At 50.5% G+C, this 57,055-nt stretch carries 59 protein-coding genes and 1 tRNA gene (2 of these 60 only partly in view); 36 read left to right on the forward strand and 24 right to left on the reverse strand.

Translation table 11 applies throughout. The features are described 5' to 3' along the window. A protein-coding gene (gene adhE, locus EVJ24_RS07120; protein ID WP_070327336.1) for a bifunctional acetaldehyde-CoA/alcohol dehydrogenase crosses the window boundary here: on the forward strand, window positions 1-1,289 show its final stretch. The gene continues 1,303 nt to the left of window position 1, outside the view; the window shows 1,289 of its 2,592 coding nt (coding positions 1,304-2,592); its start codon lies off the left edge, out of view; it ends in the stop codon at window positions 1,287-1,289. A gap of 40 nt (window positions 1,290-1,329) precedes the next feature. Here adhE and EVJ24_RS07125 read toward each other — a convergent pair whose 3' ends face one another. From EVJ24_RS07125 to nikA, 7 genes are all read right to left on the reverse strand, one after another. Further along, window positions 1,330-1,542, reverse strand: a complete 213-nt coding sequence (locus tag EVJ24_RS07125) for a hypothetical protein (RefSeq protein ID WP_131440556.1) — start codon at window positions 1,540-1,542, stop codon at window positions 1,330-1,332. A 146-nt stretch (window positions 1,543-1,688) separates the two neighbouring features. Then, a complete protein-coding gene (locus tag EVJ24_RS07130; protein WP_161568737.1) occupies window positions 1,689-2,999 on the reverse strand; it encodes an MATE family efflux transporter in 1,311 nt (436 codons plus the stop codon). Then, on the reverse strand, window positions 2,989-3,759 hold the full coding sequence (locus EVJ24_RS07135) for an ABC transporter ATP-binding protein (RefSeq protein ID WP_070327335.1): 771 nt from the start codon (window positions 3,757-3,759) through the stop codon (window positions 2,989-2,991). Before EVJ24_RS07135 ends, EVJ24_RS07130 begins: the two co-directional genes overlap by 11 nt. Continuing rightward, a complete protein-coding gene (locus EVJ24_RS07140; protein ID WP_131440560.1) occupies window positions 3,743-4,513 on the reverse strand; it encodes an ABC transporter ATP-binding protein in 771 nt (256 codons plus the stop codon). The genes EVJ24_RS07135 and EVJ24_RS07140 overlap by 17 nt, the downstream gene beginning before the upstream one ends. Window positions 4,514-4,531: 18 nt before the next feature. Then, window positions 4,532-5,311 (reverse strand): ABC transporter permease, encoded by a 780-nt coding sequence (locus EVJ24_RS07145; RefSeq protein ID WP_070327333.1) that lies wholly within the window; start codon window positions 5,309-5,311, stop codon window positions 4,532-4,534. Beyond that, a complete protein-coding gene (locus EVJ24_RS07150; RefSeq protein WP_071397424.1) occupies window positions 5,308-6,249 on the reverse strand; it encodes an ABC transporter permease in 942 nt (313 codons plus the stop codon). The genes EVJ24_RS07145 and EVJ24_RS07150 overlap by 4 nt, the downstream gene beginning before the upstream one ends. Before the next feature lies 1 nt (window position 6,250). Next, window positions 6,251-7,750: a nickel ABC transporter substrate-binding protein gene (gene nikA, locus EVJ24_RS07155; protein WP_131440562.1), complete on the reverse strand. Its 1,500-nt coding sequence runs from the start codon at window positions 7,748-7,750 to the stop codon at window positions 6,251-6,253. 264 nt (window positions 7,751-8,014) lie between these two features. On the opposite strand from nikA, the gene EVJ24_RS07160 reads away from it, so the two are divergent. From EVJ24_RS07160 to EVJ24_RS07215, 11 genes are all read left to right on the forward strand, one after another. Beyond that, the gene (locus tag EVJ24_RS07160) at window positions 8,015-9,205 is read left to right on the forward strand and encodes a hypothetical protein (RefSeq protein WP_131440564.1); all 1,191 of its coding nucleotides are present in this window, start codon (window positions 8,015-8,017) and stop codon (window positions 9,203-9,205) included. A gap of 203 nt (window positions 9,206-9,408) precedes the next feature. Beyond that, window positions 9,409-10,065 (forward strand): hypothetical protein, encoded by a 657-nt coding sequence (locus EVJ24_RS07165; protein WP_071397427.1) that lies wholly within the window; start codon window positions 9,409-9,411, stop codon window positions 10,063-10,065. A gap of 1,103 nt (window positions 10,066-11,168) precedes the next feature. Then, window positions 11,169-12,077 carry an alpha/beta hydrolase gene (locus EVJ24_RS07175; protein WP_131440568.1) on the forward strand — a complete coding sequence of 303 codons (909 nt, stop codon included), beginning with the start codon at window positions 11,169-11,171 and terminating at the stop codon, window positions 12,075-12,077. A gap of 142 nt (window positions 12,078-12,219) precedes the next feature. Next, window positions 12,220-12,966 carry a DeoR/GlpR family DNA-binding transcription regulator gene (locus EVJ24_RS07180; RefSeq protein WP_131440570.1) on the forward strand — a complete coding sequence of 249 codons (747 nt, stop codon included), beginning with the start codon at window positions 12,220-12,222 and terminating at the stop codon, window positions 12,964-12,966. Next, window positions 12,963-13,892: a 1-phosphofructokinase gene (pfkB, locus tag EVJ24_RS07185; protein WP_071397431.1), complete on the forward strand. Its 930-nt coding sequence runs from the start codon at window positions 12,963-12,965 to the stop codon at window positions 13,890-13,892. Before EVJ24_RS07180 ends, pfkB begins: the two co-directional genes overlap by 4 nt. Next, the gene (locus tag EVJ24_RS07190; RefSeq protein ID WP_131440572.1) at window positions 13,889-15,796 is read left to right on the forward strand and encodes a PTS fructose transporter subunit IIABC; all 1,908 of its coding nucleotides are present in this window, start codon (window positions 13,889-13,891) and stop codon (window positions 15,794-15,796) included. The genes pfkB and EVJ24_RS07190 overlap by 4 nt, the downstream gene beginning before the upstream one ends. A 132-nt stretch (window positions 15,797-15,928) precedes the next feature. Continuing rightward, complete coding sequence (locus EVJ24_RS07195; RefSeq protein ID WP_131440574.1) at window positions 15,929-16,450, forward strand: GNAT family N-acetyltransferase; 522 nt, start codon at window positions 15,929-15,931, stop codon at window positions 16,448-16,450. 78 nt (window positions 16,451-16,528) lie between these two features. Then, on the forward strand, window positions 16,529-17,041 hold the full coding sequence (locus tag EVJ24_RS07200) for a hypothetical protein (RefSeq protein ID WP_131440576.1): 513 nt from the start codon (window positions 16,529-16,531) through the stop codon (window positions 17,039-17,041). 165 nt (window positions 17,042-17,206) lie between these two features. Beyond that, window positions 17,207-18,067 carry an SDR family NAD(P)-dependent oxidoreductase gene (locus tag EVJ24_RS07205; protein WP_131440578.1) on the forward strand — a complete coding sequence of 287 codons (861 nt, stop codon included), beginning with the start codon at window positions 17,207-17,209 and terminating at the stop codon, window positions 18,065-18,067. Continuing rightward, window positions 18,048-19,607, forward strand: coding sequence for a class I adenylate-forming enzyme family protein (locus tag EVJ24_RS07210; protein WP_236637589.1), 1,560 nt, complete (start codon window positions 18,048-18,050; stop codon window positions 19,605-19,607). The genes EVJ24_RS07205 and EVJ24_RS07210 overlap by 20 nt, the downstream gene beginning before the upstream one ends. 254 nt (window positions 19,608-19,861) lie before the next feature. Beyond that, window positions 19,862-21,841: a methyl-accepting chemotaxis protein gene (locus tag EVJ24_RS07215; RefSeq protein ID WP_131440580.1), complete on the forward strand. Its 1,980-nt coding sequence runs from the start codon at window positions 19,862-19,864 to the stop codon at window positions 21,839-21,841. 63 nt (window positions 21,842-21,904) lie between these two features. Here EVJ24_RS07215 and EVJ24_RS07220 read toward each other — a convergent pair whose 3' ends face one another. Together EVJ24_RS07220 and cls are read right to left on the reverse strand one after the other, a co-directional pair. Then, window positions 21,905-22,747, reverse strand: coding sequence for a sensor domain-containing diguanylate cyclase (locus EVJ24_RS07220; RefSeq protein ID WP_161568738.1), 843 nt, complete (start codon window positions 22,745-22,747; stop codon window positions 21,905-21,907). A gap of 228 nt (window positions 22,748-22,975) precedes the next feature. Next, entirely contained in the window at window positions 22,976-24,433 is a 1,458-nt protein-coding gene (gene cls / locus EVJ24_RS07225; RefSeq protein ID WP_131440585.1) for a cardiolipin synthase, read from the reverse strand. A gap of 125 nt (window positions 24,434-24,558) precedes the next feature. Between cls and EVJ24_RS07230 the strand changes: the two genes are divergently transcribed. The 3 genes from EVJ24_RS07230 to EVJ24_RS07240 all read left to right on the forward strand — a co-directional run bounded on the left by EVJ24_RS07230 (window position 24,559) and on the right by EVJ24_RS07240 (window position 26,585). After that, window positions 24,559-24,954, forward strand: coding sequence for an OsmC family protein (locus EVJ24_RS07230; protein WP_442899259.1), 396 nt, complete (start codon window positions 24,559-24,561; stop codon window positions 24,952-24,954). A gap of 85 nt (window positions 24,955-25,039) precedes the next feature. Further along, window positions 25,040-25,528, forward strand: a complete 489-nt coding sequence (locus EVJ24_RS07235) for a GNAT family N-acetyltransferase (protein WP_071397441.1) — start codon at window positions 25,040-25,042, stop codon at window positions 25,526-25,528. A 61-nt stretch (window positions 25,529-25,589) separates the two neighbouring features. Continuing rightward, window positions 25,590-26,585 (forward strand): Gfo/Idh/MocA family oxidoreductase, encoded by a 996-nt coding sequence (locus tag EVJ24_RS07240; protein WP_131440587.1) that lies wholly within the window; start codon window positions 25,590-25,592, stop codon window positions 26,583-26,585. Between the two features lie 40 nt (window positions 26,586-26,625). On the opposite strand, the gene EVJ24_RS07245 is transcribed toward EVJ24_RS07240, so the two are convergent. Further along, window positions 26,626-27,660 carry a PTS sugar transporter subunit IIC gene (locus EVJ24_RS07245; protein ID WP_071397443.1) on the reverse strand — a complete coding sequence of 345 codons (1,035 nt, stop codon included), beginning with the start codon at window positions 27,658-27,660 and terminating at the stop codon, window positions 26,626-26,628. Between the two features lie 246 nt (window positions 27,661-27,906). Between EVJ24_RS07245 and EVJ24_RS07250 the strand changes: the two genes are divergently transcribed. Together EVJ24_RS07250 and EVJ24_RS15530 are read left to right on the forward strand one after the other, a co-directional pair. Then, on the forward strand, window positions 27,907-30,570 hold the full coding sequence (locus EVJ24_RS07250) for a cation-transporting P-type ATPase (protein WP_071397444.1): 2,664 nt from the start codon (window positions 27,907-27,909) through the stop codon (window positions 30,568-30,570). Window positions 30,571-30,627: 57 nt separating this feature from the next. Continuing rightward, window positions 30,628-30,759, forward strand: coding sequence for a hypothetical protein (locus EVJ24_RS15530; RefSeq protein WP_269089710.1), 132 nt, complete (start codon window positions 30,628-30,630; stop codon window positions 30,757-30,759). Between the two features lie 71 nt (window positions 30,760-30,830). Here the strand turns inward: EVJ24_RS15530 and EVJ24_RS07255 are convergent, their stop codons facing one another. The 3 genes from EVJ24_RS07255 to EVJ24_RS07265 all read right to left on the reverse strand — a co-directional run bounded on the left by EVJ24_RS07255 (window position 30,831) and on the right by EVJ24_RS07265 (window position 32,267). Beyond that, window positions 30,831-31,085 carry a hypothetical protein gene (locus tag EVJ24_RS07255; RefSeq protein ID WP_070327313.1) on the reverse strand — a complete coding sequence of 85 codons (255 nt, stop codon included), beginning with the start codon at window positions 31,083-31,085 and terminating at the stop codon, window positions 30,831-30,833. A gap of 106 nt (window positions 31,086-31,191) precedes the next feature. Beyond that, entirely contained in the window at window positions 31,192-31,824 is a 633-nt protein-coding gene (locus EVJ24_RS07260; RefSeq protein WP_016509573.1) for a hypothetical protein, read from the reverse strand. Window positions 31,825-31,910: 86 nt separating this feature from the next. Beyond that, a complete protein-coding gene (locus EVJ24_RS07265) occupies window positions 31,911-32,267 on the reverse strand; it encodes a PilZ domain-containing protein (protein ID WP_131440589.1) in 357 nt (118 codons plus the stop codon). Between the two features lie 147 nt (window positions 32,268-32,414). Between EVJ24_RS07265 and EVJ24_RS07270 the strand changes: the two genes are divergently transcribed. Next, window positions 32,415-32,675, forward strand: a complete 261-nt coding sequence (locus EVJ24_RS07270; protein WP_236637590.1) for a hypothetical protein — start codon at window positions 32,415-32,417, stop codon at window positions 32,673-32,675. 16 nt (window positions 32,676-32,691) lie between these two features. Here the strand turns inward: EVJ24_RS07270 and EVJ24_RS07275 are convergent, their stop codons facing one another. From EVJ24_RS07275 to EVJ24_RS07295, 5 genes are all read right to left on the reverse strand, one after another. After that, window positions 32,692-33,387: a queuosine precursor transporter gene (locus EVJ24_RS07275; protein WP_070327311.1), complete on the reverse strand. Its 696-nt coding sequence runs from the start codon at window positions 33,385-33,387 to the stop codon at window positions 32,692-32,694. Window positions 33,388-33,530: 143 nt separating this feature from the next. Next, window positions 33,531-33,601, reverse strand: a tRNA-Thr gene (locus EVJ24_RS07280). Window positions 33,602-33,710: 109 nt separating this feature from the next. Next, window positions 33,711-36,092 (reverse strand): immune inhibitor A domain-containing protein, encoded by a 2,382-nt coding sequence (locus EVJ24_RS07285; RefSeq protein ID WP_131440591.1) that lies wholly within the window; start codon window positions 36,090-36,092, stop codon window positions 33,711-33,713. Window positions 36,093-36,258: 166 nt separating this feature from the next. Beyond that, the gene (locus EVJ24_RS07290; protein ID WP_236637591.1) at window positions 36,259-37,032 is read right to left on the reverse strand and encodes a class I SAM-dependent methyltransferase; all 774 of its coding nucleotides are present in this window, start codon (window positions 37,030-37,032) and stop codon (window positions 36,259-36,261) included. Window positions 37,033-37,073: 41 nt separating this feature from the next. After that, complete coding sequence (locus EVJ24_RS07295) at window positions 37,074-37,385, reverse strand: hypothetical protein (protein ID WP_070327307.1); 312 nt, start codon at window positions 37,383-37,385, stop codon at window positions 37,074-37,076. Between the two features lie 181 nt (window positions 37,386-37,566). Here EVJ24_RS07295 and EVJ24_RS07300 point away from each other — a divergent pair, with 181 nt between their 5' ends. From EVJ24_RS07300 to EVJ24_RS07340, 9 genes are all read left to right on the forward strand, one after another. Continuing rightward, window positions 37,567-38,430 (forward strand): cation diffusion facilitator family transporter, encoded by an 864-nt coding sequence (locus EVJ24_RS07300; protein ID WP_131440595.1) that lies wholly within the window; start codon window positions 37,567-37,569, stop codon window positions 38,428-38,430. A gap of 86 nt (window positions 38,431-38,516) precedes the next feature. Further along, window positions 38,517-38,993 carry a GNAT family N-acetyltransferase gene (locus EVJ24_RS07305; RefSeq protein ID WP_071397451.1) on the forward strand — a complete coding sequence of 159 codons (477 nt, stop codon included), beginning with the start codon at window positions 38,517-38,519 and terminating at the stop codon, window positions 38,991-38,993. Between the two features lie 47 nt (window positions 38,994-39,040). After that, window positions 39,041-40,030 (forward strand): LacI family DNA-binding transcriptional regulator, encoded by a 990-nt coding sequence (locus tag EVJ24_RS07310; RefSeq protein WP_131440597.1) that lies wholly within the window; start codon window positions 39,041-39,043, stop codon window positions 40,028-40,030. 109 nt (window positions 40,031-40,139) lie between these two features. After that, complete coding sequence (locus tag EVJ24_RS07315; protein ID WP_131440599.1) at window positions 40,140-41,084, forward strand: carbohydrate kinase family protein; 945 nt, start codon at window positions 40,140-40,142, stop codon at window positions 41,082-41,084. Then, the gene (locus EVJ24_RS07320) at window positions 41,081-42,511 is read left to right on the forward strand and encodes a sucrose-specific PTS transporter subunit IIBC (RefSeq protein ID WP_131440601.1); all 1,431 of its coding nucleotides are present in this window, start codon (window positions 41,081-41,083) and stop codon (window positions 42,509-42,511) included. The genes EVJ24_RS07315 and EVJ24_RS07320 overlap by 4 nt, the downstream gene beginning before the upstream one ends. A 22-nt stretch (window positions 42,512-42,533) precedes the next feature. Continuing rightward, window positions 42,534-43,952 (forward strand): glycoside hydrolase family 32 protein, encoded by a 1,419-nt coding sequence (locus EVJ24_RS07325; protein ID WP_131440603.1) that lies wholly within the window; start codon window positions 42,534-42,536, stop codon window positions 43,950-43,952. Window positions 43,953-44,076: 124 nt separating this feature from the next. Further along, window positions 44,077-44,370: a hypothetical protein gene (locus EVJ24_RS07330; protein WP_131440605.1), complete on the forward strand. Its 294-nt coding sequence runs from the start codon at window positions 44,077-44,079 to the stop codon at window positions 44,368-44,370. Window positions 44,371-44,447: 77 nt separating this feature from the next. Further along, window positions 44,448-44,870 (forward strand): hypothetical protein, encoded by a 423-nt coding sequence (locus tag EVJ24_RS07335; RefSeq protein WP_131440607.1) that lies wholly within the window; start codon window positions 44,448-44,450, stop codon window positions 44,868-44,870. Window positions 44,871-44,952: 82 nt separating this feature from the next. Then, a complete protein-coding gene (locus tag EVJ24_RS07340; protein WP_236637592.1) occupies window positions 44,953-45,369 on the forward strand; it encodes a hypothetical protein in 417 nt (138 codons plus the stop codon). A gap of 25 nt (window positions 45,370-45,394) precedes the next feature. Here EVJ24_RS07340 and EVJ24_RS07345 read toward each other — a convergent pair whose 3' ends face one another. Further along, window positions 45,395-46,240, reverse strand: a complete 846-nt coding sequence (locus EVJ24_RS07345) for an alpha/beta fold hydrolase (protein WP_131440609.1) — start codon at window positions 46,238-46,240, stop codon at window positions 45,395-45,397. A gap of 116 nt (window positions 46,241-46,356) precedes the next feature. On the opposite strand from EVJ24_RS07345, the gene EVJ24_RS07350 reads away from it, so the two are divergent. The 3 genes from EVJ24_RS07350 (at window position 46,357) to EVJ24_RS07360 (ending at window position 49,201) form a co-directional block, all read left to right on the forward strand. Then, entirely contained in the window at window positions 46,357-47,352 is a 996-nt protein-coding gene (locus EVJ24_RS07350; RefSeq protein WP_016509555.1) for a helix-turn-helix transcriptional regulator, read from the forward strand. 221 nt (window positions 47,353-47,573) lie between these two features. Continuing rightward, the gene (locus EVJ24_RS07355; protein ID WP_131440611.1) at window positions 47,574-48,434 is read left to right on the forward strand and encodes a metal-dependent hydrolase; all 861 of its coding nucleotides are present in this window, start codon (window positions 47,574-47,576) and stop codon (window positions 48,432-48,434) included. A gap of 8 nt (window positions 48,435-48,442) precedes the next feature. Next, entirely contained in the window at window positions 48,443-49,201 is a 759-nt protein-coding gene (locus tag EVJ24_RS07360; protein WP_131440613.1) for a DUF817 domain-containing protein, read from the forward strand. A 37-nt stretch (window positions 49,202-49,238) separates the two neighbouring features. Here EVJ24_RS07360 and EVJ24_RS07365 read toward each other — a convergent pair whose 3' ends face one another. Then, a complete protein-coding gene (locus EVJ24_RS07365; protein WP_131443820.1) occupies window positions 49,239-49,646 on the reverse strand; it encodes a hypothetical protein in 408 nt (135 codons plus the stop codon). Between the two features lie 299 nt (window positions 49,647-49,945). On the opposite strand from EVJ24_RS07365, the gene EVJ24_RS07370 reads away from it, so the two are divergent. The 3 genes from EVJ24_RS07370 (at window position 49,946) to EVJ24_RS07380 (ending at window position 52,661) form a co-directional block, all read left to right on the forward strand. Next, window positions 49,946-50,359: a hypothetical protein gene (locus EVJ24_RS07370; RefSeq protein WP_131440617.1), complete on the forward strand. Its 414-nt coding sequence runs from the start codon at window positions 49,946-49,948 to the stop codon at window positions 50,357-50,359. 383 nt (window positions 50,360-50,742) lie between these two features. Continuing rightward, the gene (locus EVJ24_RS07375; RefSeq protein WP_199749329.1) at window positions 50,743-51,603 is read left to right on the forward strand and encodes an ABC transporter permease subunit; all 861 of its coding nucleotides are present in this window, start codon (window positions 50,743-50,745) and stop codon (window positions 51,601-51,603) included. Beyond that, window positions 51,603-52,661: an ABC transporter permease gene (locus tag EVJ24_RS07380; RefSeq protein WP_131440619.1), complete on the forward strand. Its 1,059-nt coding sequence runs from the start codon at window positions 51,603-51,605 to the stop codon at window positions 52,659-52,661. The genes EVJ24_RS07375 and EVJ24_RS07380 overlap by 1 nt, the downstream gene beginning before the upstream one ends. A 36-nt stretch (window positions 52,662-52,697) precedes the next feature. On the opposite strand, the gene EVJ24_RS07385 is transcribed toward EVJ24_RS07380, so the two are convergent. The 3 genes from EVJ24_RS07385 to EVJ24_RS07395 form a co-directional block, all read right to left on the reverse strand. Continuing rightward, on the reverse strand, window positions 52,698-53,141 hold the full coding sequence (locus EVJ24_RS07385; RefSeq protein WP_131440621.1) for a hypothetical protein: 444 nt from the start codon (window positions 53,139-53,141) through the stop codon (window positions 52,698-52,700). A gap of 2 nt (window positions 53,142-53,143) precedes the next feature. After that, window positions 53,144-53,560 carry an NAD(+)--rifampin ADP-ribosyltransferase gene (gene arr, locus EVJ24_RS07390; RefSeq protein ID WP_131440623.1) on the reverse strand — a complete coding sequence of 139 codons (417 nt, stop codon included), beginning with the start codon at window positions 53,558-53,560 and terminating at the stop codon, window positions 53,144-53,146. 130 nt (window positions 53,561-53,690) lie between these two features. Continuing rightward, on the reverse strand, window positions 53,691-54,059 hold the full coding sequence (locus tag EVJ24_RS07395) for a GNAT family N-acetyltransferase (protein ID WP_131440625.1): 369 nt from the start codon (window positions 54,057-54,059) through the stop codon (window positions 53,691-53,693). Window positions 54,060-54,239: 180 nt separating this feature from the next. Between EVJ24_RS07395 and EVJ24_RS07400 the strand changes: the two genes are divergently transcribed. Both EVJ24_RS07400 and EVJ24_RS07405 read left to right on the forward strand, forming a co-directional pair. Further along, complete coding sequence (locus EVJ24_RS07400; RefSeq protein WP_131440627.1) at window positions 54,240-54,767, forward strand: short-chain dehydrogenase; 528 nt, start codon at window positions 54,240-54,242, stop codon at window positions 54,765-54,767. A 60-nt stretch (window positions 54,768-54,827) separates the two neighbouring features. Then, window positions 54,828-55,490, forward strand: a complete 663-nt coding sequence (locus tag EVJ24_RS07405; protein ID WP_131440629.1) for a hypothetical protein — start codon at window positions 54,828-54,830, stop codon at window positions 55,488-55,490. 67 nt (window positions 55,491-55,557) lie between these two features. On the opposite strand, the gene EVJ24_RS07410 is transcribed toward EVJ24_RS07405, so the two are convergent. Continuing rightward, on the reverse strand, window positions 55,558-56,406 hold the full coding sequence (locus EVJ24_RS07410) for a GGDEF domain-containing protein (protein ID WP_158625522.1): 849 nt from the start codon (window positions 56,404-56,406) through the stop codon (window positions 55,558-55,560). Between the two features lie 151 nt (window positions 56,407-56,557). On the opposite strand from EVJ24_RS07410, the gene EVJ24_RS07415 reads away from it, so the two are divergent. After that, on the forward strand, window positions 56,558-57,055 hold the 5' portion of the coding sequence (locus tag EVJ24_RS07415) for an alpha/beta fold hydrolase (RefSeq protein ID WP_131440633.1). The gene runs 411 nt beyond the window's last position; only the first 498 of its 909 coding nucleotides appear in the window; its start codon is at window positions 56,558-56,560; its stop codon lies off the right edge, out of view.

The following is a 57,055-nucleotide window of genomic DNA, read 5'->3' on the forward strand; positions in this document are numbered from 1 at the left end:
TCTCTGAGAACGTGACGGCGAAACATCTACTCAACGTGAAAAAGGTGGCGAGACGTCGCGTGAATATGCAATGGTTTAAAGTCCCTGAAAAAATTTACTTCGAGAAAAACTCGGTTCAATACTTGCAGTCGCTCACGTCAAAAAAACGAGCAATGATCGTCACAGACGAAATGATGGTCAAACTCGGATTTGCTGACAAAGTCATCAAAAACTTACCGGCTGGTGTTGACTACCGCATCTTCGACCAAGTCGAACCAGATCCATCGGTCGAGACGGTCATGGCAGGTGCTGAAGCGATGCGCCAATTCCAACCGGATATGATCATCGCGCTCGGTGGTGGATCACCGATGGATGCTGCGAAAGGGATGTGGCTCTTCTACGAACGTCCAGAAGAGAAGTTCTCAAACCTTCGCCAGAAGTTCATGGATATTCGCAAACGGACGTACAAGTTCCCGACGCTCGGCAACAAGTCGATGTTCGTCGCGATCCCGACGACGTCAGGTACAGGTTCAGAAGTGACACCGTTCACGGTCATCACTGATAAAAAACGGAACGTCAAATACCCGATCGCCGACTACGCGATCACACCAGACGTCGCCATCATCGACCCTGAGTTCGTTATGACGGTACCGGCTTCAATCACGGCTGACACAGGAATGGACGTCTTGACACACGCGATCGAAGCGTACGTATCGGTCATGGCGAACGACTATACAGACGGACTGGCCCTCCGTTCGATGAAGATGATCTTCGACTACCTCCCGAAAGCTTACGAAAACGGAAGCGACGCTGAAGCTCGTCAAAAAGTGCACAACGCCTCAACAATGGCCGGTATGGCATTCGCGAACGCGTTCCTCGGGATCAACCACTCGATCGCGCACAAAATCGGTGGCGAGTTCCACGTGCCGCACGGTCGGACGAACGCGATCCTCATGCCGCACGTCATCCGCTACAACGCGACACGCCCATCGAAACTTGCGGCGTTCCCGAAATATGAGTCATTCATCGCTGACGAGCGCTACGCTGAAATCGCACGCTTCCTCGGACTCCCGGCGAAGACGACTGAAGAAGGCGTCGAGTCACTCGTCCAAGCGATCATCGAGCTCGGACAGCGCTTGAACATCAAACTCTCGTTCAAAGCACAAGGCATCAAGAAAGCGGACCTCGATGCGAAAATCGACAAAATGGCGGTCGACGCGTTCGAAGACCAATGTACGACGGCGAACCCGAAAATGCCGCTCGTCGAAGAATTGAAAGAAATCATGTACGCAGCGTACGAAGGCGTCTAATCAAAAAAAGGCGATCACTCCAACGAGTGGTCGCCTTTTGTCATGCAATTAAGGAAAGTCCCATGAACAGGAGGATGACGGATAAAGCGATGACGTTGAACCAGACGACAAACTTGATCGCGATCTCAGCCCACGCTTTATTTCTCAGCCCAAAATAAAGCAAGAATGCATAAAAAACTAGACCGCCGACGAGTCGGTACGGAGAGGATGCGTCAAAACCAATGTCGTATGCATGTTGTACTGTATTGAGCAAGGCGAGGAGGAGGAAAGCGCACAGGTAGCGCTTTTTCTTTATTTGTTGATTCGGATTGTAAACATTATTCATAGATTGCACCAACCGTCTTTAGGTTTTCGTATTTCTATCTTTCGACTTTGTAATATCTTTTCACTATACCATTTTTATGAAAGGTGAGATGGCGAAAACAGACAATTTCGTCTCCTGCGTTCATTCATCGCCAACGAGAGCGACCGTGTGAGACTGAAGCAAAGAAAAGCTAACCAAACCCCATGATTCCCGATGGAGGGGACGAGCAAGAAGGCCACAATCGTAAACACGATAAACGCATAGATGAGTGAGTTACGGACGGGCCGAGCGTCTCCGATGCCGGCAAAGACACCTTCATACAACATGGCCAAACCACCGATGAACGGATACAAAATAATCCACATATAATACGTCTCAATCGTCGAGCGGAGCGCTATATCTTCCGTGAAGAGGTGAATGATTCCATCCTGTGCCACTGACAGTAGTACGGTGATAATAACCGTTGACCACAAAATAAACCGAGAGCCGATCTGAACCGTGAGTCGATAGGTTTCATTCGATTTTTGCCCGATTGCGCGCCCAATCAATACGGTGGAAGCTTGACCGATGCCGCTGAACCAATAAGCGATCACATACTGCAATTGAAACAAGATGGCATTCGCACTCAATGCCTCGACGCCTTGTTTGGCTCCAAGTGCAGTGAACGAGCCCGTCATGAGAAGTAAGAAGACGGTACGGATGAACAAGTCACGGTTGACGGTCAAATAAGTAATATAAGCGCCCGTGTTCATCAAATCGCGGCTTATCTGTGCGGAAAACGTGATACGGCTTTGTACGAACAGCCAACCCAATCCAAACGTCATCACTTCTGACAAACTCGTCGCAAAAGCAATCCCGGCAACCGGATCGTAAAACACGTGGATAAACCAAACGTCTAAGATGATGTTCATCAGGTTGCCACCGACTTGGATGACTAAGGCGGTGCGCACGCTCCCATGCCCAATCAGCCAGCCGAGTAGGACGTACGTACCAAGCGCGAATGGAGCGGCGTAAAGTCGCGTCGTAATATAAGTCCGAACGGAGTCGGCCATGGATGCATCCGTTACAAGTAGATGAATGGCGGTTTCGCGAATCGGGATCAGGAACAAGAGAAAACTTGTTCCAACAACAAACGCGATGACGAGCGGCCGGAACAAACTCATTTGAACGCGTGTTGCATCTTGTTTCCCGAGTGCTTGCGCTGTGAATCCGCTCGTACTAATCTTTAGAAAGCCGAACAGCCAATAAAGGGTGTTAAAGACGACCGCACCGACGGCGACTGCACCAATCGCGGTCAATTCGTCCGTGTTCGCGATTACAATCGTATCGACGACACCAAGCAGCGGCGTTGAGAAACCGGCGAGCACGAGCGGGTAAGCGATGAGCCAAAATGATTTAGTCGACACCATGCAAGAACCGACCCTTCTCGACGAAGGCGTCGCGCAATGCAATCGTGTACGGATGGCGCGAGTCATCAAACAATTCATTGCCGTTGAAAGAGTCCACGATCGTCCCTTCGGACAAGACAAGGATACGGTCACACAGTTTCGATACGACCGATAAATCGTGGGAGATGATTAAAAATGCCATCGACTGGTCGCGATGATAGGACTTTAGCATGTCGACGATGTGATGTTGCGTGATGGTGTCCAGTGCTGTCGTTGCCTCATCGAGAAGAATGAGTTGAGGATTCAGGCTAAGAGACCTGGCGATGGCGGCACGTTGTTTTTGCCCTCCGCTCAATTCACGAGGATACGAGGCCATGCATGTGTGCGGAAGTTGAACGATGTCAAACAAGTGTTCTAACTTGGCCCGTTCATCGTACGGTTCAATCAAACGAAAATGACGAAGCGGCTCCAAGATGGAATCTGCGAGCGTCCATCTCGGGTTGAACGATTCGGCGCTGTCTTGAAACACAGCTTGAATGCGTTGCCTCATCTGTGTGACTTCCCGACATGAAGCGGTCTGCCAAGACAGATCACATAGCTGAATCTGTCCTGCGTCAACCAGCTCAAGTCCGAGTATACAGCGAGACAAGGTGCTCTTTCCGCTACCGCTCGTCCCAATCAAGCCGACCGATTCGCCAGCCTGAACCGTGAACGTGACGTCACATAATACAGAGTGGCTACCATAGTTTTTCGAGACTTTTTCAACGTGTAATAACATGTTCGAGTCGTTCCTCTCGTTTTAAAATCGGTGCCGCTTGAAGCAAAGACTTGGTATACGGGTTCTCCGAGGCGATCAGGTGCTCACGATTTCCTGCGTCAACGATGCGCCCATTTTTCATGACGAGGATGTGATCGGCATAGGTCATCGCTTCGGCTAAATCGTGAGTGACCCACAGCATGCTCGATGTTTGACCGATCATCGACTTCAACCATTCGGTCACTTGCCGAGCCGTCAGCACGTCGAGCGCATTCGTGATCTCGTCCGCGATGATGAGTGTTGGTTGAAGAATGCTCGCAAGTAATAAGCAAAACCGCTGAAGTTGACCACCGCTCAGTTCGAGCGGATAGCGATTGAGGAGTTCTTCCGATAAATGAATCTCGGCCATGGCGGAGCGGATACGGTCTTTGTCGTATGCCTCGTCATGACTTTCGAACAAGTCCCGAATATGCTCATCCATCGTCAAAAATGGTGCGAACGACGTCGTGTAATGTTGTGGGATGTATCCAATCTCGCACCCATAAATGGAACACGTTTTACTGGCATCCCCAATCTCTTGGTCGTTCCAATAAATTGTACCTGTCGTCTGAAGCGTGTTGGGAAGCATCTGCAAAATCGATTTGACGAGAAGTGATTTGCCGCTTCCGCTCGCGCCGACGAGACAGACCCACTCATTTCGTTCGATGGCGAATGAGACGTCTTGTAAAAGTGGACGTTCGTCATGCTTGATAGAAAGTTGATCAATGACTAACATTACGTTGCCTCCTAACGCTTAAACTTGAAAATGACGTGTCAGTTTTGTCGAGAGTCTCGTCGACCCGATAATGGTTAACACGATACAGAACGCCGGCCAAAAAACGAGCGCCGGATTCGTTGCAAGGTAATGTCGTCCTTCACTGATCATCCCCCCCCATTCTGGTAACGGTAATTGAACACCTAGTCCAATGAAGGAGAAGGCGGAAATCAAGAGGATGACTTTTCCAAGGTCAAGACTCATGACGACAAGAATGTGCGGACAGACGGCAGGAAGGACGTGCCGGAGTGCGATTTTCGGTTTCGAAAGACCGTTCACGCGCGCAGCGAGGACGTGTCCCTTCGTGCTCTCTTGCAGGACGAGCGTGTGTACGAGTCGTGTATAGGACGTCCACTTAATCAAACTGATGGCGAGCACAAGGCTTTGAATGCTCGGACCTAGGACTCCAGCGAGGACGATGGCGAGCACCGTATCGGGAAAGATGATGGTCGCATCTGTCACTTTTGTGACGATTCGCTCCAATTTGCGATAGACGAACCCGCTGATCGTCCCAAGAATGATGCCGACCGTCGCTGTGATGAGAATGATGACGGTACTTAAACCGACCGTGATCCCGCCTGCAAGAAGGAGTCGTGACAAGACGTCTCGCCCTAGGTGATCGGTGCCGAGCAGATGATGCAGCGATGGTGAGGCAAGTCGATTCGTCACGTTCGTCGCGAACGGGTCGACCATCGATGTCAATGCATACATCACGACGAAGATTGCCAAACCGCTTATGATGAATCGGCGCTGTTTCATCGGGACACATCCTTTCGATAGAGGTGAGGCTGCAGTAAACGTAACATCACGTTGGTCACGAGATTGATACTGACGACTAAACAAGTCGTAAAGACGAGATACCCTTGCAAGACGGGGAAATCGCGGCGTGAAACAGAATCCACCATCAGTTTGCCGACCCCGGGATAAGCGAATAACACTTCGAGCACGACGACTCCTCCCATGAGGCTCGCCACGCTCACGCCGAACATCGAGATGACAGGGGGCAAGGCGGCCCGGGCGATATAGCGCGTCAGTAATTTTTTTGAACGGATTCCCCGAACTTTTGCTATCACGACGTAATCAGCCGCCATCACGTCGAGTAATGTCGAGCGGATGAGCCGGATATAGACGCCGCCAACGGCAATGCCTAAGGTCAAAGACGGTAAGACGAGGCTGTCCCAGCCGTTTCGTCCCATTACAGGGAACCATTGGAGTGACACGGCGAATACATACATCAAAAACAAGCCGATTAAAAAACTAGGGACCGATGACCCGACAATCGACAATCCGGTTGCTAGCTTGGAAAAGACAGACATTGGTCGGAAAGCGCTGATGGTACCGAGCGGGACGGCGAGCACAATCGCCACGAGGAGACCTCCGGCCGCGAGTTCGAACGTCGCGGCATAGTTGTTTTTAAACAATTGTGTCACAGGCTGACCGGTGATGAGTGAATCGCCTAAGTTTAATCGAACGATTTCAGAGAGCCAATTCACGTATTGGACCCATACCGGATCCGTGAAGCCAAGCTCCTCGCGGAGGCGGTCAATCTCGGCGACATCGACTTGCAGTTCGTCGACCTTCAATAAGTATAGGACGGGATCTCCCGGGACGAGTCGGAGAAGCAAAAAACTGAAAAAAGTGAAGACTAGAAAAGCTAGTCCCCACTCAAGCAATTTACGTGCCACGAATCGCGTCATATCACAACACATCCAAATCTTTTGTGATCATATAGTATTCGCTCTTTTCAGTGACCCACCCATGCACGTTGTCTTTCAAAGCAACATTCGTCGAAGGGTGGACTAAAAATGAGTTGATGACACGTTCATCGACATATTGCGCAATTTCTTCGGTCATTCGGTCGCGTTCAGCACGGTCGACCGTCTGATTCAAGCGGTCGATTTTCTGCGTCAATGTCGCATCTTCTACGCCACTGAAATTCAACGCGCCGTTCGGATGGAACGTGGCGTTCAAGTAGTAGCCGCCGTCCCCACGTGGTGCGGTCAAATTGCTATACGTCGCAAGGTCCCAGTCTCGTTCGGCGGCCATATATTCTTCCGGTGTGTCAATCATTTGAATATCGATTTCTATCCCGACTTGCTTCGCATCCGATTGAATCAACTGTGCGATGAGTGGTAAGTCAGGTCGTGAGCTATACGTCAACAGATTGAGCCGAACCGGCTCACCGTCTTTCATCAACACGCCGTTGACTTGCTCGTAACCGTCTTGTTTGACCAGGTCCAGGACATCTTGTCCCTCGTCAGAAGGGTAGGACGGGGCGAACGGGAACGACGGTAAGAATGGACCGACAGCAGGTGTGGCATAGCCATTCAAAATGCCGTCCACGATTTGTTCGCGATTGATGAGCGAGTCAATCAGGCGGCGCATCGCGAGTGACTGCATATGTTCACGTTCAAGGTTCATCGTCAACTGATGGACACGGAACGTCTCCGCCTTGTCGACGACGAACCCGTCCTGCTCCAACGTGTCGATCATCTCGATTTCTGGACGATAGACGATGTCTGCTTCGCCAGACCGGAGCGCCATCGTGCGCGACCCCGGGTCTTCGTTGAACGTGAACGTGACCGTATCGAGTTTCGGTTGACCGTCCCAGTATGCATCATGCCGTTCAAGTTGGATGTTCGAGCCGGGTTGGAACGACGTCACTTGATAAGGGCCGGTCCCGACAGGTATTTGATCGATGGTATCATCTGCAGTGACGTCAATGATGGATGTGTTCGGATGGACGAGTTCATTGACAAGTTCTGGATAAGGGACGGTCGTCTCGATTAGGAGGCTCGATGCTTCCGCTGTAATCGATTCGATGCGTAACGCGCTGCGTAACCCTGTGTTTTCTTCGATGGAACGGTCGAGTGACCGTTTGACGGCCTGCGTGTCGAGCGGTTTCCCGTTATGGAACGTCACGTCTTCTCGTATGTAGATGCGCCACGTCGTTTCGTTCACTTGTTCGAACGATTGTGCGAGCCAGGGGTCGACCGATAACGTCTCATCGTTCAATTTAAAAAGCGTCTCTGTCACACCGGCCCGGAGCGGAACGTAACTTGAATCGCGGTGGGGGTCTAGCGACTGAGTTGAGAAGTTATAGACGAAATGTAAATGCCGATCGTCTTGATTGGAATCGTTGCAAGCCGTTAAAAAAAATAGAGCGATAGTACATATGAGCGGAACTACATATTTCATAGAGATGACATCCTTCTTTCAAATTGTAATGATTACGAATTACATCATAGCGTAATTATTACGATGTATCAATGCGTTATTTTTTCCTCATAATGAATTAGATGAATTAGAGAACGGTAGGTCGATGAAATCTTAAAATATATTGAAAAACTTAGAAATTTAAATTCAATTATTTTGAGAACGCATCTATAATAATAAATGCCAAGTTATCCATTCTTTACAATTTCTTGGCGAATTTATTTATATGTATTGGAGACACGCAACATGAACATCTTATTCAGTTTGGTTTATGCCCTATATGTCACGTTTTTATATGTGTTCCCGTTCTCGCAAGAGACACCGTACGAGACGGCCGGATATTTTGCCACGTACGACCGACAAATCGATAGTTGGGAGAACACGGAGCTGTTTGAGTCGCTCGGTGTCGACCTTGATTTGAACATGGAGCGTGTTATGCACGACGCACCGATCCAAACGTTTTGGACGGATGTCACGATAGAAGATGAGGCGTTCGAAGGTTACTCGTCGATGATGATTCAAGAACCGATTCAAGGCGAAATCATCCACGCCGAGTGGGACGCACCAATTCCTGACGTGACAGGTAAAATCGTCGTCTTGCCGATGACCGACGCGTCATTTGAGATGCGAGAAGACGCTTACGAGATTGACCATTACGGTGAGGTCCTCAATGATGAGGCGGCGAATCGCTACTTGTCGAAATTGAAAGAGGCGGGAGCGGCTGGCTACTTGATCACCCCACATAAAGATGCACCAGACGAGTTCGGATTCGTTTATGTGTCGGCCGCGATTCGTCTCGCTGGGACCGGCATTGGAGCCGATGCCGCCGAAGCAATCACCGATGGTCAAACCGTGACGATTGAGCCGTTCGAGACGGAGATGGTTTACACTGAATTCGTTCAGGCGGGGACGACCGATGAAGAAGTCATCGTGATGGCACGGCTCGATAGCAGCGGGTATGGTGACCACGCGTTGATTGGCCTCGGTGGTGCCTCGATTCTGTTTCATGTCATTCAAGCGATGGATGGCATGAAGACGGATGCGACGATTCGCTACGTGTTTTTAAATGGGTATGGTGAAGGATATGAGGCGAGCACGCATTACCTCGGATTGTTAGAGGGACGTGGCATGACGCCGAGAACCGTCATGTTGCTCGACTTAATCGGGACAGGTGACACGGATCGATTCCTCAAAACGCACGGCATGACGTCGTACCCGTTTATGGATGATGTATCATTTGAAGATGTCGAGGTGAGAAGTTTAGGGGTGTCAATTTTAGACGAATATCGACAAGCCGGTATCGACGTCGTCTCGTTGAACGATTCAATCACGGCAGACCAGGACGTCTTCACCAAGGACGACACAATCGATCGGCTCTCTGACGAAGCGATGCTCGAGCACGTAGAATGGGTGGTCGAGTGGTTGAAAAGGCAATAAGCTAATCTTGAACTATAGACGACACATGGTCTGCAGTCTTTTTGTTCACATGACTCCTTGGGGCGAATGATTAGGCAGCAAGCTGATCAAGAGATGAAAAAAAGGTTGTCACAGTAATGATAAGAATGATTTTCGCCAAGGTAGTGGACGCATCGTAACCTAGATGAGAGTCGTGTCAATCACATAGAAGAAACGGAGAAAACATGAACGTTTACTTTGAAGAAATCAAAGACGTTTACTCAGCATTTGGTTGGAAGGGCAGAGAGTTAGATTCTCATTTAGAAGACGACCTTAGACAAATAAGCGCTTTTTGTATTGTGGGGGAAATGTTACTTTTCCCAGAAGAAATCGAGCAGTTCAAAATCAAATGTGAGGAATTGTTTAAAAATCATTTGACGAACGAGCTAAGTCATATGCGATACAAACTCTACTTGATTGCCTTGAAACAGAATGAGTATAGACAAACTGAAAAAATCTTTCATTATTACAAGCTATGGAAAGCTCTCGAGAATGAGATGGATTGCAGTGGCTTTACCTCAAGAATTGAAAAGTTAGTGTGGAAGAATGGAGAGGCTTTCTATGTCGGAATCTCAGAATTCAATGCCGATTTTTTGTTACCTGCCATAAAGCTCGCAAGTGGCTATTCCAACCACTATGGCATTGTCTTGATAAACAAATCAGAAGACGAGTCGTCTGAACAACTAATGGACAAATTGTTAGAGGAAGGAATCAATAATCATATACAGTTCGATTTCTCGAAACTAGTTCCCTTACTATGTAGAAAACATTACAGCGTGTGTGTTTGGGGAAGTTCGAGTGAAGAGCAACAACTAAGCTGTTTTTATATGAATCACAAGTGAAAGTACATGTGAGTTGGCGGAGCGGGTCAAACATGTCATTCAGTTTGAGAGCGGCATGTTTATCGCAAGTGAAGAACATATGTTGAAAAGCGTTCGCGGGGACGAACCCCATACAGAAGCTGAGTTGGGATTTTAGTTGAACCACTCGATGATCGAAATTAGAGTGTTTGAATTTCAATGTTTCGAGATATTCTTGCGGGATGGAGATGAGTAAGTGTCTTAACAGTGAATTCTTTCCTAATGAATAATTACATAATAATGGAAAAATGGTATGCTTGTTTATAGTGATTGAAGTTTAAACTAAAAATGTAAGGGTGATATGAATGAGCGATAAAATTCAAGTGCTCAAGTTATCAATGCTCGCGATTATAGCGATTAGCACTGGTTATATCGCATGGCACATTAATGAGCTGATCAACGCATTAAACGGCATTTCATTCGCACTACAAGCATTGAACTAAGCCATTTCTATGTATTGAACTGAACTTCTAGACCAAAAGGACTTCCGCATATGCAGAAGTCCTTTCGTGATGACTACACGTACTTTATGAAGCATGAATAGAAGAAGAGAAAACTAAAAAAGTTCCATCGCTCGCAGTACAAGAAACAGATGATAAACCGTTGGAATAAACGTAATCAACAAACCAATCCATTTCATTCGCTGTCTGAACTGTAAGAGGAAACCGATTGTCCACAGTGCAAACCACAACATAAAGTACCATCTGTATTCTGGCGTATCCGTTTCCGCAAAAACCGCTCGGCCGACAGTTAACCCAAACGAATTGACCAAAACAAACGTGCCTGAGAGAGCATTCCAACTGTGCCTTACTATTTTTTCAAGCATTCTCGTAATCCTTTCTGTAAATGAGATTGAATTGCCGATAAAGCATACTACTTCATATAATGAAGTGGGCATAGGTTCTTAATACTACATTTCGACAATTTGGAATAATTAACCTTTTAGTTTGGTCGGATTTGTATAGCGGGAATTCAATTCATTTCTGAACTCAGTCCCGAAACATCGAAGGATCAGATGATGACGCCCTTTACTTTTACTCGATACGCGTCGCGATGTCCGGTATGATGAAAGAGGAGGCGATACAATGGAACGAGCTATGAAGATTAAGATGAACTATGGTGAGTTAGCCGGGACGTTATCATTGCATGACGGGCAGCGAAAGACGGTCGTCATCTTGAGCGGGAGCGGGCCGAGTGACCGGAACGGCAATGTCGGACCTGTCCAGTTCAATACGTATAAAAAACTAGCCGACGCGCTATATGGCATGGGCGTCAACGTATTTCGGTACGACAAACAAGGGATTGGGGAGTCGGATGGTGACTTTAATAAAGTCGGACTCCATGACTTGGTCAACGATGCGATCGAAGTCGTGAAAACGATCCAACGGTTGCCTGAAACAGGCGATGTCTACGTGCTTGGCCATAGCGAAGGGGCGGTCATCGCCCCGGCCGTTCAACTCGAGACAAATGCGTCCGGATTGATCCTACTCGCCGGCTTCAACGACTCGTCGAAACAGATGTTTTTACATCAAGCCGACGCGCTCGCGTCCGAGATCGGGCGCGTGAAAGGGTTGAAAGGGATGTTTTACCGGTTGACCGGCGTCCCGAAAAAAGTCAGACAACGGCAAGACGATCTGCTCGAGCGCTCGCTCCGGACGAACGTCGCTGCGTTCAAATACCGAGGCCAAGTCGTCAACGCCAAATGGATTCGTGAACATGCGTCGTATGACGTCCGAGAACGGCTCGAGCTCGTGCGCGTCCCGCTGCTTGCCATCACTGGTGACCGTGACGTACAAGTCCCGCCTGAACACGTCCATTCACTGCGGACGAAAGGCGATGTCGACAGCTATATCATTAAAGATATGAACCACCTGCTCGTCGAACGGACGAGCCCGCATTCACTTTTAACGTTGCACAAAGAATATCGTGAGGCGATCGAGGCCCCGCTTCATCCACAGCTGTTACAGAAATTGAACGATTGGTTAATCAAATAATGAATAACAGTCTAAAACGGTCACTAGTTGACCGTTTTTTATGTTATAATTGTGACAATAAGATAAAAAGTGAATGAATTTGAATGTTTTTGATTGTTTTTTGAATGTAAACGCTTTATATTAGAGATACGGAGGGAATACGATGTTAACGAAACAACGACATCAGATGATTTTGCAACGGTTGTCGGAACAAAAGATCGTCAAGCTGAAAGAGTTGGTCGAATGGATGGGGGCGTCAGAGTCGACGATCCGCCGTGATTTGACAGACCTTGAGGTCGAAGGCTACCTTGAACGGGTTCATGGCGGGGCAACGCTCGTCGTTCGCGCTGAAGACGAACCGACGTTCGAGGAAAAACGGGATCGGCACGTCGATGAGAAAGTCGCGATCGCACGGAAGGCCGCGACGTTCATCGAAGACGGGATGTCCGTCTATCTCGATGCCGGGACGACGACACAGGCGATGGTCCCTTACTTGACAGGTAAGAAAGTCATCGTCGTCACGAACAGCCTCCCGATTGCCAACGACTTGTTCGATCTCGACATTAAGACGTTCGTGATCGGCGGCGAGTTGAAACGTTCGACGCAAGCGCTCGTCGGCTACAACGCCCGCGAGAGCATGATGAACTATCGGGTCGATGTCGCTTTTCTCGGTATCAACGGTGTCGACCTAGAAGCCGGTTACACGACGCCTGACCCAGAAGAAGCCCTCGTCAAAAAGACAGCGATTGAACTAGCTCGGGAAGCCTACATCTTGGCGGACGATTCAAAATTCGGGAAACGTTCGTTCAGCCGAGTCGCGCCCCTCGAGGCGGCGACACTCATCACGATTAGCGATGCACCGTACGTCAGTTCAGTCCAAACATTAACAAAGGTGGTGAACGCCCAATGATTTACACATTAACACTTAATCCATCAATCGATTATTACGTCACTTTGCCAGAAGTCGTCTTAGGTGAGGTTAACCGCATCCAAGAGACGACGCAACGGGCCGGAGGAAAAGGTATCAACGTCTCGTTCGTCCTACGTGAGTTTGACGCCGATACGGTCGCACTAGGATTCATCGGCGGGACGACAGGTGAGTTCATTAAGAAAGCGTTGACGGACAAGGGTGTCGAGACCGATTTCATCGAAGTCGATGGCGAGACCCGAATCAACGTCAAGATCCGGGCGAAAGAAGAGACGGAATTGAATGCGAGTGGTCCTGTCATCTCGGACACGGAACTTGAACAGTTGACGGCACAGTTCGAACACGTCCAAGCAGGTGATATCGTCGTCTTGGCCGGAAGCATCCCTAGCAATCTGCCGAGCACACTTTACCGGACGCTCGCTGAGAAAGTTCGAGCGAACGGAGCCGACTTCGTCGTCGATACGACAAAAGAAGCGATGCTAGAAGTGCTCTCGCTCGAACCACTCATGATCAAACCGAACCATCACGAGCTCGGTGAACTGTTTGACGTCAACATCGAGACGTTTGACCAGGCGCTACCTTACGCTGAACAGTTAGTCGAGCGTGGCGCCAAAAACGTCATCGTCTCGTTCGCAGGAGACGGAGCGATGCTTGTCAACGGTTCAGGCGCCTATACGGCGAATACTCCGAGCGGGAAACTTGTCAATTCGGTCGGATCGGGCGATTCACTCGTCGCCGGTTTTGTCGCCAACATTTTAGACCATGACGCAACCAAGGCGTTCCGCTATGCGGTCACGACCGGCAGTGCATCTGCTTATACGTTTGGCCTCTGTACGAAACAAGACGTGGACCGCTTGGTCGGCGAAGTCGACGTCACCCCACTATCACGATTGGAGGAAACAACATGAACATCACGGACCTACTCAAAAAGGACACGATCCAACTGAATCTCCGCAGTCGTTCAAAAGCGGACGTCATCGAAGAACTCGTCGACGTGCTCGACCGGGCCGGTAAGCTATCGGACCGGAACGGTTATCGCGACGCCATCTTGGCCCGCGAAGCGCAAAGCACGACCGGACTCGGTGAAGGGATTGCCATCCCGCACGCGAAGACGAAAGCTGTCAAAGCACCCGCGATCGCCTTTGGTCGCTCGAGCGGGATCGACTATGAAGCGCTCGACGGTCAAGACAGCCGCTTGTTCTTTATGATCGCTGCAGGCGAACACGCCAACAACGAACACTTGGAGACACTCTCGAAATTATCAGTCTTCCTGATGGATCCAAAATTCCAGGAACGTCTCTATGCGGCAACGTCTGAAGACGATGTCATTCGCGCGATCGAAGAAAAAGAAGCGGCCGAAGCGGCACCTGTTGCCGAAAAATCAGTCAAAGCGGACGCACCATACATCTTGGCAGTCACAGCTTGCCCGACCGGCATCGCACACACGTATATGGCAGCAGACAGCTTGAAACAAAAAGCAGAAGCGATGGGTGTCGACATCAAGGTCGAGACGAACGGCTCGACCGGCGTCAAAAATGAATTGACGGCAGCGGATATCGCCAAAGCGACAGCAATCATCGTCGCTGCCGACAAGGCCGTTGAAATGGAGCGGTTCGCCGGAAAACATGTGATCGAAGTTCCGGTCGCGCAAGGCATCCGTAAACCGGAAGAGTTGATCAACCGGGCCGTCAAACAAGACGGACCTGTATACAAGGCATCAGGCAAGTCTGGAGCTTCGCAAGATCAACGCACTGGGATTTATAAGCACTTGATGAGCGGTGTATCGGCTATGCTCCCACTCGTCGTCGCTGGTGGACTGTTGATCGCCATCAGTTTCTTCTGGGGCATCAACTCGGCTAACCCAGATGACCCGTCGTTCAATGAATTTGCTGCCCAATTAAATACGATTGGTGGAGCGGCATTTAGCTTCCTTGTCCCGATTCTCGCCGGTTTCATCGCGATGTCGATTGCCGATCGTCCGGGTCTCGCACCAGGTCTCGTCGCCGGTTTGCTCGCTAGTCAAGGTGGCGCTGGTTTCCTCGGTGGACTCATCGCCGGTTTCCTTGCTGGTTACGTCGTCCTTTTCTTAGTCAAAGCACTCGCAAAACTTCCGGCCTCGCTTGAAGGGATCAAACCGGTCCTCTTGTATCCGTTGCTCGGTTCGTTCATCTCTGGGATGATCATGTTACTCGTCGTCAACCAACCGATTGCAGCGTTCATGACATGGTTGATGGAAGTCTTGAACAGCATGAGTGGTGCTAACGCCATCTTGCTCGGTGTCATCGTCGGTGGTATGATGGCCGTCGATATGGGCGGTCCGATCAACAAGACAGCATACGTGTTCGGTACGGCGGCACTTACAGCCGGAAACCAAGAAGTCATGGCGGCCGTCATGGCAGGTGGCATGGTGCCACCGCTTCTCGTCGCGCTCGCGTCAACCGTGTTCGCTCGTCAGAAGTTCTCGAAACAAGAACGTGAAGCTGGTAAGACGGCGTACATCATGGGCGCCTCGTTCATCACAGAAGCGGCTATCCCGTTCGCTGCGGCCGACCCGATCCGGGTGTTGCCGTCAGCGATCCTCGGGTCAGCGATTGCCGGTGGCTTATCTGCTTTCTTCACCATCCAATTGCCGGCGCCGCACGGTGGGATCTTCGTCTTCCCATTACTTGAAGGAGCTGGAAACGTCGCGATGAGCATGGGTCTCTACGCACTTGCGATTCTCGTCGGAGCACTCGTCGGAGCACTCCTCCTCTCGTTCTTGAAAAAACCACTTACGACAGCGACGGCAGAGCCAACGCGTGATGTCGCTTAACAAACTCGACCGTAGGGATTCCTACGGTCGTTTTTTGTCAAATGATTGTCAGTCGTTTCGAGAAGATGTGTGATTTCGATTCGGTGATTTGTGGTAAACTACTTGTAAAACTTAGGATAGGAGGGGGTACGGATGCAAATACGGAAAGCTGAGCCGAAAGACGCTTACGGGATCGCACGCGTCAGGGTCAACGGTTGGCGAACGACTTATCGGGGGATCGTTCCGACTGAGGTTTTATTAAAGCTCTCTTCTGGCTCGATCGAGTGGTCGGAAAAAATCCGAACTGCCCTTTCTAACCGCGAAGTCAGCGGATTCGTCGCCATAGTCGATGAGGAAATCGTTGGTTTCGTTTTGTATGGGGACGAGCGGACGGGGGACTATCCGGACCATCCGAACGAGATTTACGCGATTTACATTTTAGAAAACCATCAACGGAACGGAATCGGCTCACTCTTACTCGAACGCGCGGTCCAAACGATGTCTAGCCGTGGTGTTCTCATCTGGGCGCTCGAGCTGAACCCGCATCGGGCGTTTTATGAACAGCGCCAAGGACGAGTCGTCGATGCGAAAGAGCGCTTGTTCGGCGAACTCGCGTTGCGCGAAGTCGCCTATGGCTGGACGGAAGCGACCCATGATGCGATCATCGGGGCATGAACGGACGCGACGAAACTGTCGCGTCCGTTTTATTTAGACAACACACAAATATATAGCAAAATAGGTGACTACATGAACATGTATAACATAACCAAATATCATCCTGAAACGAGAGGGAAGATTGACGAGTGGACGGAAATCTCGGACATCGATCAAACGTTTGAAGGTGTCGTCTTCACGTTGGAGGAATATCTCCGCATGGAGTCTAATTACGTTAAAGCGATTGAGCGAATCATGGGCTATTTAGGAGTGAAGACATTGACCGTCTCCTATCTTGAGCGACGTGACTATGCGTATCGAGCCTCTTCGAAATGCGCGTTCAATGCGCTCTATCCGATCCGGATGAGAGACCTTCGCAAAAAAGTGAAGCTAGGGAAGGTGCTGTCACGAGACCAAATCCCGAACATGCTTCGCCTCATGTTAAGGAATACGCTTTACGCCGAGTTAGAGTATAAAGTGAATGAGTCAGACGAAGAATATAGGTTCAAAGTGTTCTTTGGGTACGACTATATGATGGGCGTCCATTCGTTGAACGATTTGTCGCCGCTGCGAGACGAGTTGTTGCATTTGGATATGTATCTCGAAGATTGATGCAGAGGTGACACCTAAAAAACGATTACAAGGTAAGGGGAGGACGATGTTTATCTTTTCTCCTTATCCATTCCGTTAATAGGGTTTAAATGGTAAAATTTATAAAAATAAGAGTCGGAAGATTCCTGATTTTATAACGATATCTTACAAAAAGGTGCTGGCTAAATGCATAACTACACTCTACTGGAGAGAGCCCTATTTTTATCGCCTTCCCTCAATTTCGAGAAGCTGAAAAAAGAGATGGATGGAAAGACTGTCCTGATTACTGGAGCGAGTTCAGGAATCGGCAAGGAGTTCGCCTATCTATTAGCGAATACAACTGCGCATCTGATTCTGGTGGCCCGCAGAGAAGCCAACATGAACGTCATGAAAGTCGAAATCGAAAAAGCTACAGCCAGTGTAACGGTATTCCCGGCAGATTTGCGCAATGAAGAGGAACGAAAAGGATTGCTGGTATTTCTTCATCAATTAACGGACGGAGTGGATGTTGTCGTCAGCAATGCCGGAATCTCCATCAACCGTCCAATTGCCCAGTCGCTGGATCGTTACCATGACTTCACACGTACCATGGCGCTTAATTATTTTGCTCCGGTACAGTTGTTGCTATCGCTCATTCCAGTGCTTGCGAAAAAGAACGGGCACATCATCAATGTCTCCACCATAAATGTGTTGCTATTCCCTATACCTCACTGGGCTGCCTACCAGGCGTCGAAAACCGCTTTTGATACGTGGTTGCGCTCGGCGGAGCCGGAACTGAAAATCAAAAACATTGCCACCACTTCCATTTATCTTCCTCTTGTGAAGACACCAATGATTAAACCGACACTTGCTTATCAGACTTCCCCTGCCATGTCACCGGGTCACGTGGCGGAACTGATCGGACACGCCTTGTATACGAAAAGAAAAGTTTATAAACCGTGGTGGCTGATTCTAGGTCAATGGGCTTCAGTTATTTTCAGATCACCGTTATCGTTTATCGTCCTCAGGTTATTAAGAAAAAAGGAGCGTGAAAGAGGCGATGTTTAATTTGCTGAAAATATTGTCGCAGCTCAATTTTCTTTCCCCATCAAACTTAGGACGTCTTTGCTTCGCGATCCGTCAAAACGGTGTAAACCTTATGCTTCTTTTTTCATTGACAGAAAAGACGAGAGGCCAAAAAACAGCTCTGGTGGATAGTCGGGAAACACTCAATTATCAGGAGCTGCAGAAGCACTGTGAAAATCTCGCTTATCTTCTAGCAGAGAGGCATGGGATTTGTAAAGGACATAAAGTGGCATTCTTCTGTAAAAATCACGCCTCCTTCGTGCAGGGCATTTTTGCTGCTTCGCGGCTCGGCACAGATATATACTTGCTCAATTGTTCCATGAGTCAACTGCAGTTCAATCGGCTAGTGCAAGAACATCACTTCGACTTCCTGATTTACGACGAAGAGTTTAGCGGATTGATTGAAAAATCGTCTTACCAACATTCAAAAATCGTCAGTTATCATGAAAAAAATGAATCCATCAACAGTTTGTCGGATTCGGCTCTACATAGAAAAGAAAAATTGACGGCCTCTTCCAGCGGAAAGATTGTGCTGTTGACCGGTGGCACCACTGGAAAGCCCAAACAAGCGATTCACCGCCCATCCCTCTTTAGTTTCCTGGATCCTTTTGCTGCTTTACTGAACCGACTGCAGCTGCCAACGTACAGCACTGCCTATATTGCAACGCCGATTTACCATGACTACGGCATCGCTGTCCTGTTATCATTTTTTGCTTTGGGGAAGAAAGTTGTCATTCAGGAGAGCTTTGATGCGAAAAGAGCATGCGCCCTTATTCGGCAGCATCAGGTAGAAGTTGTCACAGTAGTTCCTTTGATGGTTCATAAAATGTTGAAGCACGATAAAGAAGCGCTCGGTTCTCTAGCTTGCATTGCGTCTGGAGGTGCAAAACTAAATCCGGTTTTAGTGGATGAAGTAAACAATCATCTGGGAAATATCTTATACAATCTATACGGAACTTCGGAAGCCGGCTTGAATATCATTGCTACACCTGAAGATTTAAACTATCATGCAAACACGCTTGGAAAAGCAATTTCGGGAAGTCAATTGCAGGTAGTAGTGGATGGGAAAGAAGTTGAAACCGGCAGTATTGGGCAATTTTGTATTCGGAATAAGTGGTCAATGAAAAACAGCCCAAGCCTCTGGATTCAAACTGGCGATATCGGATACCGGGACGAGAACGGCTATTATTTCCTGTGTGGACGAACAGACGATTTGATCATTTCAGCCGGCAACAATATCTATCCGTCGGAAATAGAAGTTGCTTTGTGCACTCATCCGAGTGTCGAAGACGTCGCTGTAATCGGTATAGAGGATGTCTACGCTGGCAAAATTCTGAAGGCATTCGTACAGCTGTATTCTGATAAAAAAATGACTGAAGAAGCACTTTTAAGCTGGTTACGCACACGAGTGGCAGCATACCAAGTTCCTCGAGAAATCGCTTTTGTTGAGGAGTTGCCTTATACACCGGTTGGAAAGCTGGACAGAAAACAAGTTCAAACAATTACTCGTGTCGAGGGCTAAGTAATTGAAAAATAGAGCTATAAAAGATGTTGAGAGTACTTTGATCACGGGTGAGGAAGTGGAACTGAACGAGGCAATCATCGAGTGGATGAAGTGTTGCGCTTAATTTGACAAACTGTCGAATGAAAAGGTTTTCAATTGACAAAAATAGAAAAACGGTGACGATTTTTTGTCTGGGTTATCAAAAAAGACCCGATTCTAGCCGATACATAGGTTAACGTAGCGAGAGGTATTCTCGGGAATAGGGGTTATTTATGAAACGGACGAAACAACGAGCCATCAGCATTAAACAAAAGTTGATCACGATGTCATTGCTCTTATTATTGATTCCATCGTTATTGATCGGCTTCGTCGCCTATTACCAGGCGAAACAAAAAATCACGGATCAAATCATGCAGTCGGCGCACGCGGGTGTGGAGCGGATGAATGATGAGATCACGAACCTGATCGAACCAATCGAGCGCGATGTCGCCTTTTTTGCGGGGCGGATCGACGAGTCGCTCTACGAAGAAGGGGAAGACAACCTTGGGTTAGAGGAAAAATTAGTCGAATATTTAGCGACCCACCCGAAAGTGACGAACATCTATTACGCATCCACTGAAGGCGCGATGACAATCTACCCGACGCAAACATTACCGGATGATTACGATCCCCGGATACGACCGTGGTACGAAGCAGCAGATGGTGCTGGAGGGGACGTCGTTATCACGGACCCTTACGTCGATGCGTCATCAGGTAAAATGATGGTTACGCTATCGCAGACAACCGATGACGGTCGTGGCGTCATTGCGGTCGACGTCGACGTTGACGATATCGCTGAAGTCGCGACTGGCATTCAAATCGGGAAAGAAGGCTACGTCACGATCCTTGATGCGAACCAACAGTTCGTGACGCATCCGACATTTGCTGCCGGTGAGAAAGGTGAAGGAGAATGGGTTGGACCGCTCTATGCAGAAAATGAAGGACGTTTCTCATATGAGTTTGAAAACAAAGGGAAACAGATGGACTTCATGACGAACGACTTGACCGGCTGGAAAGTGGCTGGAACGTTGTACGATGAAGAAATCACCAACGAGACGGTGGGTATCCTGTGGACGACCGTGGGCGTGATTGCTGCGATGAGTCTTTTGGCCTCAATCATCTTATACTTCATTTTACGCTCGATCATTCGACCGTTGAACCGTTTGACGACGGGCGCGGAACGGATTCAAGCGGGAGATTTGACTGAGGAGATCGTCGTCGACTCGAACGATGAGATTGGCCGGGTCGCTGAAAGTTTCAACGGAATGACGGCGTCGCTTCGCTCGATCATCATCAACCTCGATCAATCGATCGGACAAGTCGCCGCCTCATCGCAAGAACTGATGGCCAACTCGGCACAGAACACGGCCTCTTCAGAACAAATCGCGGGAGCAGTCCAGCAGATGGCGGCCGGGGCCGACGATTCGAAACGTCAGCTCGATGACAATGCCGTCTCACTCCAAGCAATCACAGCAGGCATCATGCGTATCGCTGAAAGCTCGACAGACGTATCGGAACTGTCTCGTGAGACGGCGATTGAAGCGGAAGATGGCACCGCAGCTGTTACCCATAACGTGTCGCAAATGAAAGCGATCGACACATCGGTCGAGACGTTCGGCGCAGTCATCCAGTCGCTCGCCCACCGCTCGAATGAGATCGGAAACATTGTCGATGTGATCAACGGCATCGCGACGCAGACGAACTTACTCGCTTTGAACGCAGCGATTGAAGCTGCCCGCGCCGGTGAGAACGGGAAAGGGTTTGCCGTCGTCGCGAGTGAAGTTCGGAAGTTAGCAGAACAGTCACAGGACTCGACGAAGCAAATTTCGCAGTTGATTGAGAACATCAAGCAAGAGACGGAGCGGTCTGTCACGTTGATGAAAGAAGTATCGGCCCATACGAAAGCAGGTCTTGAGACGACCGAGAACACGGCGGAGCGTTTCAAGAAGATCATGTTACGGACGCAGGAGATGACGCCACGGATCGAGGACGTGACGGCCACTGTCGAAGAAATCGCGGCGAACGTCGAAGAAGTATCGGCTTCGGCGACGCAAATCGCTCACATCGCCGATGAGAACTCGAACGCCTCGAGACAAGTCGCTGCAACGACAGAAGACCAACTCGGTTCGATGGAGGAAGTGTCGCAATCCGCGAAAGCACTCGCCGATATGGCGGAGGAGTTGCAAGAACTCGTATCACGATTCAATGTATAAACGAAAGGCAGAGCGGATCCGCTCTGCCTTTTTGGTACACTTCGATTCTTCTTAGAGTTCATATCATCGTTTGCTCGACACTTGGTTGCGGCCTGAGTTTTTTGCCACGTACAGCGCCTCGTCCGCGTCTTGAAGTGCTTGTTCGACGGACTTTCCGCCATCAAGCGAACTAACGCCGAACGAACATGTGACGTGCGGGACCGGACCGAACGGTTCGTCGTTGATTTTTTGACGTAACTTGTCGGCCAACTGGATGCCATCAGTAAGTGTCGACTGCGGGGCGACGATTAAAAACTCCTCGCCGCCCCAGCGACCGATCGAATCGGTCTTCCTTATATTGCGGCGGAGCAATTGAGCGATCGAACGCAACACGAGATCGCCGGTCGGGTGACCGAACGTGTCGTTGACGAGCTTGAAGTAGTCGATATCGAGCATGATGACGGAGGCAGGTGCTTTCGTGTCGACCGTATCTTGGACAGCCGAGGTCAGGACGTCGCCGACTTTTTTACGGTTGAATAACTCGGTCAACGGGTCGAGTGACGACAGATGCTCCATCCGTTCTTCATAACGTCGCTGTTCGGTCGTGTCTTCGATGACGCCGACCCCGCCGTCGATTCGGCCGTCAGCCTGAAAGCTGGGTGACATCGTCGTCCGGACGAAACGGGGCTGTCGATTCGGAGGGGTATACCAACCGGCTAAACGGACGGTCTCGCCTGCCAATACACGGGCAACGGCACCGTATAAGTCAAACGTTGAGGTCGTGCACCGTTCAAACGTCGAGCTTGTCATCGGGACGTCCCCGAGTAAGTCGACAAATGAATCGTTGTAACTGATGATGCGTCCGAACGTATCGAATGCAAAGAGACCGATCGGTAACTGGTCCCACGAGGAAGGATCGGGTTTCATGGTGTGGGTGTCTTGGTGAATTCGTTCTTGATCAGCCATAGAATGACATATGCGCGAACGCATACTTCCTCCTTTCTTTAACGAAACGAGAGTTTAGGACGTTCGTACTGATACTTTATACCCTTATTTGGAAGAATATTAGCTAAAATATGATAAAAATAAGCTGAAATCTAGAATCTGTCGGCTGATGGACATAAAAAAGAGACCGCTGGCGCGATCTCACAACGGTCATAAGATTGGGCTGAGCAACCGTGACACACCTTCACGCATACGAACGGTCCACTTCCGGCTCGCATAGTCGTCGACCGTATAGCGCCGACTGACGGCGACGTCCGACTCGAACAACGAGGCGAGCTCAAGAGCGACCCGCTCATCGTAGATGATGGCGTTCACTTCGAAATTCAAGCGGAAGCTGCGGGCGTCCAAATTCGTCGTGCCGACGGTCGAAATTTCGTCATCGACGACGAGCGTCTTCGCGTGCAGGAAGCCTTCGTCGTACATATAGACGTTCGCCCCGTAATCGAGCAGCTCACCGAGGAACGATAGTGACGCCCACATGACGAACGGATGATCCGGTTTTCCGGGAATCATGATGTCCATCTCGACACCGGAGAGGAGTGCCATCTTGCAGGCGTCCATAAAGCTCGTATCCGGGATGAAGTATGGCGTTTGGATGATGACCCGCTGCTTGGCAGACGCGATCATTTTGATCATCATATTCTTCAAGTGCTCGGTGTCCGAGTTCGGTCCGCTCGTCACGATTTGCATCGGTGACTGCTCTTTAATATCATGGTGCGCGAAGCAGAACGAGTTTTCAGGGTCGTGATGCTTGCTCCCCGAAAAGTTCCAGTCCAAGATGAACCGGTGCTGCAGGTGGTAGACGACGTCCCCTTCGACCCGGAGGTGGGTATCGCGCCAATAGCCGAACTTTTCGACGAGGCCGAGGTATTCGGTACCGACGTTAAAGCCGCCGACGTAGCCGATCTTCCCATCGATGATGACGACTTTTCGGTGGTTCCGGTTGTTCAACTTGAAATTGATCAAGCCGAACGTCGGTGGGAAAAAGACACGGACTTCACCGTTATGCGCGATCAACTCCTTAAAGTCTGAATCGCGGAGGCTGCGCGATCCGACCGCGTCATACAACAGCCGGACTTTGACGCCCGCTTTGGCGCGCTCGATCAACTCGTGGATCAATGCCTTCCCGAGGGCATCACGCTGGATGATGTAGTACTGGATGTTGATCTCGGTCTCGGCGCTCCGAATATCGTCCATCAGCGCCTTGAACTTCTGTTCACCGTCATGCATGATGGTCGACTTGTTATGGACGCTGATGAGTGACTTCGATGAGCGCAAGTTCATCTCGATCAACTGTTCGTACTTCGCAAACAGCGGTTGCGAGAGGGCGGTCTCTTTGCGACGAATCTGTTCGATTTGACTCTCGACTTGCAACGAATGAAACGATCGTTCCTCAACACTCAAGTTAAAGAAGTTATCTTTTTTAAGCTGTCTACCGAGGAACAAGTAGATGATAAATCCAAGGATCGGTAGGAAAAATAATACGAGCAACCAGGCCCAGGTGGCACCGACATCGCGGCGCTCCGCGAAGATAACTGCTAAAGCGAACAATAAATTTAACCCGAGGACGATATACAGCCCCCAACTGATTATGACCGACCATTCCATGCGACCCACTCCTAAACGACAAATTGTGCAACTAGCTTTATAATACCTCAATCGAGGGAATAGTATGCTAGTGAAAAAATAAGGGGGAGACTGAGATGAACTTGAAAGTGGATTGGCAACAAGGGATGGCGTTTCAAACGACGACTCCTTCCGGACATAGCATGACGCTCGATGCGGCGGCGGATGTCGGGGGATTGGATACGGGGCCACGGCCGACCGAGATGTTGCTGCACGCCACGGCGGCCTGCACGGGCATCGATATCGTCTCGATTTTGCACAAGATGCGCCTGCCGCTCGAACGGTTCGGTATGGAAGTCGATGCGGTGCGGGCGACCGAGCACCCGATGCGGTTCACGACGATCCATATTTTATATGTACTCGAAGGGGAGATGCCGGAGGAACGTGTCCGCCGTGCCATCGAACTGTCCGTCGACCGCTATTGCTCGGTATCGCATAGCTTGAACGCGACTTTGACGTATAGCTATCAATTGAACGGGGGCGACGTCATCCCGTTCCGATGACATCGCTCAAGCAAGATGGTTGAAATCGGTCGAACGTCTCCGTTATATTGGTATTTCAAATACTGCATAAATAAAGGAGGACGTTATGATTCGACTCGCGACGAAACGCGATGCTAAACACATCGCGCACCTAATCGAACAACGAGCCGTAGCGCTTAATGAAACAGGAAGTGACCAGTGGACGGAATATTTGGAGCTAGATTTGTTAGAACGCGTGCGAACCGACATTGCGACGGGAAGTGTGTACGTGTATGAACAACATGGCTTTGTCTTGGCCTCGATCGCCTTGCTTCCTCCGGATGAATGGGATCACAATTTATGGGAAGATGGCGAGCGCGGTCAATACATCCATCGCATCGTCGTCAGTGAGCAATTGAAAGGCCGTGGCGTCGGTCAACAGCTGATGCAACATGTGCTCCGCGAAGCCGATGGTAACGAGCCGATCCGTCTCGACTGTGTCGCCGACAACGAGTTTTTGAACGAGTATTATCCACGTTTTGGTTTCGTTTACGTCGATTCACGTAACGGATACAACACGTTTGAATATGGTTTGGATGAAAGTGTCAGTGCGTGAGGGGTTAATGTACCCCTTTTTTTGTTACAATGAATCATGAAGAAACAAAGGAGGAATAGATATGATCAACACTATATTGGTCGGTTTCGGCTTCTCGGCGACGACGTTCCACCTGCCATTTTTGACGACGCTCGAGGAATTCAACATCACTGGGGTCGTCTCCTCTAGACCGGATGACGTCCGTGCCGTGCTCCCTGACGTGGACGTATACGCGACGCTCGAAGAAGCGATCGCGACCGATGCGACGCTGTTCGTGATCACGACACCGTCGAACTTACATAAAGACATGGTAACGGTGTGTCTCGACGCAAACAAAGACGTCCTCGTCGAGAAGCCTGCGTTCCTAACGTCTGAGGAAGGGGAATCCCTCATCGCCCTCGAGAAGACGCGTGACGGGATCGTCAACGTGTTCCACAACCGACGCATGGACGGAGATTTCTTGACGGTGGCGTCACTGCTCGAATCAAACCGAATCGGAAACTGGAAAGTGTATGAATCACGCTTTGACCGGTTCCGTCCGCATGTCCGGGACAGATGGCGTGAGAACGCAGGTCCTGGGTCTGGTATTTTGTTCGACCTCGGCAGTCATTTGATCGATCAGGCGCTCGTGTTGTTCGGCGAACCGGACCACGTCTCAGCAGACGTCATGGTCCAACGAGACGGCGGACAGTCCGACGACGGCTTCAACGTGACGCTACACTACGGTGAGAAGCGCGTCTATTTACGATCGAACCCGTTCGTCGCCGTTGAAGCGCCTCGCTTTGAAGTCCACGGTACGGCAGGCAGCTTTATGAAATACGGTCTCGACCCGCAAGAGGCCGCGCTCCGAGACGGCACGATCGAAGCGGGTGTCAGTGAGACGGGGACGCTCGTTGTAAATGAGCCGCAAACGATCGAAATCGAGCCGGGGCGTTATTTGGCATTTTATCGCCAGCTCGCTGACAGTTATTCGACGCGACGGCCGGTCGTTTCCCTCGAGGACGCTTTGTTGACGACGCGTGTGATCGAACTTGCACGGCAATCGTCTCGAACGCAAACAACATTATCGTTTGAATAACGAAAAAGCAGGAAGTCCGCGAATTGGACTTCCTGCTTTTTCATGCGGCTTCCTCTTCCGGATTTGCCATCTTTTCCGTATTTCGAACGATCGGGAAATTGCTGAACAGTTTGCTGCCGACGAGACCGGCGATGATGCCGACGGCGAACACGATGATTGCCGTCACCGTCACCGTCTGCCAGTCATTAAAGCCATACATGACGAGCAGTCCCGGGATACCGGCGGCAGACCCAGGTGCGTTGTTCACCATTCCGGTCATCGCGACGATGAGTCCGGCGATGGCACCACCGACAAAGTTGACGCTATAGATTGGGATCGGATTCGCCGAGATGAGGTCGGCTTGTGTGAGCGGTTCGATCGCGACCGAAAGTTGGTCTTTCTTCGAGCCGATGTTCAATCGCTTAAAGAGTAAATAGTTCATCGAAATCGACGCCGTCAAGGCGAGGGCCGCGATTGCCATCGGGACACCGGTCAGACCGAGCATCGCCGTGAGCGCCATCGAACTGAGCGGTGATGTCGAGACGACCGTGACGATTCCGCCAAGGACGAGTCCCATCACAATCGGGTTTTGCGTCGCTGCGAGCTCGATGACCGCTCCGATTTGAGCGAGCGTGTTCGAGACGAGCGGATCGACACCGATGGCGACGAGACGGGCGAGCGGTGCCATGACGATGACGTAAAAGATCATGTCGACACCGGCCGGAAGGTGACGGTCGAGCTTGCCGCCGAGTAAGGCGAGGACGTACCCTGCGAAAAAGCCGGGGAGAATCCCGAAGCCTGACACGGACAAACCGAGCATCAACGCGTAGACCGGGTTGATGCCGAGCGCAATCGCGACAAGTGCCGCTGCCGCAGGTCCCGACAGCGCACCGGCAGCTTGGCCGACTTCTTCATATAAAGGGAGCGGCAGTAACCCACCGATCGCGTAGGCGTTGAACGCTTCGACGAGGAAGCTCGCGATTGCGGCGCCGGCGAGTGCTCCCATCGCTTTCATCCCGAACGGTGCTTTGTAACTGAATAACGTGAACAAGGCGAGAATCAACAGCAACAGGGCGATCCCTTGAATAATGACCATACGTGTACCTCTTTCTCTCTGTTTTATTTTCTCTATAGTTAACCATTCAGACCGTTATGTAAAGCCATTTCATCCATCTGACACGACTTTTTTGGATGGGAGCGTTTTCAAATGGAAAACGAGACAAATGTGAACGGATTTTTTGAAAAAGTTGTGAAAATGTGTCGTCTGATGTGTCAGGAAGCCGTGGAGTGGGAACATAAAAGAGATAGATTTTCATATAGGATCGACCAAGGAGGAGTAGAGATGCAAATGGAGAACAAAAATTGGCACGCACTCGAACCGGAAGAGGTGAGGAGTAGTCTTGAGACAGACGTAGACAACGGGCTGTCGAAGCAAGAAGTGTCGAGTCGGCAAGAACAGTTCGGGAAGAACGTTCTGCCGGAAAAGGAAAAGACACCTGAAATCATAAAATTTTTGAGACAGTTCAATGACATTCTTGTGTACGTCCTGATCGGTGCGGCCGTCGTCACTGGCTTTTTAGGTGAGTATATCGATACGATTGTCATCGCGCTCGTCGTCACGATCATTGCTGTCGTCGGATACTTGCAAGAAAACAAGGCTGAACAGGCGCTTGAAGGGATTAAAAAACTGCTCGAGACGAAAGCAAGCGTCATCCGAGACGGCAAGCAGATTCAAATCGAATCGAGCGAACTCGTCGTTGGAGACCTTTTGGTGCTCGCCGCCGGTGACAAAGTGCCGGCCGATGCGCGAGTCATTCTAGCCGAGAAGTTCAAAGTCGAAGAATCGGCTTTGACAGGTGAAGCGACGACGGTTGAGAAGAAAATTCAAGTCGTGGCGGAAGATGCTGTCCTCGGTGACCGGAAAAACATGATTTATTCAGGAACGAGTATAGCGACGGGCAGTGCGAAAGCGATCGTCACGTCGATCGGTGAAGGGACGGAGCTCGGTCAAATCAACGCATCGATCGCTGAAGTCGAGACGGTGAAGACACCGCTCATCCGTCAGACGACGAAATTCGGTCAAACGGTCTCGATTGCGATCCTTGTGATCTCGGTCATCATTTACGCGTTCGGCTACTTTGTACGTGATTTCGATCCAATCGAACTGATGCTGACAACGATCGGGTTAGCGGTCGCAGCGATTCCGGAAGGTCTCCCTGCCGTCATCTCGATTATTCTCGCACTTGGTGTTCGTAACATGGCCGAGAAGAAAGCAATCGTTCGTAGTCTACCGTCCGTCGAGACGTTAGGGGCGGTCTCTGTCATCTGTACCGATAAGACAGGTACGCTGACGAAAAACGAGATGACCGTCAAGCAAGTCGTCACGGCGAAGCACGATATCGAAGTGTCAGGCGGCGGATACGCTCCAGATGGTGACCTCGAACAAAACGGTCAACCGTTCGACCTCGATGACGACGAGTCGATGATCGATCTGCTCACGGTCGGGAAGACGTGTAATGATGCCCAATTGTATGAAGAAAACGGCGAATGGGTCATCAATGGCGACCCGACAGAAGCTTGCTTGCTCACGCTCGCCGAAAAAGCGGAGCGACCGATTGAACGGCTGAAAGTCATCTCGAAAATCCCGTTCGATTCGGAGTATAAGTACATGGCGACGCTCGTCGACTATAAAGATGAGCGGATGATCTTCATCAAAGGGGCGCCAGACCGCCTGTTCGATATGGCTGAAGATACGGAATTTGACCGCACCTATTGGGATGAGAAACGTAAAGAGATCGCCGACCGCGGACAACGTGTCCTCGGTGGCGGATTCAAACGGGTCGATCGCTCGAAAGAGACGGTCGACCATGAGGACGTCCAATCCGGTATCACGTTCCTTGGTTTGTACGGAATCGTCGATCCACCACGTCCAGAGGCGATTGAAGCCGTCGCGGCGTGCCGCGACGCCGGTATCCGCATCAAGATGATCACGGGTGACCATAAAGACACAGCCGTCGCCATCGCCCGTGAACTCGGCATGGAAGTCGAAGGCGCACTTGAAGGGAAAGAATTGACGAACATGTCGGACGAGGAGATCAAAGAAGCATCGGTTCATAACGATGTGTTCGCACGGACGAGCCCAAATGATAAGCTGCGTCTCGTCAAAGGATTGCAGCAAAACGGGCTCATCACATCGATGACCGGTGACGGTGTCAACGATGCCCCGGCCTTGAAACGGGCCGACATCGGTGTCGCGATGGGTATCAAAGGGACCGAAGTCGCAAAAGAGGCGTCGCAGATGGTCCTCGTCGACGACAACTTCAAAACGATTTACAACGCGGTGCGTGAAGGCCGCCGTGTATACGACAACTTGAAGAAGACGATCTTGTTCTTGCTCCCGACGAACGGTGGACAAGCGCTCCTCGTCGCGATGAGCATCTTGCTCGGTGCCGCGGCACCGCTCAGCCCGGTCCAAATCCTTTGGGTCAACATGGTCGTTGCCATCACGCTGTCGCTCGCGATCGCCTTCGAACCGCTTGAAGAGAGCACGATGAAACGTCCGCCGCGTCCGGCGAACGTCCCGCTGTTGAGTCGCTATTACGTGTTTCGGATCATCTTCGTCTCGATCTTGATCGGGGGAGGCAGCTTGATCATCAACTACATGTTAGCCGACTTTGATTTCTCGACTGCGAAGCTGCAGACGATCACACTCAATACGATCGTCATGGCCCAGTTGTTCCACTTGTATAACTGTCGGACCGAACTCGCTCCGGCGTTTAACCGCCACTTTTTCGATAACAAGATTGCGTTTATCGTATCGGCACTATTGATTGCACTTCAACTGTTCATCACGTACGTGCCGTTTATGCACACGTTGTTCGGGACAGCGGCACTTGATTTGAATGATTGGATCTATCCGGTCGTCTTCGGTGCCATCGTCTTCGTCATCGTCGAGATTGAAAAAGCGATCTCACGTCGTGTCATCGGCAATAAAGACATACACTGATGTTTCGACTCTTGATCGATGTGGAATTAGTCCACTATGACAGAGGAGGGATGCTCAATGAAACGTGACGAATCGCAACCTGGGGTTCACCCAGACCCGATGCCGGACGATGAGTCTGATCCGGCGAAAAAACCGGCTCCGACGCAACATCCAGATCCAGACCCGGAAGAAGATAAAGAGGAGTCATAACGCACGTCGATGACTCGAACGATAAAAAGGCGACTTTCCCATTCAATCGGGAAGGTCGCCTTTGCTGTTGGTCACTTTTTCGGTGCGACCACACGATACTCGTTCATTTTATCAAACTCTTTTTCATTGAAGTATTCGACGACGACGAAGTCACCGACCGGGCATTCCCACCGATCTTTCGCGACTTGGCACTCTTTGAGCGTCACTTTCTCGTCAAACATGTCGAGCTCTAACGTATCTTTGAGGAATTGTTCAGCCTGCTTGTCGGCGATTTTGAAGTACTCGCTTAGGATGACGTCTTCTCCCTTGTCGTTCGTGTGTGTCATTACTTTAAAAAATCTCATTGGATTTGACCCTTCTTTCTCTAGATAAACTCTCGCTCTAGTATAAAGGAAAGAGTGGGTTTTGGGAAACCCACTCTCAAGTACAACATCAAACCACTTTCGGCCGTCGCGGCGGCGCCTCGTTGAACGGTTGCTTATGACGAATGATGAGCCAAAACAATAGACCGAATAACGGGATGTACGGGAGCGGCCACAAGCTCATCTTATAGCGCTTCGCATCCCGGGTCATCAATGTCATTTGGACGAAGGCGAGCAAAAAGAAATCGACCGTCATCGTGCGGACGAATTGATTCTGTTCGACGTATGACCAATACTGTGCGACATTCCCAGTCATCGCGGCAGCGATGAATAAACCGATCGTGACGAGGAGCAACACGACCCCGAGCAGTCTCGTTGGCAACGGCTTGATTGGCGTCGGGTAGGGCGACTGCCGTGCGAACGCGAGATACGGAGCGATGATGAATCCTCCGACGACGAAGCCGGTTGCTGCCGGTAGGAGCGGATTCGGCCGCAGTTGGTTCACTTCCGACCAAAGCAGCGGGAACAGCGCGAGCGGGTAGACGCCTAGCACGCTAAAGAGGGACAAAGAATATCCTTCATAGGCATCGGTATTGTATGTCAGGAAGTCGAGCAAGAACCGGCTCGAGAACGGGGTATTGGGACCAAGTAGCGCGATCGCGATCGCGGCGGCCCAAGGAATCAATAAAAATTTTCTAGTCATGGCTACACCTCTAATCTGTCTCTGTTGTCATTAGTATACCCTGTTATCGGACGAACAAAAAATGAGAAGTGTCTGACGACACGTTCTCATTGGTTCTCTCTTGCATAAGCTTTGATCATCGTCACGAGCTGTTGGGCTTCTTCTGAATTCGCTTCAAGACGGATCCCGTAATCGTACATGCTTCCTATTTGACTTCGGTGACGGACGTGACCGGTCAACTCGATTGACTGGAAAAGCGGGACGAGGTCGAGCACAACCTGAACTTTCAGCCCTTCCGACAGCGGGAACAAGTAGTCGCAGCGCAACTTCAAGCCGTGGGCACTAATGTTGAGCAACATGCCTTCACCGTCATGTAACTCCTTGTCTTCCCATACGAGGCGGTAGGGGATAAAACGGGGGTTCGGTAAAATGTAGCGGAACGTTTCTTGTCGGCGATAACGCATCGGTTCACCTCATTTCTCTTCTAGATTATCGGTTCGATTCCACCATTTTTGAAGCGTTGGACTGCCAAATTTTCGGGAAGCACGGTTTACAGAATCGTAAGCGCTTTCTATAATGAGGATAAAGGTTTGGTTTAAGGAGGGGATCGCGTGAACGTGTCTGATTTACTCCGACGTTACTCGATTGACGAACCAATCATCTATGTGAAGAACCTGCACGGGCAGTGGGTCAAGCTCGATCATCTGCCGCCCTACACCATACTTGAGGTCGAGACGACGGACGAGACCATCGAAGCGCTCGCTATCGACGCTTACGTGGCGCTCACTGTTTGTCGGGAGACGTCGTCGCTCGAAGATGCGCGGCCTTACGCGGTGCGTCTGCAAATTCGAGAAAAAACCGCAACCCGTTGAGGTTGCGGTTTTTTTATTAGGCTGCTTTTTCCGTCTCGTCGTCTTGTGGTTCGGTCCGTTTCGCATAATACATAAAAGGCGTGGCCATCCAAGCGATGATGAACTTCGCGACATACGTCGTGACGAAGATGTTCCACCAGATGTCCCATTCCATTCCCCAAAAGGCGATCGTGCAGAACGTGAGCGTATCGATCAACTGTGAGACGACCGTCGAACCAGTCGTCCGGAGCCACAGTTTCTTCTCGCCCGTCTTCGCCCGAATCTTCGAATAGATGAAGACGTCGAACAATTGCGAGACGAGGTAAGCCGCGAGACTGCCGAGCGTGATGAGCGGGAGCATCGAGAACAATGCCTTGAAGCTCTCATGCATGTAGAGCGCTTCTTCGAACGGTTCGTAAAGCAAGGCGAACTGCATGAGTACCGTCGAGACGATCAAGATGAAGAAGCCGAGCCAGACGCCTTTGCGGGCGGCGTGACGGCCATGTTTCTCGTTCAAGATGTCTGTCGCTAAATAAAGGGAACCGTAGACGATGTTCCCGAGTGTGAAGATGAAACCACCAATCACAATCTGCTGCGTCACTTGGATGTTGGCGACGACCGAGGCCATCGCGATCCAGGCGTACAGTCCGACCCGTCCGAACAGTTTATAGCTGAGGACGAGCAGACCGAGCGTGAGCAGGGCAGAAGGGATCCATAACCATTCATTCAGCATCTGTCATGCTCCTTCCAAAAAAATCATTCAATTCAACTTTTCAAGTTTATAGAGGAACCGTAAACGTGTCAAGACAGTTCACATGATTGATTAGACAAAAAAGCGACCTCTCCCGAATGATCGGGAGAGGTCGAATCAGTTGATGCCTCCGACGAGAATCGAACTCGTGCTGCAGCATTACCATTGCTGAGGTCTGCCACTAACCTACAGAGGCGTTACAACTAGTATGTTACACAGTCTCGATTGAAAATTCAAGCTTTTTTAGAATAATAAGACCCCCGTTCTTCTCTTGATGAGAAGGGCGGGGGTCAAACAAATCATGCTTACTTCGTCCGGACCCAAACAGCTCCAGCCGAATTGTCTTTCGCTTCGCCGACGACGTCGACGACGAGTCCGTATTGTGGAAGCTTACGGCCCGCATCCGGGATGAGCGAGTTGATGTACGTATTGGCGTCGTTGAACTGCTTCACGCCAGATTGTGCCTTGTAGTCGTAAATTCCGCGACTCGGAGAATCGAGGTACCAAGCGAGCGTTTTGTCTAAACTGAACGCGGCGTCCGCGATTTGGTAGCGCGTGCTGCCTGAGACCGTCTCCGCTCCGTTCAAGTTACCGACGATCGCCTCTGGATGTGAGTCGACGACTCCGAGGAAACCTTCACCCGGGTGGATACCGACCCAGTTGTCCGAGAACGAGTCGTCGGCATACCAGACGACGAGACCGGTGTTGTACTTGACGCCACGGCCGTTCAAGAGACCTGTGTCAGCACCGGCGTGGTTACGCCATTCGAGGTAGTAGTAGTGCGGTTTTGTGTCATAACCGTCCGACTTGGCGAAGCCGTCAAGCGTGACCGCCTCAGCACCTTCCGCGTCATCTGCGAGAAGCGTCTGCCCGCCTGACGTGATCGCCAAGTTGTCGAGGGCGAATCCTTCAAGGGCGAGACCGCCATCTGTCACGTATTCGAAGACGATCTGGACGTCTTGACCGGCGAATTGTGACAAGTCGTACGATTTGTTCACCCAAGCGCCGTTCGTCGACTCGGCGTCATTTCCGGTGTTGTCGTCACCGTAGACGTCAAGGACGACTTCTTTGCCGCCGCTCAGTGCTTTGACGTACAAGTAGTCGTAATCATATTCGATCTCGAACCGTGTATCGAAGGCGAGTGTGCCGTCAGCACCGAGCTTGACGCTTGGTGTCACGAGTTCGGTGTGCAAGTTATCACCTTTTGTCGAGTAGTAGTAGTACTGTCCGAACTCAGGTTCAATACCTTTCACTTTCTTGTCCGGAAGGTTCACTTTCAACAACCCTGGGTTGTTCGATTTCGTCACCGATTGATCGAGCTTCGAGACGAAACCTTGCTCAGTGATGTCTTCAAGGTCGACTTCTGTGATGTTAGCCCAGTTGCCGCCCATCAGCTTTTGGAAGTATTCCTTGTTTTGTGGCGAGAAGCTCGTCGGCTCCGTTCCTGCCACTTTACCGGCCCAGCTGCCGCCGCTCATGATCGACCATGATTGGACCGGTTCGCCTTGGCCTGTGTACTGCGTGTCATATTCGTCAGGAAGACCGAGGTCATGGCCGTATTCATGGGCGAATACGCCGACCGCTCCGTCTTCAGGTTGAATCGTGTAATCGTATGCTGCCATTTTACCGCCCCAATATGGGACGTCAGCCGTCGTGTTCTCCACGCCATATACGCCATCCAGTACCCAACGGTGTGACCAGACCGCGTCGTCACCGAGGACACCGCCGCCCGCTTCTTGGCCGGTACCAGCATGAATGATCATCAAGTGGTCGACCAAGCCGTCCGGTTCGTTGAAGTCGCCGTCACCGTCGAGGTCATACAAGTCATACTCATCGTATTCGGCGAGGTCCATTCCTGAGGCGACTGCCGCGTTCAACGTGTCCTTGACGAGTTGACGGGGACCTGGACCGATGTTGTCATTCCCGCCGGCCGGATTGTCACCGCCGTAGTCTTTCGCCGTACCCGGTACGGTCAACCATTCAGAGACGGTACCGTCGACCGTGTAGCTGCCACCGGACTGTTCTTCATAATACTGTTTGAACGTCTGAACTTTCTCTCCGTTGAACAGTTCGAACGACTCATCACCGAACATATAGTTCTCATAGTGTTCTTTGCTGAAATTGTCGCTATACATATAACCGGGATCTTGGACGACGTTGTTATGTTTGAAGTCGCTATACTCGACGAGGAGTACGAGCACTTTGTCTTCACGAACCGCACCGTTATAGCCCGTTGCTTTGGCCGGATCGACTTTGATTTGGCCATTCGGTTTGCCTTTTCGATAGTTGGCTTGCCCTTTTTTCGCTTTGTCGAGGAGACGTTTCGATTCTTTTTCGAATTGGTTATGTATCTTCTCTTTCGCTTTCGCCGCTTTGTCATTCAATTTGTCATCATGTTTGTGATCGTGGGCATCTTGCGCTGTACCTTGTTTCTTTTTAATATACGCGTCGACGGCTTTCTGTCGCTCTTTCGTTGAAAGCCCTTTTTTGATGACGCCACGCTTTTCGAGTGCTTTGGCGAGACGATCCTCATCGATGATGTTGTGATCGAATGGGGCAGCATTTGTTGCGGTTGGTAACGGTGAAGAGGCAAGTGGAGCGGCACCGACGGCCGGGATCGCACTGACGCTCATGACCGATGTCAGCGCGACGGCGAGCGTCGTACGACGGATGGAACGTTTTTTCATTTGGACTGACCTCCTGTGAAAATAATGGGAAATTGTGTGAGCTTGATGTAAACGTTAAACTTGTGTCTGATTAATGTCAATATTCAGAAAATAATAATTATAAAAAAAGGAAAAAAAAGAGACTTTCGTCCCGATTAAGTCAAATTACCTAATCCGAACGAGTCTCTCAGTCGATATATCCATAATGGAACTTCGAAGTTTTGCGTGAAAGTCGCTTAAATCCATACTTTTCGAACGCCGGGCTCTCATAATGTGCTTTTAGGACAATTCTGTTTTTCGCAACGCGTTTGGCTTCTGAAATCAGTTCATCTGACAACTGCGCTTCGTTTGCCAACGCTCGTAACGGGTTCAGATGAACTGATTCTGAGATCGTTTTTTCGAACATCGGGTCGAAATAGACGACCTCAAATTCGTCATCCGCACAATTTTTCAAATAAGTGAGGGCGTCGGTCCAGACGACCTCGATGCGTCGCATCGCTTCATTCAGAGCGTTCTCCTTCTCTTCCCAGACCGACATGCCTTCTTTGACGAGTGTCGCTGTGATGAATTCGCTCTCGAGGCCGACGACGTGACCGCTCGGACCGACGGCGTGGCTCATGACGATACTGTCGGAACCGAGTCCGAGTGTACAATCGAGCACGCGGTCTCCGAGTTGAAGGTCGGCCGCATCGATCAGTGGGTCGTTGCCATCACGAAGCAGTTGCTTGACACGGAAGACCGAGCTTGATGGATGGAAGAAGAACGGCTCTTTGGCGCCGAGCGGCGTATACTCAACGCGGCGCTTATCGAAAACGAGGACGGCGGCACCATACCGGGTCATCAACGTCTCGATTGAATGCTTTCGCCGCGAGACGAACGGCACATCGTGTAGCAATGAGTGTTCATTTGCTTTGTGAATGATTTCTTCAGTCGGTCGTAGGCAAGTTGTGACGATATACATCATTTAATCTCCTTATTTAAAAAATGAGACGCGGTGGCGTCTCATTTTTTCTTGCTGAGTAGATCTGACAACTCATCGATGAGCGCCTTGTTCGAGGCGAGTTCTTTCTTTTTCTCATCGTTCGGGTTGATCGGGCGTTTCGAGCGGGTTTGGAGCGCTTCGAGCGTCTCATCAATCGATGTTTTGAGCGTATCACGATCTTCCGGCTTAAGTGACGCTTCTTGTGGGCTCTCACCACTCGCATCAAGTTCGCGCAGTCGTACCATCAATTGTTTTGCTTCACGATTCAAATCGGATAACAATCTGTCAATTTGTTCCAAACGAAGTTTGATACCATCACGTTCTGTGAACATATGTTTCACCTCTTTTACGGTTTAACCACAAGGGTCTCTTCTTGTTTACTTTACCATAATTTTCGGAAGACGAAACTACCGGGAATATATTCCATTTATTTTGACTTCGGGAAACACTGTTTCTCTATGCCCACACGAAGAACAACTGGTATACTAACTTAGCTAAAAAGGAGGTGGGCGGATGCATTCAACAAATCATCCACCAAAAGCGCTCAAAGGAGCCATTTTATCAATCACGACTTATTTAATTTTATCTGTCCTCAAAGTAGTCTTCGGCTATATTTACAATTCGGAAGCCGTGCTCGCTGACGGTTTCAACAATACGACCGACGTCATCGCATCAATTGCCGTCTATATCGGAATCCGTGTGGCGGCGACGCCGCGGGATGCTGAACATAAGTATGGCCATGCGAAGATGGAGACGATTGCGGCGCTCGTCGCTTCGCTCATCATGGTCGCGGTCGGGGTGTTCGTGTTATTGAACAGCATCGCTAATCTGCTCGCCGGTGTCTACGTCGAGCCGAACCCGCTCGCTGCCGTCGTCGCGTTCTTTAGTGCGATCGTCATGTACGGTGTCCATCGCTACAATTTGAACTTGGCGAAACAGACCAAATCACTCGCTCTGAAAGCGGCCGCGAAAGACAATTTGGCCGACGCCTTGATCTCGATCGGTGCGACGCTCGGCGTCTTGTTCGCTTACTTTAAGCTTCCGTGGATGGATACAGTGCTCGCGGTCGTCATCGCGGGGCTCATCATCCGGACGGCCATTCAAATCTTTCTCGATGCGACGCATCAACTGTCTGACGGGTTCCCGCCTGATCTCGTCGAGTCTTATGAAGAGACGATCCAACATTTTGATACCGTCAAAGAAGTTCGGGAGATCAAAGGCCGGCACCTTGGTAATCACGTCATGCTCGACGTGACGATCGCCGTTGACGGTGCCTTGACCGTCGACGAGGCTCATGTGCTTTGTGACGATATCGAACGGGAACTCGATAAACATCACGCCGTCGATTCGGTTCACATTCATATCGAACCGGTCTGATTTAGGTTATCTTTTGCGCTTCATGATGCGCTTCGTATATAATGAGTTTGGAAAGACGTTGGAATAACTGTTAAGGAGGGCACGGGATGAAAATCGTGCGTCAACCTATTCGCCAAATCGATGAGATCGAATACGAACATTTTCAGAAATATGGTCAAAGCTCATACGGCATGTCGGCCGAAGAACTAAAAGGTATTTTTGTCGAGATGGGGGCCGAGCATGTGTACATGGCCGACGAACATAGTTATGGCGAGGATTTTTACTACGACCTCGTTCAAGACGGACAAATCGTCGGTAAAGTACTGCTTTTCAAGCTAGCTCGCGTCTATCAGCTCGATTTGATGGTGTTTGACCCGTATAAAGATAAAGGCTATGCGACAGAAGGATTACGCCTTGCGCTCGAACAGTCCGATTTAAAAGACGGTCACACCGTCCGCGCCGGCATCCCGCCGACGAGTCCGCATCAAGAAGCGATGCGTCGCGTCCTCGAACAGAACGGCTTCGAGAAACGCAACGGACTTTACTATTTAAACTTTAAAAAACGATACGTGATGAACCACTGAACTGACGGCGTCTAGCGCGTCAGTTTTTTCGTATGGAGGGTTTTTGGATGAAACAAGTGACGATTAACGACATCGCTAAACTCGCCGGTGTTGCCAAAAGTACCGTTTCCCGTTATTTGAATGGGGGATCGGTCGGGAAGGCGACTCGTGAGAAAATCGAGCGGGTCATCCGTGAGACGAAATATGAACCGAACCAGTTCGCCCAAAGTTTGAAGTCGAAGCAGACGAAGATGATCGGCGTCATCGTCCCACGTCTCGATTCGTATGCGGCTTCAAGGACGATGATGGGAATTGATGAACGCTTGACCGAGCATGGTTATCAGATGCTCGTCGTCAATACGGCCCAACAGACCGAGCGTGAGATCGAGCAACTGTATAACTTGGCCAAGCAAAAAGTGGCCGGCATCATTTGGCTCGGGACGACCGTGACGCCAGCGCATCTACAGGCGATCGAAGCGATTCAAATCCCGGTCCTGTTGATCGGTCAGCAGCACGATAGCGTGCATAGCCTCGTCTACCCGGACAATGAGTCGGCTTATGCGCTCGGGCAACAGTTCATGGAGTGGGGGCACCGGGACATCATCTATGTCGGAGTGGCAGAGGATGATATCGCCGTCGGGCAAGCCCGTCGTGACGGATTTTTGAGAGCGTTCAATGAAGCTGGCGCCATCGTCCGTTCGATGACGACGACGTTCAGAATCGACGACGCCATCCCGATCGGTGAGCAGCTCGCGACCGACGTGACGGATGCGACGCTCGTCGTTTGTGCGACCGACAACATCGCGCTCGGTGTCTTGAAAGGTTTAGCGAACGGCGGCAAACGAGTGCCGGACGACATCTCGGTCAGCGGTTTCGGTGGGTACGATTTCACAGAAGTATTGCATCCATCGCTGACGACGGTCCACCTTCCATATCGGCGGACTGGTTCTCGTGCGGCTGACATGATCCTCCAGTTGCTGACAGGTGAAGCCACCCCGATGAAAACGTTCACAACTTTCGAATTAAAATTGCGAGAAAGCGTTGACATGTTGAATTAAATCGTTTACATTTGTGTTGCGGAACCGGTTCCGCAACATTTTTTATTCGCTTTTGGAACCGGTTCGATAAATGATACGAAGCAATACATTCAAACATGGAGGTGGACGGATGAACACCGTACATTGCATTGGTGAACTATTGATTGATTGGGTTTGTGAAGACGCGTCGAGCGATCTCGTCAATGGGACGACGTTCGTGAAAAAAGCAGGTGGCGCACCGGCGAACGTGGCCGCCGTCGTCAGTAAACATGGGGGACGCTCAAGTTTTCTCGGACAGGTCGGAGCCGACCCGTTCGGACAATTTTTAAAACAGACGCTCGTCGACAACGGCGTCGGCGTCGAGAATTTGGTCGAGGCAGGGGATACGACGTTTGCCTTCGTCTCGATTCAAGCGGACGGGGAGCGCGACTTCACGTTCCGTCGTGGGAGTGACGGCGACTATGCGTTCGAAGCGATCGACTTGACCGCGTTCAAGCCAGGTGACATCGTTCATTTTGGTTCAGCGACGGCACTGCTCGACGGTGAGTTGAAGAATGCTTATTTCAAACTGTTACAGTTCGCCAAGCGTGACGGCCTGTTCGTCTCGTTCGATCCGAACTACCGGGACGCGCTCGTCACAGACATCGACGCATTTAAACAAGACTCGCTCCACTTTATCGCGGAAGCTGATTTTGTGAAGTTGAGCGAAGAAGAAGCGCAACTTTTGACCGGGCATGACGATTTAAATCAAGCGGTCGCGTCACTTCTCGAAACGGGCGCGTCACGGATTGCCATCACGCTCGGCTCGCGCGGGACGTTGATCGCCACGAAAGACGGCAACAACGTGATTTCGTCGGTGAAAATTGACAGCGTCGATTCGACGGGAGCGGGTGACGCCTTCGTCGGTGCCTACTTGTATCGCTTAGCGACACTCGGGGTCGATGACGCTCGTTTACTAAAGGATATCGAATATGCGAACGTGACCGGCGCGCTTACGTGCACCGCTTACGGCGCGATTCCGGCCATACCATCACAACAACGTGTGCTTGAAGCACTAGGAGGGAAACCAGTATGAACTACAGACAAGAAGCAGAAGCGATTTTAGAGGCGGTCGGCGGGAAAGACAACGTCGCCGCTGCGGCCCACTGTGCGACCCGGCTCCGCCTCGTCCTAAACGACGAATCGAAAGTCGACGAGAAGAAACTCGACGCACTTGACGTCGTCAAAGGGACGTTCTCAACGGGCGGGCAGTATCAGGTCATCATCGGCCAAGGTACAGTCAACAAAGTGTACGCCGAATTCGCCGAATTGACAGGTCTCGGTGACATGTCGACGACTGACGTCAAGTCGGCCGGGGCGAAGAAAGGTAACCCGCTCCAACAGTTCGTGAAGATGCTATCTGATATTTTCGTACCGATCATCCCGGCCATCGTCGCCGGTGGTCTCTTGATGGGGATCAACAACTTGCTCACAGCACCTGATTTGTTCTTCGAAGGCAGCTCGCTGATCGACCAGTACCCTGGTATCGCCGATCTTGCCGCGATGATCAACACGTTCGCCAACGCCGCCTTCGTCTTCCTACCCGTCCTGATCGGGTTCTCCGCCGCCAAGCGGTTTGGGGGTAATCCATACCTCGGCGCCGCGCTCGGGATGATCATGGTCCACCCGGATCTCGTCAACGCCTACGCACAAGCGACGGTCGGTGACATTCCGGTTTGGAACATTCTCGGCTTTGAGATTGAGAAGCTTGGTTACCAAGGACAAGTGTTACCGGTCCTCGTATCCGCCTATATCTTATCGAAACTTGAAATCAACATCCGTAAGTTTATGCCGGCTTCACTCGACATCTTGCTCACACCGCTCCTCTCGCTCCTCATCACGGCGTTCGTCACGTTCGCCTTCGTCGGACCGATCACGCGTGAAGCAGGTAACTTGATCATCGATTCGCTCGTTTGGACGTATGATTCGCTCGGATTCTTCGGTGGTCTCGTCATGGGTCTCTTGTACGCCCCAATCGTCATCACAGGGATGCACCACAGCTTCATCGCCATCGAGACGCAACTTCTCGCAGACATCGCGCGCACAGGTGGTTCGTTCATCTTCCCGATCGCGGCCATGTCAAACGTCGCCCAAGGTGCGGCTACGCTTGCCGTCTTCTTCTTGACACGCGATAAGAAGATGAAAGGTGTCGCTTCGGCATCTGGTATCTCGGCACTACTCGGTATCACTGAGCCCGCCATGTTCGGGGTCAACTTGAAACTACGCTATCCGTTCATCGCGGCCATCATCGGCTCAGGGATCGCCTCGGCGTTCATCGTCGGTCGTGAAGTCCTCGCTGTCGCCCTCGGCGCGGCAGGTCTTCCAGGGATCATCTCGATTGCACCGGGATCAATTGTCTCGTATATCATCGGTATGGCCATCGCCTTCGCGGTCGCCTTCGGATTGACGTTCGTCCTTGCGAAACGCCAAACGAAAAAAGAAGAAGTTAAACAAGCAGCATAAGAAAGAAAAAGGAAGTGATTGTATGAGTTGGACGAAGGCAGAGCGTTACCGCTCGTTAAGTGACGTGAGTGCCCTCGAAATGGAGACGCTCCGTGCGAAGACGGCGGCTTCCCCGTGGCGGTTCGGATACCACATCCAACCGCCGACGGGCCTCCTGAACGATCCGAACGGATTCACGTATTACAACGGGGAATATCACATGTTTTATCAATGGTTCCCGCTCGGACCGGTACACGGTCTGAAGCATTGGTACCATGTCACATCACCCGATCTCGTCACGTGGACGGACTGCGGGGTGGCGTTAGTCCCGGAGACGACCGAAGACTCACACGGTGCCTATTCGGGCAGCGGCTTCGTGAAGGACGGTGAACTCCACGTCATGTACACCGGCAATCACCGGACGGACGACTGGACGCGTCACGCCTCGCAAATCATCGGCGTGCTACGAGACGGCAAGATCGAACGCCGGAACGTCGCCATCCCGGACATACCGGCCGGGTACACGGAACATTTCCGAGACCCGAAAGTGTGGCTCGAGAACGATGTCTATTACGCCATCGTCGGAGCGCAGCGTGATAATGAGACGGGCTGTGTCGTCTTGTATCGTTCAGCTGATTTGAACGACTGGACGTTCCTCGGCGAAGTCAAAACGGGTCTCGACCCGTTCGGCTACATGTGGGAATGCCCGGACGTGTTCGAACTGAACGGTCAACACGTCCTCGTCTTTTCGCCGCAAGGCATCGAGCCGGAAGGTCACCGTTACCACAACATCTATCAGTCTGGATTCTTGATCGGCAAACTCGACGTCGAAACGTTGACGTTCACGCACGGAACGTTCGAAGAACTCGATTTCGGCTTCGACTTCTACGCACCGCAGACGACCGAACATGAGGGACGTCGCGTGCTCGTCGGTTGGATGGGCTTACCGGAGATCGACTACCCGACGGACCGCTACGGCTGGGCCCACGCCTTGACGTTGCCGCGTGAACTCTCGCTCGAGGACGGATTGCTTAAACAGCGTCCGGTGCAAGCGATGACGAAGCTACGCCAAGACGAATTCGTCAACACATCCGGTACGGTGATTGAAACTTCGACACCGGACCGTTACGAGCTCGAGCTGAAAACGGACGGATCTGACTTCACGCTCGACCTGCTTCAAGTCGGGAATGAGTCACTCGTCATTCGTTATGATGCAGCGACGCATGAACTGACGATCGACCGGACGAACGCCGGTGAGCCGTTCGCGACCGAGTTCGGGACGACCCGGACGAAAACGATCGCCGTCGAATCACTTCACGTGTTCGTCGACTCGTCGAGTCTCGAATGCTTCGTCAATGACGGCGAGGCCGTCGCCACGCTCCGCGTGTTCCCGAGCGAGCTTGAAAAACAGTTGCGTTATGAAGGAGCGACTGCGAGCCTGACCGGTTGGACGTATCAATAAGGAAAAGCTGGGCTTCGGCCCGGCTTTTTTGTTGTCCTAAAAATCCGACTGTTTCATTCCTTGCGTGTGTTATTCTGGGAATAGGAAATAACTTACATATCAAACAACAGGAGACGATAGGACAATGTGGATCATATTTGGATTACTTGCGATTGCGGCGACGCTGTTCAACTTGTATACGTTCAGTGTCGGGAGAGACTACAAGCTGCCGATGGCGATTGCTTTATCGCTAACCGCATTGACGGTGTGCGCGGATTATAGCTATTTATCTGTCTGGGTCGAAGCGGAGGATTGGAGTGCGTTGGCGGATGTCGTACCTGGCATGGGGCGAGCGTGGTGGGTGCTGACGAGCATTTCGATTCTGCTGAACATGTTGCCAATCTTTTTAGAACGAAGCATGAAGAAACGAAGATTATAATTCCGAAATGCAAGTGAAACCAAGCGCTCACTTTTTGCGTATGAAAGGATAATCATAAACTTGGGAGTGATGTAATTGTGGACCGACTGTTTGATTTTATGAAAGAAGTAAGGCGGATCACGTTGCCATATGGATATGGCAGAGAACGACTCAAGGCGATTGACGCTGAAGAGATGGATCAGGTAAAAATCGCTGAGTCCTCAGGGCGGACGCGATTCAGTGAACAATTTTTAGTCGAGTTGAATCGATTAAATGACATTAAAGTGTTCGCGGACATGCTTCGAAATGCTGATGAGTTTACGGGCGAAACGATGCACAATGAACCGGATTTTGATCTCGAAATCCGTTACAAGGGCGATGACGTGGAACGCTATCAACTTTGGCTCGGAAGAAGGGGGACTCTGAGTGTGTTGATGAATGTCGCCCACACACACCTCGTCTACAGAGTACCGGCGGACGTCACGGACCGCTTGATTCTTACGCTCGGTGTTGACGACTGAGGAAGTTAATTGTGTTCATCCATGAAACCTAGCATACGCGTCTCTCGTATAGATACAAGACAACATGTGGAGGTGAGACTAGATGAAACGCCGGGATAAATGGATGACAGGTATAGCGGCCTTGACCGTCGGCTTGATGGGAGGATGCGAGACGAGCGAGCTCGTCGCGGAAGACATCGTGCAAGTCCGTATCGCTGAATCGGTCGACTTTGGTCGGTTCCAAGAGCAGGCCGTCCTCACGTACGACAGGCTTGAAGACGTCAAGGTGTTCGCGGACATGCTTCGAAATGCTGACGAACAACCAGGAATCGTGAATATGGCGACACCCGAATATGATGTGGAAGTTCGATTTAAGAGTGACGAGACGGATCGCTATTACGTCTGGATTGGGGAATCCGGTAAACCGACTAGCCTGATGAACGTGAATGATACGAACACGGTGTACCTCGTCCCGGCTGACGTGACGGACGAGTTGATTGAACTGCTTGAGACGGATTGAAAAAAGACACCTGACTAAAGGTGTCTCACGAGTTGAAGCGGATGAAGCGTTCGATCTGCTGTTCGCTCTTTCGGGCGTGGCGGCCGATCCAAATCAAGTGGCCGGGACTGTTCAAGATGGTGAGCTGGGCGTGCGGGATAAGCCGCTTCGCGTAATGTGCATGACGGACGGGGACGGCCTTGTCGTTTTTCGAGTGAACGATGTAAGTGGGGCACTTCACCCCGAGCAACGCCTCGGCGGCAACACGTTGCCTAAGATCGAACTGGGCACCGAGCCCGAACGCCATCTGGCTCGCGACCCGCTTCAATAAGAAGATATCGTACGGCGTCACTTCGTCCCGGATGACGTCGAGCGCGAGCAGACTCGTCGATTCGATCATCCGTGCTGTCGCCTCGAACGGTTGCTTTTGAATCGCTTTAAAGACGAAGTACTTCATCGCATATTGTGCCAGGATGAACGCGGGCTGAGCGACGTTTCGGCTGACGTAGTCGCGATACGGGAAGTCGACCGCGCTCGTCACGGCGGCGGCGAGCGTCAAACTCGACGCCCGCTCATTGTCAGAAGCGAGCTCGATCGCCGTCGGTCCACCTGCCGAGATGCCGTAGATGTGATAGCGATCGATGGCCATGATTTCCATCAAGCGCTGTAAGTGTCCTGCGAACTGTTGGGGCGTGGCCGAAAATGAGTACGGAGTCTCACCGTATCCAGGTCGCGATGGGACAATGACCCGGAAGCCGGACAAGACGAGACGGTCCACATGGTACGGTTCTAGACTCGACGATTGGGTCCCATGAATCAAGATGACGACCGGACCATGACCGCGGTCCATATATTCGATTTTCGTGCCGTTGACATGGGCATAGTGTTTCACAGCGGCGTGCGCCTCCTTAAATGAATTGTAATGGAAAATAACTTTATTTCATGGAAATTACATGATAATGTCTGTTTATACATCATACATATAGAGAACTGAAAGGGGATTAAACCGTGAACAACCGAGAACGGTTACTCGAGGTGAGACGGTTTTTCGAACGCCACACAGATGACAATCATCCAAAGACGTTAGAAGACTTGCTCGAATACTTATCGACAATTGGAGATACTTCTAAGTTAGCAAAAAAATCGGTGAAAGACGACATTCAAGCATTGACCGATTCGGGGTTCGAGGTGCAGGATGAGCTTGAAAAGAACGGTCTCGCCAAAAAATACTGGCATTCGGCCCGTCTATTTGAAATTCACGAGCTTCGCATGATGGTCGATGCGATCGTCGCGGCCAAGTTCATCTCGGAAGATGTGACGGAAAGTATCGTCGAGAAGCTCCAGAAGCTGACGAGCATCCCGGAAGCAGAGACGCTCCAATCGATCATCAAGACACCGAAGAAAAAGCATGGACAGATCCCGTACCATATCGACCGCATCCAACGGGCGATCCAAGAACAGAAGGCGATCTCGTTCCAATACACGGACGTCGTCGGCTTTGACGTCACGAAACGCACGTTCCCGCTCCGCCGTGACGGCGAGCGCTACGTCGTCAACCCGATCGACCTGCACTGGAACCATGAGCAGTACTATTTGATCGGCATCGACGAATCGATCGGGGAGATTCGCAACTATCGTGTCGATCGCATCGTCAATTCACAGATCGTCGAAGACGACACGCCGCGCCTGAAGCATCATCTGGCAGACGATTACTTCCAAAAGTCGTTCAACATGTATAACGGGCTCGATGAGGAGATCATTCTTGCCGTCGATGAGCGGGTGCTCCCGGTCATCTTCGACAAGCTCGGGGAAGACGTGTCGATCACACGTGAAGAGGAACGATTCCTCATCCGCTTCGACGCGGCCGTATCAGACGGTTTCGTCTTCTGGCTCCTGTCGCTCGGCACGCAAGTCGAGGTGCTCGAACCGGTCACGCTGCGCGACCATATGCGTGAAACGATTGAGTCGATGGCAGGCCGCTACGCCAAGGCGAGCATCCACTAAAACGATTAATTTGAAACTGTGATATACTGCTTGCGACACTTGTAGAAGGGGGACAGGCGGATGTTGAATTGGATGCCTTTAATCATTCCGATTGTCGCTGTCATTTTTGTCGCCGTCGTCGCAAGACGCGCCATGAAAATGGACCAAGAGAAATAAAGCACGGACGGACATCCGCCTCGCGATGAGGGGGATGTCTTTTCGAAACAGAAAGAAGGTGTTGCATGGATACGATCACACATACGTTGTTCGGCTTGACGCTGTACGGGGCGGCCGATAAGCGTGAACTTCAAAAAAACGAAAAGCGGGCGCTGTTCGTGACAACACTCGTCGGGAGTCAAATTCCGGACAGTGACGTCATCTCGCGGTTATGGGACACGGAAGGGATGTATCAGATGTGGCACCGCGGCATCACCCACTCGATTTTCCTCGTGCCGCTGTTCGCGTTACTGATTTACATACTCGTCCGCGTACTGTTCAACGTGACCGATGTCCGCTATTTCTGGTGGGCGCTCTTATCCGTGTTCATCCACAATACGGCCGATTTGTTCAACGCCTGGGGGACCGGTTATTTCGAACCGTTGTCCGACGTCCGGGTCACGTTCGGCGTCATCCCGATCGTCGATTTCGTCTATTGGGGGATTTTCCTCGTCGCTTGGCTGATCGCGCGTCGGGCGGACGTCCGGCATACGGTGTATCGCTACGCTTGGGCAGCCATCGTTGTCCACGTCTTGATTCAAAGTGCGCAGGGTGCGTACTTGTATCAGACGTACGCCGCCGAGCATGAAGAAGTGGCACTATCGGCCTCGTTCATCCCGACCCAGTTCACGGTCGTTACGAAAACGGACGAAAGCGTCTCGATCTTCAGTGACTCGATCTACCAGACACCTGAGCTCGAATACGAGCTGACGAGCGCGGACGATGCGGACTTGACGCCGCTGTTTGATGAGAATAAAGAAGCGATCACGCTCAAACAGTGGTCCCCGTTCGTTGTCGTCGTCGAAGAGGATGAACGTCTTGGTCTATACGATCCGCGTTTCTTTGACGGTGAGTCGTCATTCCTCTATGAATACATCGAATTGTAGGTGACATCATGCGACGGCTACGTTATTTGTTCATCTTCGGTTACGAACAGGCGCTCAGTTGCATCTTCCCGGTTGCGATCTTCGGCGCGCTCGCGCTGACGAAATGGCTCGACTTTCCGCTGCCACGTTATGACGTGCTGCTCATTTGGTGTCTGCTCGTCCAAGTCGTGCTCGTCAAGACAGGGCTCGAGACGATGGAAGAACTGAAAGTCATCAGTTGGTTCCACGTCATCGGTCTCGGCCTTGAACTGTTCAAAGTACAGATGGGGTCGTGGAGCTATCCCGACGAGGCGCTGACGAAACTTTTTGGTGTCCCGCTTTACGCCGGCTTCATGTATGCGAGTGTCGGCAGTTACGTCGTCCAGTCGTGGCGCCGGCTCGACCTCGAGTTTTTGAAGATGCCCCCACCGCTGATCGCTTTCGGGCTGGGCATTGCCATCTACTTCAACTTCTTTTGGCACCACATTTGGCTCGATTTGCGCTGGCTGTTGATCGGACTCGTCTTTCTCGCGTTCGGTCGGGCCATCGTCACGTATCGGCTTGACGACCGCCGTTTCACGATGCCGGTCGTCGTCGCTTTCTTTTTGATCGCCTGCTTCATCTGGTTCGCCGAGAATATCGTCACGTTCTATAACGGTTGGGCGTATCCGAATCAGTTGAGCGGCTGGGCACTCGTCGACCTCGGCAAGTTGTCATCGTGGTTCTTGCTCGTCATTATCAGCATCTTGCTCGTGGCGTGGCAGAAGCGGCGTCAAGGTCTCTCGTGAAAAACGTGTGCAACCGGAATCGGTCACACACGTTTTTTTAGGTCGTTGGTTGTTTGGAGCGGGCAATCATATGGACGATGAATATATAAAGCGGGAACGTCAATACGAGCGCGATGATGACGAGTCCGATGGCGGGACTTGGCCAGGCTGCTTCGCTAGGAGCAGGGATGACACGCGTCCAGCCGTATGTGAACAGCGCCAAATAAGGGAGCCATGAAACGTACAGGGATAGGTTCCATGTTGAAGGTGCAAGTCGCCTGATGCGTTTGACGATGACCTGTGTGAACAAGACGAGTGAAGCAAGACCGATAGTAGCGATGACAAGCATATAAACATTATCCATTATCAAATAGAGCCGTCCACTGTTGGCGAGGAGTTGGATGTTCAAAAATAGTAGGACCGCTAGCAAGATGGAGATTGTTTGTAATTTAAGAAAATGGGTCATAACAGTCTCCTTGGAAATGAAGAATTGATGAAACATTATTCAGAAGAGCTCGTATAGTATGGAAGAAGTGATTAGGTTGGCATAATTAACTGCGTTTTGGTTTGTTGGATTCATGTGTGTGCTCTCGATGTTTATTATGCATCCTAGTGGCGGAGCGAGCGCAAACTGATGAAATTGTTGGGAGCCATGTTTAGTATTCTCTTTACCATCATGTGTTTCCTGCTTGCCATTCCGGATACACATAGTCGATATATATTCAAATGTTTTCTCCTACACACTGAAGAATAGGTAGTGATGGCATGATTGATTTTATTGGTTTTTGGTGCATCGCGCTCGCACTCATTGGTGCGACATTGATGTATTATGTCCAGTGGCGAAAGGAACGGAAAGTTGCAAAGCTGTTTGCGTCCATAGGATCGATGCTATTAGTGGTTCTCGTGTTACTCATGATAGTCCCTGATACGTATGACCGGGCGAGCGGTCGGTATAAAACGGAGACGGGGTCGTGTTATGTCGTTGATAACGGGGCGAGAGCCCGTGATGTCGACGTCTATATGAATGACATACCGTATGAGACGCGCGTCCGGCCCGATATACCGTACGGTCCGGGAAATGAATTTGATTGCAGTGTTACGTTGACGCAACAATTGAATACGCTCGTCGATTATGAGTTACGGTCTGAGGACGGTAACGTTCTGTTTTCGACATACTGAAGTATTCCTTTCAAATGGGAATACTTTTTTTAAAGGATAATATGTAGTAGGCTGCTTTATTTTGTGAAATGCCTATAAGTCCCAGCACTGCTATTGGTTACGATTAGATGTTACTCCGTCTTAAATGCATAATTTTCGGAATATTGTTTTTATTTCTATATGGATTGTGATAGAATCATAACAGTGTATATGGATATTTTTTACTTTCGTATCAATGATATGCTTTATTTTGGTTTGGCTTCTTTATTTCCGATAAAGATTTTTCGACTAGATGTTCCTTTCATAAAGAACACAACGGTTAGAAAATCCCATGGCTCATTGCTTATTTGCGAGACCAACGACCTCATCAAAAATCGATTTATTTTTAGAAAGGGGAAGACATGATGAATTTGATTGCTCAAAAATCGGCTCAGTTTTTCATCACACTGTTTGTGTTGATTGCGATCAGTGCCTTGCCGTCACTCGTCGTGCAGCTCGAGTTCGTGCCATCGAGTTACTGGAACGGGCTGCAACAACAATTTAGTCAGTTGGCGAAACTTGATGAGATTACATACTTCAACGTAACCGCGCAACGAGAATTACCGTTATTGCCTGCACTCGGTCCGCTCATGAAAGAGACGGTCATCATCTTTATGACGTCGCTTGTCGTTTCGGTCGGGTTCGCTCTTCTGTACGCTTATTTCTTTTATCGAAGCGGGAAGCGCGTGCGCACGGTGCTCCAACATACGAGCCAGACGCTCGAAATGATCCCGGATTTATTTTGGCTCATCTTCTCGCAATTCCTCGCCATCACGATTTACAAGAAGACGGGGTTTGATCGGATTGAAGTCGCAGGCGGGTTTGCCGAATACATACGCTTTTTGCCGATTGTGACGTTGACGCTCACCATCCTGTTCTTCTTCCTCAAATGGTTGACGAAACACATCCTTGAGGAGGAAGCGACGCTGTTTCTCGAGCTGGCGCGGGCCAAAGGCGTCCGACCGGCCGCCCTGTTCTGGAGACACTTGCTCCCGAATTTGGTGTATCGCTTCTATCTCTTTTTCCGCTCGAACTTGATCACGGTATTATCAAGTCTTTTAATCATCGAATATTTATTTAACGTACAAGGGATTTTCCGTTTCGTCGTCTATAATCCTGTCATGCCGATCCTACTTGTCATCTTGTTGGTCGTCTATATCCCAATCTTTATATTGGATTTACTGGCGGAATGGCTCATCCCGAACGCTTGGAAAGGAGGGATTTGATGCGTCGTACACTCCTACGTGACCCAATTTTTATGATCGGTTTTATAATTTTTGTAAGTCTGCTGTTACTCAGTATCGGGAATACCGTGTTCCGTGATGGGCAAGTCGATCAATTCCTGAACCGTTACTCTGACGAGGGCCGCTTGATCGGTATCCCACCACTCGAACCATCTAAAGATCAATGGCTCGGAACCGACCGGGCCGGGAATGACTTGTTCCAAATGATGATTGAGGGCTTTAAGTGGACGGTCGGTATTTGTGCGACGGTCGCGCTCGGACGGATGGCGCTCGGCCTATTGGTCGGGATCCCACTCGCATTTCGCGGGGCACGTCTGAACCGAATCTTCAAAATGGTGTTAGATGGATTCTTGATTCTGCCAATCTCGTTGTTGGCCATGATGATGTTATTCCCGTCCTTTTTCTTCGCAGACTCGACGATGGTGCCGCCGTTATTAGACCGCGTAACGCTACAGTTGACGGTCTTCGTGGTGCTAGGATTGCCTGCCGTCACGCTCTATTTGACTACAGAGGTACGGCAATTACTTAAACAAGAGTTTATGATCGTCGCCGAGACGTTAGGCGGCAGTGTCTGGCATCGGACAAGGCGGCACTTGTGGCCGCACCTCGTCCCGACGTTGGTCATCGTCTTCATGCAGCAATTTGTGCAAACACTGATGTTGCTCATTCATTTATCTTTATTCGGGGTCTTTTTCGGAGGAACCGTCTTCCTGTTTGAAGGGGTCCGACCGACGCTGTTTGAGTGGTCGTCGATGTTCGGTTTTTATTTCACGCAGTTTACGGCGACGACATGGATGACGAACCATATGTTTCTCGTTCCAGCGATTGGACTGTCCCTGCTCGTTTTCGTCAGTAACTTGTTAACGAGCCGGCTCGAGCGGGCGTTCCGGTTACGGCGTCAAGAAGTAGTCTTCACCGAGGAGACGATGTCTGAAGCTGAGGCGGCAGCGGCAACGCTTGAGGGCCCGTTCACACTCATGCATGCGAATACATCGTTTCAACAGATGAATCAAAAGAAAGCGGATGGCATCAGTAAGTGATGTCATCCGTTTTTTGCTTTTAAAATGATATAGTTTTCATTTCCCAGGCTGTGATTTTACTTGCTCCATCCATTCATCAAGTGTGTCATAGTCGATTTCTCCTGATTTCGCCGTGTGAAAGAAACCGTGGTACCTGAGCGTGTTCTCGCTATTGATGATGAATTCATCGAGCTCGTCCCCGTCCTCATCGTACAATGTGACACGGTACGAGTACCCCATATAGCCGAAGCTAGGTTTTCCTTTTTGAAACGTGATGTCACTCAGATTACGCATGATGGAGTCGATATCACGCTGCTCGCTTAATGAGACCTCATAGCCGCTCTGACCGTCAAATACATGGATACGGGACACTTCCGACGGGGATGTCGTGATGACCCGCTGCGGGATATACGTCGTCGCGTACAGCAACCCGAGCACGAGACAAGCGATTGCAAGGCGTTGGCGTTTCGTGTGTGGTTTCTTAAAAGGATTTTCCCACATGCTCAATCGTCAATCACATCTTCTCCAGTTTGCCGCAGTTTCTCAAGCGAGACGAGCATGTGCGCAATCATGTCGTCAGGATGTCGCTCCCAAGCACCGAGTTCGGCCACGACTTTGAGCGGGGCGCTCGAGCGGTACGACCGGGTTGGATTGCCGGGGAAGCGTTTGTCCGTCAAATTGGGGTCGTTCTCGAAGTCACCGGTCGGTTCGACGAGATAAACGCGCTCACGGGCATCTCCGCTCGCCAGTTCCGCTCCCCATTTGGCGGCATCGAGCGTCGCCGTGAAATAGATATAGTTCGATTGCTTGTCTTGATAGTTCGAGTTGCGTCGAGGTTCCAGCAACTCTCCAATCTTCAGTTCGGCTTTCGTGCCGTGAAAGAACGGGCCAGGATCGAGTGGTTTCGTTTCATTCGTCATGAGGCATCTCTCCTTTGGTCATGTATCCAAAGTATAGTGGCTGAAATTAGGAGAAGGTAGTCTGTTTTTGGTTTAAAAATCACGATATAATGAAGCTAGGAAGAGAGGCTCGCTCTTCCTTTTTCCATCTCTACAATTGTTTTCGGAACGAATAACTGGTGATGGTGTAGCCCATCTTTTCGGTATAAAATCGGTGCGCCTCGGTCCGGGCGAGCCCAGACTCGAGCGCGACACACGTCGCTCCCTGATCACGGGCATACTCGTTGACGAAATGGAGCAACCTCTCGCCGTATCCGTTTGAACGATGCGTAGCACTCGTGACTAGATCATAAATGAAGACGTGTTTCCCGAGATACAGGTTGACGCGAAGCTCGATGCCAGCCAGCGAGACGATGGTGTCGTCGGCGTATAGCGCATACAGCTCATAGCCTTGCGTTTGCATCGCGGCGACGAGTTCGCGATAGGTGTCTAGCGTCAATTCGGTGCGAAGCTCTTTCATGACAACGAACGATTGGTCGAGTGCGAACGGCGTCTCAATTGGTTTGATCGAATAGATGGTAGATTGAATTGGAATCAGTCCTCCTTGACTTGAGGTGAGTGCTATCGTTCAGTTCGCTTTTATAATCCACTATTCCTGTTCGAACGTGGAATACGAAATGAATCGAGAGGAGGGGAAACAATGAAGCATGCGTTGGTGATTGGCGGGAGTGGAATGCTGGCTGGAACGGTCCGTTGGTTGGAAGAGGTTGGGTATCACGTGTCCATCATCGGACGTGATGCCGAGAAAATGAGACGATTGACCGAGCAATCGCCCGACCGACTGTCTGCTATATTGGTCGATTATCAGGACAGTTTGCGTCTGCAAGAAGCGCTACAACGTTCGATTGCGGTCCACGGGGACATTGACCTGGTCGTTGCCTGGATTCATTCGGACGCGGCTGACGCGTTGCCGAGTGTGTTGTCAGCACTACGCGGGGGCACGGACGTATTCCATGTTCTCGGTAGCCGCGCCAATTCTAACGTCGTAAGGAGCGGGTTGGTGCTGTCTGAAGGCGTCCGCTATCGCCAAGTGCAACTCGGTCATCAAGTCGTGAATGGGGAGCGACGCTGGTTGACGCATGAAGAGATTGCCGGAGGCGTGGTCGAGGCGATTCAGCAGAATAAGTCACATCACGTCGTTGGAATCGTAAATGAACAAAATGAGTGACTCGTCATGCCATATTAGTTTGAGGATGACACTAATCCATACATATAGAGGTGCAGCAATATGAAAATTTTAATCGGCCAACCAAAGCTGGAACAACATCTAGAGCAATTCATCCACGACATCGAGATGAACCCGTCCGTCGATCTCATCCTTTATCCGGAAGGGTATTGTAAACTTACGCATCTCGATACAGTCAGCGAGCTAGCCAATCGTTTTAAGACGGCTGTCGTGATGGGGTATCGCGATGCGCAACAGAAAGACCGGGCACTCATTATGAATACTCGAGGCGACATCATGTTAGATCGCGCTAAAACGCCCGAAACGATGGCGCTGTTCACCCCGTTCACCGTACAAGACGATGACCTTCGATACGGCTACTTGCTTTGTCGTGAAATCTTCATGGGACTCAACGGGCTAAAGGACGACTCGTCGTTACAGATCATCTTCAATCCGATCGGTGTCGGGATGTTTAGTGAAGATCAATATCTAGACTGGTCACAAGAAGCGAAAAAGATTGCCATTCAACAGCAAGCGATTATTTTAGGGACAAGTCATGCGGACGGTTCCTATCGAAACTGTGGTCACTCGATTCCGATCGCTTTCTTCTTTGATGAGACGGGCGAGCCAATTTTGCTCTCGAAAGATGATACCCGCACTCGGATTGTCGATACGGTGCAAAAAACAGTTGAAGTACTTGATTCACCTATCAAAACGACTTATTGAGCGAGATTTCATTCAGTTAAAAAGACCTTGAATGACCACTTGTACCAAGTGATGCTGATTCAAGGTCTCATCGTACGTCCGGGCCAGTTGCTGATGCTTTAGAGAGGATTTGCTCGACGACCGCATTGCAATTTTCTCGACTCACTTCATAAAACGTGTCCTCATACGTCAATCCAACGTGTTCGCCGCTCTGCAATTCATATTGTTCGAGCAGTGGGCGGATGCGATCATGGACGACTTGTGCAGATTCAGGTGATGTATACGGGAAAATGATAGCGAACGTATCGTGTGCGATCCGATATTTTTGATCGGTACGTCTTGTCGCCATGTGGAGTTCGTCACTGAAGTAATTCAAAAACCATTCATATTCGGTCCGTCCATAACGTTCCTCGAAATGCGTGAACTCGTGCAGCTGGATAAACGAGACCGCGAAGGAACCACCGTGGCGGATGAGACGGTCTCGTTCTGAGTTGACGTCCATCCGAAACCGTTCGGCGTTGTCGAGCCACGTCTCGGGATCGACGGCAATCAGTTGCCGGGACCGTTCTTCTAGCTCGTGTCGTGACAACTGGACCTTCTTCACGAGTTGATGAATGAGGCCGGACACGATAGACATGGTGAGGAGGAGAGCTGTATAGCTAAGCCCTTTCCAGTTGAAAAACTGAACTTCTCCTTCTTGATAGATAGGAGCGAACCACAAGAAGTAGACAAACAAGAATGCCAGCAAGGCGACAGAAAACGTCAATCCTGCCCGCATCCCAAAGGCGAGAGAGGCCATGACGATGATTGGTAAGATGACTAATCCGATGACTCCGACGTCACTCATCAAGAGTAGAGACACGTATAGGATGGTGCCGATGATTAGGCAAGATATGAGCCCGAATAGTTTAATTGATTCTTGAGTCCATTGATTCATGATCATTCCTCTTTCTGAGTTCGTGTTGTCCCATGTTTACGGAAATTCCTCGTTCATCTAGTAATAGTATAGACTAAACTATTGATTATAGACTAAGCAACAGAATTGGTCTCTGAATTTATCCCAATACTTTTTAAAAGCGAGGTGACTGATGAAGCGATTCGTAAACGTGTTCGGGAAGAAACTTGAAGTGATGACAAAAGGTGAGCACGGGTTTCCGATTGTCATCTTAACTGGGATGGGGTGCGCATTTGACGAATGGCACGAGGTCTCGGAAAAATTGAGTAAGGCGAACCGAGTGATTCTATATCATCGACCAGGAATCGGAAGAAGTGAGCCGAGCGAAGGCAAACGTAACACGGAAGCAACCGTACGAGAACTAAGGGAACTTTTGGACGTCTTACAAATTACTGAGCCCCTCGTTTTATTGGGACATTCATATGGCGGATTGTGTGCGCAGCATTTCGCAAAACGTTATCCAAATGATGTGGCTGCACTTATTCTCATCGATTCCACATCACATGACCTGGACAGACTCGACACGTTAGATTTACCTGTCATGAACGATTTATCTTCAGACGAAGATTGGCTGAAACAATGCCAGGATTATGCGGAACGAACCGAAACCGAATTGATACAGCCAACGCTA

The organism is Exiguobacterium sp. SH1S21, from assembly GCF_004337175.1.
GTDB classification, from domain to species: domain Bacteria; phylum Bacillota; class Bacilli; order Exiguobacteriales; family Exiguobacteriaceae; genus Exiguobacterium; species Exiguobacterium aurantiacum_A.

Coding starts and splice junctions, on each gene's coding strand:
- EVJ24_RS07400 (WP_131440627.1), top strand. CDS start 54,240: ATGAAGCATGCGTTGGTGATTGGCGGGAGTGGAATGCTGGCTGGAACG.
- EVJ24_RS07150 (WP_071397424.1), bottom strand. CDS start 6,249: ATGACGCGATTCGTGGCACGTAAATTGCTTGAGTGGGGACTAGCTTTT.
- EVJ24_RS07395 (WP_131440625.1), bottom strand. CDS start 54,059: ATGAAAGAGCTTCGCACCGAATTGACGCTAGACACCTATCGCGAACTC.
- EVJ24_RS07385 (WP_131440621.1), bottom strand. CDS start 53,141: ATGTGGGAAAATCCTTTTAAGAAACCACACACGAAACGCCAACGCCTT.
- EVJ24_RS07405 (WP_131440629.1), top strand. CDS start 54,828: ATGAAAATTTTAATCGGCCAACCAAAGCTGGAACAACATCTAGAGCAA.
- EVJ24_RS07275 (WP_070327311.1), bottom strand. CDS start 33,387: ATGCTGAATGAATGGTTATGGATCCCTTCTGCCCTGCTCACGCTCGGT.
- EVJ24_RS07250 (WP_071397444.1), top strand. CDS start 27,907: ATGCAAATGGAGAACAAAAATTGGCACGCACTCGAACCGGAAGAGGTG.
- EVJ24_RS07140 (WP_131440560.1), bottom strand. CDS start 4,513: ATGTTAGTCATTGATCAACTTTCTATCAAGCATGACGAACGTCCACTT.
- EVJ24_RS07175 (WP_131440568.1), top strand. CDS start 11,169: ATGGAACGAGCTATGAAGATTAAGATGAACTATGGTGAGTTAGCCGGG.
- EVJ24_RS07265 (WP_131440589.1), bottom strand. CDS start 32,267: ATGCGTTATCGCCGACAAGAAACGTTCCGCTACATTTTACCGAACCCC.
- EVJ24_RS07365 (WP_131443820.1), bottom strand. CDS start 49,646: ATGACCCATTTTCTTAAATTACAAACAATCTCCATCTTGCTAGCGGTC.
- EVJ24_RS07360 (WP_131440613.1), top strand. CDS start 48,443: ATGCGACGGCTACGTTATTTGTTCATCTTCGGTTACGAACAGGCGCTC.
- EVJ24_RS07375 (WP_199749329.1), top strand. CDS start 50,743: ATGAATTTGATTGCTCAAAAATCGGCTCAGTTTTTCATCACACTGTTT.
- EVJ24_RS07325 (WP_131440603.1), top strand. CDS start 42,534: ATGAGTTGGACGAAGGCAGAGCGTTACCGCTCGTTAAGTGACGTGAGT.
- arr (WP_131440623.1), bottom strand. CDS start 53,560: ATGACGAATGAAACGAAACCACTCGATCCTGGCCCGTTCTTTCACGGC.
- cls (WP_131440585.1), bottom strand. CDS start 24,433: ATGGAATGGTCGGTCATAATCAGTTGGGGGCTGTATATCGTCCTCGGG.
- EVJ24_RS07160 (WP_131440564.1), top strand. CDS start 8,015: ATGAACATCTTATTCAGTTTGGTTTATGCCCTATATGTCACGTTTTTA.
- EVJ24_RS07255 (WP_070327313.1), bottom strand. CDS start 31,085: ATGACACACACGAACGACAAGGGAGAAGACGTCATCCTAAGCGAGTAC.
- nikA (WP_131440562.1), bottom strand. CDS start 7,750: ATGAAATATGTAGTTCCGCTCATATGTACTATCGCTCTATTTTTTTTA.
- EVJ24_RS07145 (WP_070327333.1), bottom strand. CDS start 5,311: ATGAAACAGCGCCGATTCATCATAAGCGGTTTGGCAATCTTCGTCGTG.
- EVJ24_RS07260 (WP_016509573.1), bottom strand. CDS start 31,824: ATGACTAGAAAATTTTTATTGATTCCTTGGGCCGCCGCGATCGCGATC.
- EVJ24_RS07410 (WP_158625522.1), bottom strand. CDS start 56,406: ATGAATCAATGGACTCAAGAATCAATTAAACTATTCGGGCTCATATCT.
- EVJ24_RS07230 (WP_442899259.1), top strand. CDS start 24,559: ATGGCGTTTCAAACGACGACTCCTTCCGGACATAGCATGACGCTCGAT.
- EVJ24_RS07165 (WP_071397427.1), top strand. CDS start 9,409: ATGAACGTTTACTTTGAAGAAATCAAAGACGTTTACTCAGCATTTGGT.
- EVJ24_RS07205 (WP_131440578.1), top strand. CDS start 17,207: ATGCATAACTACACTCTACTGGAGAGAGCCCTATTTTTATCGCCTTCC.
- EVJ24_RS07330 (WP_131440605.1), top strand. CDS start 44,077: ATGTGGATCATATTTGGATTACTTGCGATTGCGGCGACGCTGTTCAAC.
- EVJ24_RS07315 (WP_131440599.1), top strand. CDS start 40,140: ATGAACACCGTACATTGCATTGGTGAACTATTGATTGATTGGGTTTGT.
- EVJ24_RS07195 (WP_131440574.1), top strand. CDS start 15,929: ATGCAAATACGGAAAGCTGAGCCGAAAGACGCTTACGGGATCGCACGC.
- EVJ24_RS07285 (WP_131440591.1), bottom strand. CDS start 36,092: ATGAAAAAACGTTCCATCCGTCGTACGACGCTCGCCGTCGCGCTGACA.
- EVJ24_RS07370 (WP_131440617.1), top strand. CDS start 49,946: ATGATTGATTTTATTGGTTTTTGGTGCATCGCGCTCGCACTCATTGGT.
- EVJ24_RS07135 (WP_070327335.1), bottom strand. CDS start 3,759: ATGTTATTACACGTTGAAAAAGTCTCGAAAAACTATGGTAGCCACTCT.
- EVJ24_RS07235 (WP_071397441.1), top strand. CDS start 25,040: ATGATTCGACTCGCGACGAAACGCGATGCTAAACACATCGCGCACCTA.
- EVJ24_RS07240 (WP_131440587.1), top strand. CDS start 25,590: ATGATCAACACTATATTGGTCGGTTTCGGCTTCTCGGCGACGACGTTC.
- EVJ24_RS07300 (WP_131440595.1), top strand. CDS start 37,567: ATGCATTCAACAAATCATCCACCAAAAGCGCTCAAAGGAGCCATTTTA.
- EVJ24_RS07355 (WP_131440611.1), top strand. CDS start 47,574: ATGGATACGATCACACATACGTTGTTCGGCTTGACGCTGTACGGGGCG.
- EVJ24_RS07180 (WP_131440570.1), top strand. CDS start 12,220: ATGTTAACGAAACAACGACATCAGATGATTTTGCAACGGTTGTCGGAA.
- EVJ24_RS07220 (WP_161568738.1), bottom strand. CDS start 22,747: ATGAAACCCGATCCTTCCTCGTGGGACCAGTTACCGATCGGTCTCTTT.
- EVJ24_RS07290 (WP_236637591.1), bottom strand. CDS start 37,032: ATGTATATCGTCACAACTTGCCTACGACCGACTGAAGAAATCATTCAC.
- EVJ24_RS07310 (WP_131440597.1), top strand. CDS start 39,041: ATGAAACAAGTGACGATTAACGACATCGCTAAACTCGCCGGTGTTGCC.
- EVJ24_RS07295 (WP_070327307.1), bottom strand. CDS start 37,385: ATGTTCACAGAACGTGATGGTATCAAACTTCGTTTGGAACAAATTGAC.
- EVJ24_RS07380 (WP_131440619.1), top strand. CDS start 51,603: ATGCGTCGTACACTCCTACGTGACCCAATTTTTATGATCGGTTTTATA.
- EVJ24_RS07215 (WP_131440580.1), top strand. CDS start 19,862: ATGAAACGGACGAAACAACGAGCCATCAGCATTAAACAAAAGTTGATC.
- EVJ24_RS07305 (WP_071397451.1), top strand. CDS start 38,517: ATGAAAATCGTGCGTCAACCTATTCGCCAAATCGATGAGATCGAATAC.
- EVJ24_RS07245 (WP_071397443.1), bottom strand. CDS start 27,660: ATGGTCATTATTCAAGGGATCGCCCTGTTGCTGTTGATTCTCGCCTTG.
- EVJ24_RS07200 (WP_131440576.1), top strand. CDS start 16,529: ATGTATAACATAACCAAATATCATCCTGAAACGAGAGGGAAGATTGAC.
- EVJ24_RS07320 (WP_131440601.1), top strand. CDS start 41,081: ATGAACTACAGACAAGAAGCAGAAGCGATTTTAGAGGCGGTCGGCGGG.
- EVJ24_RS15530 (WP_269089710.1), top strand. CDS start 30,628: ATGAAACGTGACGAATCGCAACCTGGGGTTCACCCAGACCCGATGCCG.
- pfkB (WP_071397431.1), top strand. CDS start 12,963: ATGATTTACACATTAACACTTAATCCATCAATCGATTATTACGTCACT.
- EVJ24_RS07190 (WP_131440572.1), top strand. CDS start 13,889: ATGAACATCACGGACCTACTCAAAAAGGACACGATCCAACTGAATCTC.
- EVJ24_RS07340 (WP_236637592.1), top strand. CDS start 44,953: ATGAAACGCCGGGATAAATGGATGACAGGTATAGCGGCCTTGACCGTC.